At 64.6% G+C, this 56435-nt stretch carries 54 protein-coding genes; 31 read left to right on the forward strand and 23 right to left on the reverse strand.

Annotated elements, in window-relative coordinates:
- Positions 1–427 (forward strand): FCD domain-containing protein (locus VG320_RS25285; RefSeq protein WP_327202800.1); only part of this gene is annotated, 427 nt, incomplete at its 5' end.
- Positions 428–460: 33 nt separating this feature from the next.
- On the opposite strand, the gene VG320_RS25290 is transcribed toward VG320_RS25285, so the two are convergent.
- Positions 461–1972, reverse strand: coding sequence for a CoA-acylating methylmalonate-semialdehyde dehydrogenase (locus VG320_RS25290; RefSeq protein ID WP_327202801.1), 1512 nt, complete (start codon positions 1970–1972; stop codon positions 461–463).
- Between the two features lie 204 nt (positions 1973–2176).
- Here VG320_RS25290 and VG320_RS25295 point away from each other — a divergent pair, with 204 nt between their 5' ends.
- Complete coding sequence (locus VG320_RS25295) at positions 2177–3118, forward strand: LysR family transcriptional regulator (protein ID WP_327202802.1); 942 nt, start codon at positions 2177–2179, stop codon at positions 3116–3118.
- A 12-nt stretch (positions 3119–3130) separates the two neighbouring features.
- Here the strand turns inward: VG320_RS25295 and VG320_RS25300 are convergent, their stop codons facing one another.
- The 7 genes from VG320_RS25300 to VG320_RS25330 form a co-directional block, all read right to left on the reverse strand.
- On the reverse strand, positions 3131–4381 hold the full coding sequence (locus tag VG320_RS25300) for a cyclopropane-fatty-acyl-phospholipid synthase family protein (RefSeq protein WP_327202803.1): 1251 nt from the start codon (positions 4379–4381) through the stop codon (positions 3131–3133).
- Complete coding sequence (locus tag VG320_RS25305; RefSeq protein WP_327202804.1) at positions 4378–5169, reverse strand: DUF1365 domain-containing protein; 792 nt, start codon at positions 5167–5169, stop codon at positions 4378–4380. The genes VG320_RS25300 and VG320_RS25305 overlap by 4 nt, the downstream gene beginning before the upstream one ends.
- Complete coding sequence (locus tag VG320_RS25310; protein ID WP_327202805.1) at positions 5166–6506, reverse strand: NAD(P)/FAD-dependent oxidoreductase; 1341 nt, start codon at positions 6504–6506, stop codon at positions 5166–5168. Before VG320_RS25310 ends, VG320_RS25305 begins: the two co-directional genes overlap by 4 nt.
- A gap of 102 nt (positions 6507–6608) precedes the next feature.
- The gene (locus VG320_RS25315; protein WP_327202806.1) at positions 6609–7727 is read right to left on the reverse strand and encodes an SAM-dependent methyltransferase; all 1119 of its coding nucleotides are present in this window, start codon (positions 7725–7727) and stop codon (positions 6609–6611) included.
- Positions 7724–8566: a DUF1295 domain-containing protein gene (locus VG320_RS25320; protein WP_327202807.1), complete on the reverse strand. Its 843-nt coding sequence runs from the start codon at positions 8564–8566 to the stop codon at positions 7724–7726. Before VG320_RS25320 ends, VG320_RS25315 begins: the two co-directional genes overlap by 4 nt.
- Positions 8567–8727: 161 nt before the next feature.
- On the reverse strand, positions 8728–9459 hold the full coding sequence (locus tag VG320_RS25325) for an anti-sigma factor (RefSeq protein WP_327202808.1): 732 nt from the start codon (positions 9457–9459) through the stop codon (positions 8728–8730).
- Positions 9456–10061 carry a sigma-70 family RNA polymerase sigma factor gene (locus VG320_RS25330; RefSeq protein ID WP_327202809.1) on the reverse strand — a complete coding sequence of 202 codons (606 nt, stop codon included), beginning with the start codon at positions 10059–10061 and terminating at the stop codon, positions 9456–9458. Before VG320_RS25330 ends, VG320_RS25325 begins: the two co-directional genes overlap by 4 nt.
- A gap of 429 nt (positions 10062–10490) precedes the next feature.
- On the opposite strand from VG320_RS25330, the gene VG320_RS25335 reads away from it, so the two are divergent.
- The 3 genes from VG320_RS25335 to VG320_RS25345 all read left to right on the forward strand — a co-directional run bounded on the left by VG320_RS25335 (position 10491) and on the right by VG320_RS25345 (position 12194).
- A complete protein-coding gene (locus VG320_RS25335) occupies positions 10491–10862 on the forward strand; it encodes a DUF4148 domain-containing protein (protein WP_327202810.1) in 372 nt (123 codons plus the stop codon).
- 84 nt (positions 10863–10946) lie between these two features.
- Positions 10947–11735: an alpha/beta hydrolase gene (locus VG320_RS25340; RefSeq protein WP_327202811.1), complete on the forward strand. Its 789-nt coding sequence runs from the start codon at positions 10947–10949 to the stop codon at positions 11733–11735.
- A gap of 123 nt (positions 11736–11858) precedes the next feature.
- Complete coding sequence (locus VG320_RS25345) at positions 11859–12194, forward strand: hypothetical protein (protein ID WP_327202812.1); 336 nt, start codon at positions 11859–11861, stop codon at positions 12192–12194.
- A gap of 89 nt (positions 12195–12283) precedes the next feature.
- Here the strand turns inward: VG320_RS25345 and VG320_RS25350 are convergent, their stop codons facing one another.
- On the reverse strand, positions 12284–13003 hold the full coding sequence (locus VG320_RS25350) for a YceH family protein (protein ID WP_327202813.1): 720 nt from the start codon (positions 13001–13003) through the stop codon (positions 12284–12286).
- Between the two features lie 315 nt (positions 13004–13318).
- On the opposite strand from VG320_RS25350, the gene VG320_RS25355 reads away from it, so the two are divergent.
- Positions 13319–13546, forward strand: a complete 228-nt coding sequence (locus VG320_RS25355) for a hypothetical protein (RefSeq protein ID WP_327202814.1) — start codon at positions 13319–13321, stop codon at positions 13544–13546.
- A 54-nt stretch (positions 13547–13600) separates the two neighbouring features.
- Here the strand turns inward: VG320_RS25355 and VG320_RS25360 are convergent, their stop codons facing one another.
- The 3 genes from VG320_RS25360 to VG320_RS25370 form a co-directional block, all read right to left on the reverse strand.
- A complete protein-coding gene (locus VG320_RS25360; protein ID WP_327202815.1) occupies positions 13601–15484 on the reverse strand; it encodes a phospholipase D-like domain-containing protein in 1884 nt (627 codons plus the stop codon).
- Between the two features lie 234 nt (positions 15485–15718).
- A complete protein-coding gene (locus VG320_RS25365) occupies positions 15719–16489 on the reverse strand; it encodes a DUF2182 domain-containing protein (RefSeq protein WP_327202816.1) in 771 nt (256 codons plus the stop codon).
- 7 nt (positions 16490–16496) lie between these two features.
- Entirely contained in the window at positions 16497–17261 is a 765-nt protein-coding gene (locus VG320_RS25370; RefSeq protein WP_327202817.1) for a DUF899 domain-containing protein, read from the reverse strand.
- 123 nt (positions 17262–17384) lie between these two features.
- Here VG320_RS25370 and VG320_RS25375 point away from each other — a divergent pair, with 123 nt between their 5' ends.
- Together VG320_RS25375 and VG320_RS25380 are read left to right on the forward strand one after the other, a co-directional pair.
- The gene (locus VG320_RS25375) at positions 17385–18644 is read left to right on the forward strand and encodes a helix-turn-helix domain-containing protein (RefSeq protein ID WP_327202818.1); all 1260 of its coding nucleotides are present in this window, start codon (positions 17385–17387) and stop codon (positions 18642–18644) included.
- A complete protein-coding gene (locus VG320_RS25380) occupies positions 18641–19321 on the forward strand; it encodes a glutamine cyclotransferase (RefSeq protein ID WP_327202819.1) in 681 nt (226 codons plus the stop codon). Before VG320_RS25375 ends, VG320_RS25380 begins: the two co-directional genes overlap by 4 nt.
- A 13-nt stretch (positions 19322–19334) precedes the next feature.
- Here VG320_RS25380 and VG320_RS25385 read toward each other — a convergent pair whose 3' ends face one another.
- On the reverse strand, positions 19335–20048 hold the full coding sequence (locus VG320_RS25385; RefSeq protein WP_327202820.1) for a peptidase E: 714 nt from the start codon (positions 20046–20048) through the stop codon (positions 19335–19337).
- Positions 20049–20383: 335 nt separating this feature from the next.
- On the opposite strand from VG320_RS25385, the gene VG320_RS25390 reads away from it, so the two are divergent.
- Positions 20384–21094 carry a hypothetical protein gene (locus tag VG320_RS25390; protein ID WP_327202821.1) on the forward strand — a complete coding sequence of 237 codons (711 nt, stop codon included), beginning with the start codon at positions 20384–20386 and terminating at the stop codon, positions 21092–21094.
- A 10-nt stretch (positions 21095–21104) separates the two neighbouring features.
- On the opposite strand, the gene VG320_RS25395 is transcribed toward VG320_RS25390, so the two are convergent.
- Complete coding sequence (locus tag VG320_RS25395; protein WP_327202822.1) at positions 21105–22100, reverse strand: LysR family transcriptional regulator; 996 nt, start codon at positions 22098–22100, stop codon at positions 21105–21107.
- Positions 22101–22242: 142 nt separating this feature from the next.
- On the opposite strand from VG320_RS25395, the gene VG320_RS25400 reads away from it, so the two are divergent.
- The 10 genes from VG320_RS25400 to VG320_RS25445 all read left to right on the forward strand — a co-directional run bounded on the left by VG320_RS25400 (position 22243) and on the right by VG320_RS25445 (position 35436).
- Positions 22243–23409 carry a mandelate racemase/muconate lactonizing enzyme family protein gene (locus tag VG320_RS25400; RefSeq protein WP_327202823.1) on the forward strand — a complete coding sequence of 389 codons (1167 nt, stop codon included), beginning with the start codon at positions 22243–22245 and terminating at the stop codon, positions 23407–23409.
- 96 nt (positions 23410–23505) lie between these two features.
- The gene (locus VG320_RS25405; RefSeq protein WP_327202824.1) at positions 23506–24843 is read left to right on the forward strand and encodes a dicarboxylate/amino acid:cation symporter; all 1338 of its coding nucleotides are present in this window, start codon (positions 23506–23508) and stop codon (positions 24841–24843) included.
- A 235-nt stretch (positions 24844–25078) separates the two neighbouring features.
- Positions 25079–25831: an ABC transporter ATP-binding protein gene (locus tag VG320_RS25410; RefSeq protein WP_327202825.1), complete on the forward strand. Its 753-nt coding sequence runs from the start codon at positions 25079–25081 to the stop codon at positions 25829–25831.
- Positions 25832–26050: 219 nt separating this feature from the next.
- Positions 26051–26995: a TauD/TfdA family dioxygenase gene (locus VG320_RS25415; protein WP_327202826.1), complete on the forward strand. Its 945-nt coding sequence runs from the start codon at positions 26051–26053 to the stop codon at positions 26993–26995.
- A gap of 88 nt (positions 26996–27083) precedes the next feature.
- Complete coding sequence (locus VG320_RS25420; protein ID WP_327202827.1) at positions 27084–28172, forward strand: ABC transporter substrate-binding protein; 1089 nt, start codon at positions 27084–27086, stop codon at positions 28170–28172.
- Between the two features lie 17 nt (positions 28173–28189).
- Positions 28190–30532: a TonB-dependent receptor gene (locus VG320_RS25425; protein WP_327202828.1), complete on the forward strand. Its 2343-nt coding sequence runs from the start codon at positions 28190–28192 to the stop codon at positions 30530–30532.
- A 42-nt stretch (positions 30533–30574) separates the two neighbouring features.
- Complete coding sequence (locus VG320_RS25430) at positions 30575–32206, forward strand: ABC transporter permease (RefSeq protein ID WP_327202829.1); 1632 nt, start codon at positions 30575–30577, stop codon at positions 32204–32206.
- A 33-nt stretch (positions 32207–32239) separates the two neighbouring features.
- Positions 32240–33871 (forward strand): arylsulfatase, encoded by a 1632-nt coding sequence (locus tag VG320_RS25435; RefSeq protein WP_327202830.1) that lies wholly within the window; start codon positions 32240–32242, stop codon positions 33869–33871.
- Positions 33872–34007: 136 nt separating this feature from the next.
- Positions 34008–34847 carry a Crp/Fnr family transcriptional regulator gene (locus tag VG320_RS25440; protein ID WP_327202831.1) on the forward strand — a complete coding sequence of 280 codons (840 nt, stop codon included), beginning with the start codon at positions 34008–34010 and terminating at the stop codon, positions 34845–34847.
- Between the two features lie 43 nt (positions 34848–34890).
- On the forward strand, positions 34891–35436 hold the full coding sequence (locus tag VG320_RS25445; RefSeq protein WP_327202833.1) for a glutathione peroxidase: 546 nt from the start codon (positions 34891–34893) through the stop codon (positions 35434–35436).
- 23 nt (positions 35437–35459) lie between these two features.
- Here the strand turns inward: VG320_RS25445 and VG320_RS25450 are convergent, their stop codons facing one another.
- Positions 35460–36893, reverse strand: coding sequence for a DHA2 family efflux MFS transporter permease subunit (locus VG320_RS25450; RefSeq protein WP_327202834.1), 1434 nt, complete (start codon positions 36891–36893; stop codon positions 35460–35462).
- A 124-nt stretch (positions 36894–37017) separates the two neighbouring features.
- Positions 37018–37824: an alpha/beta hydrolase gene (locus VG320_RS25455; protein WP_327202835.1), complete on the reverse strand. Its 807-nt coding sequence runs from the start codon at positions 37822–37824 to the stop codon at positions 37018–37020.
- A 173-nt stretch (positions 37825–37997) separates the two neighbouring features.
- Here VG320_RS25455 and VG320_RS25460 point away from each other — a divergent pair, with 173 nt between their 5' ends.
- The 5 genes from VG320_RS25460 to VG320_RS25480 are packed head-to-tail and all read left to right on the forward strand — an operon-like array spanning position 37998 to position 42916.
- The gene (locus VG320_RS25460) at positions 37998–38747 is read left to right on the forward strand and encodes a hypothetical protein (RefSeq protein ID WP_327202836.1); all 750 of its coding nucleotides are present in this window, start codon (positions 37998–38000) and stop codon (positions 38745–38747) included.
- Position 38748: 1 nt separating this feature from the next.
- Entirely contained in the window at positions 38749–39759 is a 1011-nt protein-coding gene (locus VG320_RS25465) for a phosphotransferase enzyme family protein (RefSeq protein ID WP_327202837.1), read from the forward strand.
- A 47-nt stretch (positions 39760–39806) separates the two neighbouring features.
- Entirely contained in the window at positions 39807–40613 is an 807-nt protein-coding gene (locus tag VG320_RS25470) for a radical SAM protein (protein ID WP_327202853.1), read from the forward strand.
- Complete coding sequence (locus tag VG320_RS25475; protein WP_327202838.1) at positions 40610–41677, forward strand: asparagine synthase-related protein; 1068 nt, start codon at positions 40610–40612, stop codon at positions 41675–41677. The genes VG320_RS25470 and VG320_RS25475 overlap by 4 nt, the downstream gene beginning before the upstream one ends.
- Before the next feature lie 6 nt (positions 41678–41683).
- Positions 41684–42916 carry a glycosyltransferase gene (locus tag VG320_RS25480; protein WP_327202839.1) on the forward strand — a complete coding sequence of 411 codons (1233 nt, stop codon included), beginning with the start codon at positions 41684–41686 and terminating at the stop codon, positions 42914–42916.
- Here VG320_RS25480 and VG320_RS25485 read toward each other — a convergent pair.
- Entirely contained in the window at positions 42870–43562 is a 693-nt protein-coding gene (locus VG320_RS25485) for a cephalosporin hydroxylase family protein (RefSeq protein WP_327202840.1), read from the reverse strand. The two genes, VG320_RS25480 and VG320_RS25485, sit on opposite strands and share 47 nt — an antisense overlap.
- A gap of 16 nt (positions 43563–43578) precedes the next feature.
- Between VG320_RS25485 and VG320_RS25490 the strand changes: the two genes are divergently transcribed.
- A complete protein-coding gene (locus VG320_RS25490; RefSeq protein WP_327202841.1) occupies positions 43579–44577 on the forward strand; it encodes a phosphotransferase enzyme family protein in 999 nt (332 codons plus the stop codon).
- On the opposite strand, the gene VG320_RS25495 is transcribed toward VG320_RS25490, so the two are convergent.
- Positions 44524–45135 carry a polysaccharide deacetylase family protein gene (locus VG320_RS25495; RefSeq protein WP_327202842.1) on the reverse strand — a complete coding sequence of 204 codons (612 nt, stop codon included), beginning with the start codon at positions 45133–45135 and terminating at the stop codon, positions 44524–44526. The genes VG320_RS25490 and VG320_RS25495 overlap by 54 nt on opposite strands.
- Positions 45136–45246: 111 nt before the next feature.
- The gene (locus VG320_RS25500; protein WP_327202843.1) at positions 45247–45507 is read right to left on the reverse strand and encodes a DUF1488 domain-containing protein; all 261 of its coding nucleotides are present in this window, start codon (positions 45505–45507) and stop codon (positions 45247–45249) included.
- A gap of 267 nt (positions 45508–45774) precedes the next feature.
- Here VG320_RS25500 and VG320_RS31225 point away from each other — a divergent pair, with 267 nt between their 5' ends.
- Together VG320_RS31225 and VG320_RS25510 are read left to right on the forward strand one after the other, a co-directional pair.
- Positions 45775–46011: a hypothetical protein gene (locus VG320_RS31225; RefSeq protein ID WP_414696119.1), complete on the forward strand. Its 237-nt coding sequence runs from the start codon at positions 45775–45777 to the stop codon at positions 46009–46011.
- Between the two features lie 25 nt (positions 46012–46036).
- On the forward strand, positions 46037–46291 hold the full coding sequence (locus VG320_RS25510) for a DUF6723 family protein (protein WP_327202845.1): 255 nt from the start codon (positions 46037–46039) through the stop codon (positions 46289–46291).
- Between the two features lie 60 nt (positions 46292–46351).
- Here the strand turns inward: VG320_RS25510 and VG320_RS25515 are convergent, their stop codons facing one another.
- Entirely contained in the window at positions 46352–46825 is a 474-nt protein-coding gene (locus VG320_RS25515) for a PRC-barrel domain-containing protein (RefSeq protein ID WP_327202846.1), read from the reverse strand.
- 184 nt (positions 46826–47009) lie between these two features.
- Between VG320_RS25515 and VG320_RS25520 the strand changes: the two genes are divergently transcribed.
- On the forward strand, positions 47010–48341 hold the full coding sequence (locus VG320_RS25520) for a cation:proton antiporter (RefSeq protein WP_327202847.1): 1332 nt from the start codon (positions 47010–47012) through the stop codon (positions 48339–48341).
- Positions 48342–48348: 7 nt separating this feature from the next.
- On the opposite strand, the gene VG320_RS25525 is transcribed toward VG320_RS25520, so the two are convergent.
- Entirely contained in the window at positions 48349–49902 is a 1554-nt protein-coding gene (locus VG320_RS25525) for a methyl-accepting chemotaxis protein (RefSeq protein WP_327202848.1), read from the reverse strand.
- Between the two features lie 304 nt (positions 49903–50206).
- On the opposite strand from VG320_RS25525, the gene VG320_RS25530 reads away from it, so the two are divergent.
- A complete protein-coding gene (locus tag VG320_RS25530) occupies positions 50207–52261 on the forward strand; it encodes an alkyl/aryl-sulfatase (RefSeq protein ID WP_327202849.1) in 2055 nt (684 codons plus the stop codon).
- A gap of 8 nt (positions 52262–52269) precedes the next feature.
- The gene (locus tag VG320_RS25535; protein ID WP_327202850.1) at positions 52270–52800 is read left to right on the forward strand and encodes a hypothetical protein; all 531 of its coding nucleotides are present in this window, start codon (positions 52270–52272) and stop codon (positions 52798–52800) included.
- A 208-nt stretch (positions 52801–53008) separates the two neighbouring features.
- Here the strand turns inward: VG320_RS25535 and VG320_RS25540 are convergent, their stop codons facing one another.
- Positions 53009–54145, reverse strand: coding sequence for a porin (locus VG320_RS25540; protein WP_327202851.1), 1137 nt, complete (start codon positions 54143–54145; stop codon positions 53009–53011).
- Between the two features lie 267 nt (positions 54146–54412).
- On the reverse strand, positions 54413–55996 hold the full coding sequence (locus tag VG320_RS25545) for an MFS transporter (protein WP_414696118.1): 1584 nt from the start codon (positions 55994–55996) through the stop codon (positions 54413–54415).
- 151 nt (positions 55997–56147) lie between these two features.
- Between VG320_RS25545 and VG320_RS25550 the strand changes: the two genes are divergently transcribed.
- Positions 56148–56435 (forward strand): LysR family transcriptional regulator (locus VG320_RS25550; protein ID WP_327202852.1); only part of this gene is annotated, 288 nt, incomplete at its 3' end.

The raw sequence follows: 56435 nt of genomic DNA on the forward strand, positions 1-56435 counted from the left end.
CGCCAGCACGGCGGCGCAGATCTACGAGATTCGCGCGCTGGTGGAAGGCGACGCGGCGATGGCCTGCGCGCTGCGCGGCGATTGCGCGACGGTGGAGCGGCTGGCCACGTGCGTGACCCGTATCGAGCGCGCCTTCGCGGATCATGACCACGCAGCGGTGCGCGAACTCACCGGGCACTTTTACGAGCAGATGTTCGCAAGCGGGGCGAAGCTGGTGGCGTGGGAAATCGTGCAGAGTCTGAATGCGCGCATCACGCGTCTGCGCGCGCTGACGATTGCTTCGGACGATCGCGGCCGTCAGGCCGTGGCGGAGATGAACGAGATCGTCGCAGCGATCCGTGCGCGCGATGGCGAGCGCGCAAGAGAAGCGGCGACGGCGCATGTGCTGCGCGTCGCCGAGATTGCTGCTGCGCTGCTGCCCGCCTGAGGTTTTCTCGCAGCGGGCAGCGGTTTCGAAGTTTTACTTCGCCACCGGCATGGTGAATTCCGCACCCTTTTCGGTGCTTTCCGGCCAGCGTTGCATGATCGACTTCTGCTTGGTGTAGAAGCGCACGCCTTCTTCGCCGTAGGCGTGCATGTCGCCGAACAGGCTGCGCTTCCAGCCGCCAAAGCCGTGCCATGCCATCGGCACCGGGATCGGCACGTTGATGCCTACCATGCCCACTTCGATCTGGCGGCCGAACTCGCGCGCCACGTTGCCGTCACGCGTGAAGCAGGCCACGCCGTTGCCGAACTCGTGATCGTTGATCAGTTGCACGGCTTGCGCGAAGTCGTCCACGCGCACGCAGGCCAGCACCGGGCCGAAGATCTCTTCCTTGTAGATGCGCATTTCCGGCGTGACGTTGTCGAACAGCGTGCCTCCCGTGAAGAAGCCTTCCTCGTGACCCGGCACCTTGAGGCCGCGACCATCGACCACCAGCGTCGCGCCTTCCTCGACGCCGCTGGCGATATAGCCTTCAATGCGCTCCAGCGCCTGGCGCGTGACGATCGGGCCCATTTCGGCGTCGGCTTCCATGCCGTTCTTGACGATCAGCGTCTTCGCGCGCTCGGCCAGACGCGGCACGATCTTGTCGGCGACATCGCCTACCAGCACGGCCACCGAAATCGCCATGCAGCGCTCGCCCGCCGAACCATAGCCCGCGCCAATCAGCGCGTCGACGGTCTGGTCGATATCGGCGTCCGGCATCACGACCATGTGATTCTTCGCGCCGCCCAGCGCCTGCACGCGCTTGCCGTGCTTCGCGCCGGTTTCGTAGATGTAGTTGGCGATCGGCGTGGAGCCGACGAAGCTCACCGCCTTGACGTCGCGGTGCGCGAGCAGCGCGTCGACCACGATCTTGTCGCCTTGCACGACGTTGAACACGCCGTCGGGCAGGCCCGCTTCCTTTAGCAGTCGCGCCATGAAGAGCGACGCCGACGGATCGCGCTCGCTCGGCTTGAGGATGAAGGTGCAGCCCGCGGCCAGCGCCACCGGGAACATCCAGCACGGCACCATGCAGGGGAAGTTGAACGGCGTGATGCCGGCCACGACGCCCAGCGGCTGGCGCACGGTCCAGTTGTCCATGCCGGTCGAGACCTGTTCCGTGTAGTCGCCCTTGAGCAGTTGCGGAATGCCGCAGGCAAATTCGATTACGTCGATGCCGCGTGCGACTTCGCCTTGTGCATCGGCGAAGACTTTGCCGTGCTCGGCGGTGATGATCGCGGCCAGTTCGTCCTTGTGGCGGTTCATCAGTTCGAGGAAACGCAGCATGACGCGCGCGCGGCGGATCGGCGGCGTGTCGCGCCAGGCCGGGAACGCGGCTTTCGCGCTCGCTACGGCGGCATCCACGTCCGCGACTTCGCCCAGCACGAGGCGGCGTGCTGCTGCGCCAGTGGCGGGATTGAAGATCGCCTGGGTACGGTCGCCCGTGCCGCGCTCGGTCTTGCCGCCGATAAAGTGGACTACGTCTGCGGAATCGGTAAAGGCCTGCATGTCATCTCCTCGCCAAATGGGTTGAACCGGGTGGAATCAATCGATGACGGTCAGTGTACGAAGGCCGGGCGCCCCTGCAAAGACACGGCGGCTGAATTGATTGTTTTCTATAGTGAACAATCACCCGTGGAAACCCTGAAAGATAGCGGATTGGGGTGCTATCATCGGCGCGTCTGGTCAAGCTGGAAAGGAACGGGAAACGCGATGGATACGCAAAAAGCCGAATCGCTCTGGACCCATCTGCACTGGCTCAACGTGCTTGCCACGCAGGGCAGCTACACGGCGGCGGCCACGCGCCTGGGCGTGAGCAAGGCGGCGATGAGCCAGCGCATCGCGGAACTGGAGCGCGTGGCGGGTGTGGCGCTGGTGCAGCGCACGACGCGCAGCGTGCGCTTTACGGAGGCCGGGCAGCGTCTGGTCGAGCAGACGCGGGGCGAGTTCGAGCGCATCGCGGCGAGCTTCGCGGGCGTGCGCGAAATGGCCGATGTCGCGCGCGGCACGGTGCGCGTGACGGCGCCTGTGGCTTTCTCGCGCCAGCAATTGGTGCCGCATCTGGCGCAATTTGCGCGTGCGCATCCGGAAGTGCGCGTGCAACTGGAAATGTCGGATCGCCTCACCTCCATCGCCAGCGAGGGTTTCGACCTGGCGATCCGTCATAGCGCGCAGGTGCCGGAAACGCATGTGGCCTGGAAGCTGTGCGATACGCGCTCGGTGATCGTCGCCACGCGCGCGTATCTGAAGCAGCGCGGCACGCCGGAAATACCCGCCGATCTCGCCCAGCACGATTGTCTGTTCTATCCGCGCGCGATGGGCTCGGGCGCGTGGTCGTTCGAAAAGACCGCACGGCGCGCGGAGAACACGCGCGTGAACGTAACGGTGAACGGGCCATTCTCGGCCAATAACAGCGAGGCGCTGCGCGACGCCGCGCTCGAACATCTGGGCATCGCGCTACTGCCGGACTTCAGCGCGCAGGCGGCCTTGCAGGCGGGCAAGCTTGTGCAGGTGCTGCCCAACTGGCGGCCAGTGGGCGCGTTCGCCTCGCAACTGCACGTCGTGCGCCCGTATGGCGCGCATGTGCCGCGCGCTGTGTCGAGTTTCGCGGAGTTCCTGCGGCAGACTTTCAGGCAGGGGTTTCCGCTGGAATAACGGCGTATGCCGTCATTCGCGCGGGCGTTCGACCACGATATGCATCACGTCCGTGCGGCCTTCGTCGAACGCGGCTTCGCAATAGGCGAAATACAGCCGCCAGATGCGAATGAACGCTTCGTCGAAACCCAGCGCACGCACGGCGTCGATGCGCGCCTCGAAGGCCGCGCTCCAGAGGCGCAGCGTCTGCGCATAGTCGTGCCCAAACGCGAAGGTTGCGCGCGCGTCGAGTCCTGCACGTTGCGCCGCTGCTGCGAACTGTCCGGGACTCGGCAGCATGCCGCCGGGAAAAATCGTTTCGCGGATAAAGTCGCTCGACGCGCGATAGTGTTCGAACTGCGCATCGCCGATAGTGATCGACTGGATCAGTGCGCGCGCGCCGGGCTTCAGACAACGTTCGAGCGTGGCGAAGTAGCCCGGCCAGAACGCCTCGCCCACGGCTTCGAACATTTCGATCGAGACGATCGCGTCGTACTGGCCAATGGCGTCGCGGTAATCGAGTAGCTCGACTTTCACGCGCGCGCCAAGCGCAGCCGCCATCACCCGTTCGACGGCCAGCGCGTATTGCTCCAGCGAAATCGTCAGCGCGCGCACGCGAATGCCCTGGCGTGCCGCATGCAGCGCGAAGCCGCCCCAGCCGCAGCCAATTTCCAGTACTTCCATGCCGGCCCGCAGCCCGAGCGTGTCGATCACGCGCTGATACTTCGCGGCCTGCGCGTCGGCGAGCGGGCGCTGCGTGTCGCCGTCGAAGCAGGCGCTCGAATACGTCCAGGTGCGGTCGAGCCAGAGCGCGTAGAAGGCGTTGCCGAGGTCATAGTGCGCGTGAATGTTCTGGCGGCTGCCTTCGCGCGTGTTGGGGCGCAGCCGGTGGCGCAGTCCGAACCACAGGCGCGCGAGCGTGCCGCCGTGCAAGGTCGTGGCCACGGCGGCTTCGTTGCGGATCGCCAGACGCAGCAACGCGACCAGATCGGGCGAATCGAGCCATTGTTCGCGCAGCGCCTGCGCAAAGCCGATATCGCCCGCATGCAGGATCGCGCCGCAGGCGCGCCAGTCGTGCAGATGCAGCGTTGCGCCCGAACCGTCGCGCAGATCGCCAAAGACATGCTGGCGGCCATCGGGCGTCGTGAGCGAGAGATGGCCGTGGCGGATACGGCGCAGCAGCGCGAGAAACAGGCGCGCGGAGAGCCGCGACGTCAGCGGAATCGGCCGGCGCGAATATCGAATGGAAAGGCCGGGCAGGCGCAACAAACGCAACAGTGTCATGGGCGGGCCTCGTGTCCGGGATGCGGCGCGCTTGCGCCGGGCGTCTTGCCGAGGAAGGGCACGCGCTTGAGCCAGAGGCGCAGCGCCTGCCAGTGAATGCGCAACAGCACGTTGACGGCGTTGCCGGGCATGCGCGCAAGTGCCGCCCACGCGCGCGGCGCGGTGAGCGGCGCGGCCCGCATGGCGAGCGCAGTGCGCAGCAACAAACCTTCGTCATCCTGATAGTCGATGCGAACCGCTAGCGTGTCGGCGCGCTGGATCACACGGAACGCGTAGTCGCCTTCGACGCGGCAGAACGGCGAGACATGCAGCACCTTGCGGCAGACCAGCGCCGTATCCGCGCCGATGACGCCGTGCCCCGGCGCGCTCAGCAGATAGCCGTGATGGGCGCCGAAGGTATTGCGCACGTCGGCGTAAAGCGCGCGCAGATGACCCGCGCGGTCGTGGCAGTACCAGAAGCTGACCGGATTGAAGGCATGGCCGAACAGACGCGGCACGGTTTGCAGCCAGATCGGGCCATCGGCGGGAATGCCGGCTTCGGCCAGCCGCGCGCGCATCCACGGCGCGAGCGCGCTGCCGTCGCGCGGGCCGTAGTCGCGCGTGGCGAGCGCGAACACCCGCCAGCGATCGACGCCGAACCACCAGGAGGCCAGCGTATCCAGGCGCTCCAGATCGCAGCACAGCTGGAACAGCGGATACGCAAACGCATGGTGCACGGGCCGCAGCCGCTCGTGGACCACGCGGCCCGTGAGCAGCAGGCCCGCGTGAGCGGTATCGAGCGCGCTCATAACGTCGCCCACGCGGGCATGACGCCGAAGTCGCGCGCGACGCGCAGCGCGGATTTCAGGCCGTCCTCGTGAAAACCGTAGCCCGTCCACGCGCCCGCGAACCAGGTCTGGCGGCGGCCCTGCAGCGCGGGCAGGCGCTGCTGCGCGTCGATGGCGGCAAGATCGAGCAGCGGATGCTCGTACACATAGCGCCCGAGCACCGTGTCTGGCGCTGGCGCATCCACAGCGTTGAGCGTGACGACGACGGGCGTGCGAAACGGCAGCGGCTGCAACTGGTTGATCAGGTAGCTCACGCAGACGGGCTGGTCGCCGCCATGCGCCAGCGCGCCCCGGCTCAGATAGTTCCACGCCGACCAGACGCGGCGGCGGCGCGGCAGCAGGGCGGTATCGGTATGCAGCAGCGCGACGTTGCGCTGGTAGCGCAGCGCGCCGAGCACTTCGCGTTCGTGAGCATCGGCATCGGCGAGCAGGGCGAGGCTTGTGGGTGCGTGGCTCGCGAGCACGACGGCGTCGAAGCGTTCCGGGCCGGCCTCGTCGGTGACGATCGTGACGCCCGCGTCGTGCTTTACGTCGTGCTTTGCGTCGTCGTGACGCCGGATCGCCCGCACCGGCGTCGAAAGGCGCACATCATCGAGCCCGGCCACGAGGCGCGCCACATACTCACGCGAGCCGCCCACCACGGTGCGCCACGGCGGGCGCTGGTTCACCTGCAACAGCGCGTGATTGATACAAAAGCGCAGGAAGGTGGCGGCGGGAAAGCGCAGGACGTCGTCGGCGGCGCTCGACCAGATGGCGGCGGCCATCGGCAATAGATAGTGACGCTGGAATGGCGCGCCGTAGCCGCCCGCCAGCAACAGTTCGCCCACCGACAGGCGCTCGCGGCGCGCGGTCTCGTAGTTGTGCGCGGCGGCGGCGTTAAATCGCAGGATGTCGCGCAGCATGCCGATAAAGCTTGGCGAAATCAGGTTGCGGCGCTGGGCGAACACGGTGTTCAGACTCGTGCCCGCCCATTCGAGCGCGCCCCGATCCACCGACACCGAAAACGACATATCGCTGCGATGCGTGGCAACGCCCAGTTCGTCGAACAGCGCGATGAGGTTTGGGTAAGTGCGGTCGTTGAACACCAGGAAGCCGGTATCGACGGGATGGCGCTGGCCTTCCAGCTCGACGTCCACGGTGTGCGCGTGGCCGCCCGGATAGTCGGCGGCTTCGAACAGCGTGACGCGGTGGCGCCGTGCAAGCAGCCACGCGCTCGCCAGTCCGGCAATCCCCGCGCCGACCACCGCCACGCGCTGGCCGGGCGGCAAGGCGGCGGGTGCTTCTGGCGTGGTGTGCATGGTGGTGGGCTCCCTGATTTTTGCCTTGTCGTTTTGATTGTTTCCCCAATGCAGGCAAATACGCGGCGCGCGGCGAAACGGATGCAGGCGCCGTCGCGCCGCTTATGTCCGCCTGCGCATCAGCACATGCGCCACGCCCCACTCCTGGCCGCGCGCATAGCCGAACAATTCCGCCACGGCCATGTAGAACATGCGCCAGCGTTGCAACGCCAGGCGAGCGTTGCCGCTTTCGCCGCCGTTTTGTGCGAGCAGCGGCAATACGTCGTTACGCGTGCGGTCGAGTGCCTCGAGCCAGTGGTTCGCCGTGCGCTCGTAATGATGGCCGTCGAGGCACCATTGGCGTGTAACGCTGAGATCGTCCTGGAAGCGCAGCAGCAGATTCGCCGAGGGCATCGTGCCGCCCGTGAAGAAGTGGCGCGTCATCCAGTCGCTGCCGTCGCGCGAGACGAAGGCGTAGGCGAGCAGCCGGTGCGCAAAGTGATGCACGAACAACTGGCCGTCGTCGGCGAGCCAACTTGCGATCTTCGCGAGCAGCAGACCGTAGTGCTTCATGTGCTCGAACATTTCGATCGAGATCACGCGGTCGAAGCGCGCCATATCCGGCGCAAAGTCAAAGCTCGTGACATCGCCGGTGACGATGCTGAGATTGCCCAGCCCGCGCTCGGCGGCGCGTTGCAGGATAAAGGCGCGCTGGCCATGGGAGTTCGACAGGCCGACGATCTGTGCGCGCGGATAACGCTGCGCCAGCCACAACGAAAGCGCGCCCCAGCCGCAGCCCAGATCCAGGATGCGCTGGCCGTCTTCGACGCCTGCGCGCAACGCGTAGAGCGCGAGCATGGCGTCCTGGGCCTGATCGAGCGTTTCGTCGCCGCGCGGGTAGTAGCCGCACGAGTACTTCAGACGCGCGCCCAGATGCGCCTCGAAGAACGCGGCGGGCACTTCGTAGTGCTGTGCGTTGGCGTCCTGGGTGTGCAGGGCGATGGGGCTGCCGCGCAAGGCGGCGACGAGCGCTTCGAAGGCGGCGGCGCTGAGTTCGCCGTCGCCCGCGTGCTCGTCGCGCAAACGCTGGCGGATCAGTGTGCGCATCCCCGCGCGGATCAACCAGTCGGGCAGCCAGCCGCGCTCGCAGCAACGGATCGGCCAGCTTTCCCCGTCAGCTACCGTGGGCGTTCCAGGGGTTCCAGGCGTTCGGCTCTCTGGCCGGGTCGCGGTGGTGGTCATGGGTGAGGTCTCCTCTCGCTGTTGTGATGGTCGTGGCGAGGTTCGTGATGATCGACGGCGTGGCTTGCGCGCGGCGGCCACGGGATAAACGCGCTGGTCGTGCGCATGTACTCGCGGTAGCCCGCGCGGCTTTGTACGAGGCGCGCTTCGAGCATCGGCACGCCCGACACCTTGAGCAGCAGCCAGGCCATCGCGCAGGGCGGCACGAGCGTGGCCCAGCCCCACGGCAGGCCGATCGACCAGAGCGTATAGGCGCACCAGTGCAGCGATTCGAAGAAATAGTTCGGATGCCGCGAGTAGCGCCACCAGCCGCTTTGGCAGACGCGGCCGCGATTGGCGGGATCGGCGACATGGCGGCGTAGCTGACGGTCCGCCGCGGACTCGCCGAGCACGGCGGCAAAGCCCGTGGCCAGCGCCGCAACGATGAGCGGAATCGCGGGCGTGGCGGCGCTCCAGGCGGGCACGAAGAAGGCAATCGACAGGATCATGGAGGCGAGCGCCTGGACCAGATAGAAGCCCAGCATGCGTGGCGCGGCGGCGCTGCCCCATGCGGCGCGCAGGGCGGCGTAGCGCGGGTCTTCCGGCTGGCCGTGATTGCGCCGCCAGAGATGCAGCGCCAGGCGCGCGCCCCAGGCGCTGCCGCCAAGCGCCACCGCCGCGCGATTGAGGCCAGCGCCTGGGCCCACCGCCGCCGCGAACACGGCCACGCCGCCAAGCGTCGCTGCCCAGAGCGGATCGATCATGCCCGCATTGCGCGTGCGTAACTGCACGAGCCACGCGATGCAGAAAGCGAGCACGAGTGCGGCGAAGGCGAGGGCGAACGCGGCGGCGAAAGGCATGCGGGCTCCGTCAGGAGGTCGATGCCGGAGATACGGGCGAGGGGCGCGAACGGATGCAGCGGATGCGCAGAGCGCGCGCAAATGGGCGTGGAGCCGTTTGTGATCGTTGTCGAAGTGGGCGCTAACTTATGCTGTAAGCCCCGTGCAAAGCCCCGTGCCGATCAGACAGCGCCTTTCATCGGCCCGGTTGCGACCACCGGCCCGGTCGGCTGCCCAGTCGGTGAGCCGCCCGGCGGCTCGATCGACACGGCCAGCACGGCGCGCGCACTCACGCGTGCGGCGACCTCGGGCGCGAGCGCCAGCGTGGCGGGCGCATCGGCGGGGAATACGCCCAGCGGCACCGGCTTTTCGCCGGGCGGGATCAGCCAGAGTTCAGTGGCGCGGCCCGCCTCGATGGTGGGCTTCACGGCCGGCACGACCACGATGTCCTGACGGCGCTGATCGAAGGTTGCGGTCCAGTGCGCGACCCCATCCGGGCGGGCGATCGTGGCGACCATGTACGGGCTGGCGCTCGCCACCACGGTGGCTTCGGGCGCTGTGCGCATCCACACGAGGTTGACGGCGGCCAGCGCCAGCGCCGCCATGCTCGCGCCGATGCCGACGAAGCGCCATAGCCGCAGATCGTTCCACCAGCCCGACGGCGCGCCGGGCCGGCGTGCGCCCAGGAAGCCCAGATCGCGCTCGATGCGCGTCCATACGCGCGCAGGCGCGGCGATGGGTGCGAGGTCCTCGGCCAGCGGCGCAAAGCGCTGTTCCCAGCGCGCGAGCGTGGCGGCCAGATCGGCGTCGGTGCGGGTGGCCTGTTCCAGCGCGGCGCGCTCGGCGCGATCGAGCACGCCCAGCGCGTATTCGGCGCAGCGCAGTTCGGGGTCGTGGTCGGCGGGCGTGCTCATCGCTCTAGACAGGTTTTGAGTTGCATCAGGCTGCGCCGGATCCAGCTTTTGAGCGTGCCCAGCGGCACGCTCAACTGCGTGGCCAGCTCGCTATAGGTCGCGCCGCTGAAGAAGGCCTCGCGCACCGCGCGATGCTGCTGCGGCGCCAGCTGTTCGAGGCAGCGCTCGAGCCGGCGGCGCTCCTCGCTCGCCTCGGCGAGGGCGGCGGGCGTGGGGTGATCGTCGGCGAGTTCGAGTTCACTGTCCTCGTCCAGCGGCGTTTCGTGGTGCTGACGCAGGCGGTCGATCGTGCGGTTGCGCGCCAGCGTGACGAGCCAGGTCATCGCGCCGCCGCGCGCCGCATCGTACAGGTCGGCGCGACGCCAGGCGGTGGTGAAGACGTCCTGCAGCAGATCTTCTGCCTCGGCGCGGTCGTGGACCATGCGCACGATCGCGGCAAAGACGCGCGAGGAGGCAAGGCGGTAAAGCTCCGCGAAGGCGCTCTGGTCGCCCTGGCCCACGCGCGTGAGCAACTGGTTCAGGTGCGCACGCCGCGCGGCGTCGCGCGCCGGATCGGGCGCGCCTGGGTTGATGCTCTCGGAGTTGCCAGCCGTGTCGGTCATGCGCCTGAGGGGGCGTGCGAAGCCCGCGCTTAAGAGACGTGGGGGACGGAAGGATTCGACGAAATATAACATCGTCGCCGCTGGCCGACGCGCTGGCTGACACGGTCGCGAATGCAAAGGCTGGGGCAGGAGGTTCATGGTCGGTGGCGTGATGTCCCGGCGCGAGCGGCGCAAGAGGGGCGAAATTGACCGATATACGGCCGGATTGCGCGGCCGGACGCAGGGCGGCGGCGAGTTTTGTACCGCAATGTATCTACGGGGCGATCTGAAAAACTCGCTTGCAATAAGCCGGGGTGGCAGAAACAAGCGGGATACGTGCGGGGCGTCAAATACATCCAACGCAGCGATGCAGCCCAAACCCGAAACCGCAACGCAGCGCGCCGTACCCAAACCGACCTTATGGCTTGTTGCCAGATACTGGAGAAAATCATGAACCTCGTCCGCTCCCTCGTTGCCGCCGCCGTTGTTGTTGCTGCCGCCGTGCCCGCCGTCTCGTTCGCCCAGGACCACACGATCACCCGCGCCGAAGTACGCGCCGAACTCGTCCAGTTGCAACAAGCCGGCTACAACGCCGCCAGCGACAACAACCAGTACCCGACGAACCTGCAAGCCGCGCTCTCGCGCATCGCAGCGAACCAGCAGGGTGGCAATGCCGCTTACGGCGGCAGCGCCAACGCCTCGGAAGCGGGCGCGCCCGCCGCCGCATCGCCGATGCAGCACGTTTCCCGCGTTTCGCACAGCGGCCGTGCCGCCGATCCGCAGGATGTGGTCGGTCTCGAACCCATCTACGCGCATTCGTAATGCAGGGCGCCTGCCGTCGCGAGCGATGCCTCGCGACGGCCCGAACCACAACACCACAACCAACCCTTTGCCTGGAGTGATTCGATGATCCGTTTTCTTCGCCAGACCCTTGCGAGCGCGATGATGCTCGGTTCCCTGTTCGCGCTGCCCGCCGCGCACGCGGCGCAGAGCGCGCCTTCAGCGGATCTGCAGGGCAAGAACGTCGTGCTCGTACACGGCGCCTTTGCCGACGGCTCGAGCTGGGACAAGGTGATCCCGCTGTTGCAGGCGCGCGGCCTGCATGTGGTCGCGGTGCAGAATCCGCTCGATTCGCTGGCGGGCGACGTGGCCGCGACGAAGCGCGTGATCGACGCGCAGCAGGGCCCCGTGGTGCTGGTGGGCCATTCGTGGGCGGGCGTAGTGGTGAGCGAAGCGGGCAACGACGACAAGGTCAAGGCGCTGGTCTACGTGGCCGCTTTCGCGCCCGACAACGGCCAGTCGATCAGCGATATCACCAAGGGGCTGCCGCCGCCCGTGTGGGCCGACCAGTTGCAGAAGGATTCGGTGGGCTATCTCACGCTATCGACCCAAGGCGTGCTCGACGATTTCGCGCAGGATCTGCCGGTGGCGCAGCGCCGTTTGATTGCGGCGACCCAGGCACCGTGGTTCGCAGGTTGTATCGACGAGAAAGTGACCAGGGCCGCGTGGCACGACAAGGCATCGTACTTCGTGATTCCCCAGCACGACCGCATGATCGATCCGCAGTTGCAGGCGCAGATGGCCGCGCATATCGGCGCGCAGGTGACAAAGGTGAATGGCAGTCACGTTGCGCTCGTGAGCCAGCCGCAAGCCGTGGCCGATGCGATCATCGCGGCGGCGCGCAAGGTGCAGTGAAATACGTCTGCGGATACATCCGGTTGCAGAACTCACAATCCCAGGGTCAACAGCGTCTTTGACCGATGCGTTGAGCGGATAGACGGCATCGTGCCGTCGCCGCAGACCTCAGGGAGATCCATCATGCGCCGCTTGCCCGTTTATCTTGCTGCTCTCGCCACGCTCACGCTCGCCTTCGCGGGCACCGCCTCGGCCACGCCGCGTACGCACTGGGATGCCACGCACCCGCGCCGCGTCGAAGTCAATCACCGTCTTTCCAACCAGGATCGCCGCATTCATCAGGAAGTGCGCGAAGGCGAGATGTCCCACGGCGAAGCCGCGCGTCTGCATCGCGACGACCGCCAGATTCGCGGCGAAGAGCGCCTGATGGCCAGCCAGAATAACGGCCATATCACCCGTGCCGAAGACCGTGCGCTCAATCAGCAGGAGAACCACGTCAGCCGCCAGATTGGGCAGTGACGTTGCAGCGGAAAGAAAAAACGCGGTCGAACGGCATGCTCCGTTCGACCGCGTTTCTTTTATTAATTAGCTGGACGAAGCGATTCGTCTCACTCCTCGTCTTCGAGCTTTTCGATCGACATGCCCAGTTCGGCCGCCATGCGATGCACCAGCGCTTGCAGGCGCGCCACTTCGTCGGCCAGACGCTGCTGTTCGGCGCGCAGCGACTCGTAATCGGCGCCCGACACACCGGAGCCAGCCGATGCGCCCGCGTACTCGGCATCGAACGCCCCCGCCGGTATGCTCACTTCGCCGCACAGCAGATGCATCCAGCGGCTTTCGCGCTCGCCCGGCGCGCGCGGCAGTTTGACGACGAGCGGCGGCTCGCGCTCGGCCAGTTCGGCGAGGAACGCCTCGACCGACGAGACATCCGCGAAACCATGCAGGCGCGCCGAATTCAGGCGCAATTCGGCGGCCGTCTGCGCGCCGCGCAACAGCAGCACGGTGAGCAGGGCGACAGCCTGGCCGGGCACGCCCAGCACGCGGTTCAGGTTGTGCTCGAAACGCGGCACACGGCTGCTGCTGCCTTCGAACACAAGGCTCAGATGTTTGAGGTCTTCGATTGCGCTCAGCACTTCGGCTTCGCTCACGTTCATGACCGGCGAGCGCGCGGTTTTCTGGTTGCAGCCGGAGGCCAGCGAATTGAGCGACAGAGGATAGGTGTCCGGCACCGTGTGCTGTTTCTCGATCAGCACGCCGACGATGCGGGCCTCCAGCGGCGTGAGCGCGCGCAGCGCGCGGGGCGAGGGAGCATCGGCAGGGGTATTCATAAGCGGATCGGGCGGAGGTTTTTACGGGATTCGATCATACCCGCTCGCCGCGCCGCTGCGCAGGGGCCGGCCTGTCGATCGCCGTCTTTGTTTCTCCAGAAGTTTATTAGTAGTTTTTACCCAGATATCCTGAAAGCGACTAACAGCGTCCCCTTGATTACCTGTAAATGCCCAAAATACGGGATTTTCCCGAGTTAGAAAACTTCTGCATAGAGATTAACGCTTATTGCACTGCAACAAACGAATGTCTACACTGCTTCAGTCGCCAGGCGTTTCGAAATCGCTTCGAAACATTTTCGAAAAGGAGGGCGTGTCGTGAGCGCATCCCAATCGCCAATATCGCATTTGGCCCTAAAGCTGCACGTCTTCGAACAGGAAGGCGGCTGGCATTGGGGCATCACCATTCCGCGCGCTGCGGGCGGTGGCTTCAAGGTCATCGCCTATAGCGATACGACGTTTTCCGGCGAAAGCGAAGCTCGCCGTGACGGCGATCGCGTGCTCCATACCATGCCGGCCGGCGCGGCCACTGCGCTCGCCTGCTGAGTCTGCGTTGAAGGCGCGCGGCGCACGCGCCGCGCTGTCCTGGTCCTTGCTTTCTCAGTCCACCTTTTCCTTGACTTCCAGGCCCCAGAAGCGCGCTTCGCCGGCGCTCGCATCGTTTGCATAGAACTTGTTCTGCCAGCTGTCGTTCGGGCGTAGTCCCGTCCATTCGTGCGGCGAACTCAGATGCGAGGGACCGCCGATGGTCGCCTCGCTGGCCTTGGCGTTCTTGCGCTTCGCGGGCGGCGCCATATTGTGTCGCCACCAGAAGTGATTGAACACCGAGATCGCATTCACCGCGTAAGCGATGGCCAGATCGCGGTCGTTCTCGATGATGATGAGATTGTCGTCGTTGACCGTGGCCGCTTTTACGCCCGCGTTATGTGAACCTGTCATGACAACGGGATGATCGCCGAGCGGATCGATCACGATGATCTTGCTATGCACGACGACAATGCCCACGCGCCCGAGATAATCGAGAATCGGCGCGCCTTTCTGGTGCTGCGTGGCGGGCAGCACGATGTCGTAATTGGACGGCACCGCTTCGGCGCCATGCAGAAAGCCCACGGCGGTTGTGTCGCCCGCGTGCGCGTGGATGGTCGGATCGGTGTTGACCACGCCGCGGATATAGAGGCCCGCGTCGGCTTCGGCCTGTTCGCGGATGTCCTGCAGCAGACTGCCCTGCCAGCCGGGATCGAGCATCAGCGTGAGAATGCCCGACTTCGCGTTCTGGATCAGCGAGCGCGCGTAGGCCAGATCGGGCGAATTCGCGCCGATCGACTTCGGCAGATGCGGGCTGAAGAACACCGACGTTGTCTGCTTGCCGTGCTTGAAGGTGTTGACCTGGCCATTGGAGGCGGGCGGCGGCGTGCGGAAATCGGCCTCGCGCAGACGTTGCCATTCGGCGAGATAAGCGGCGGCGATTTTCGCGTCATCGACCAATAGCCCGTTGTTCACCTGCGTGTAAAGTCCGTGTGGCGTCCAGTTCGTGCTGCCGGTCCAGACCTTCTGCGGCTTGCCTTTCTGATCGATCGCGCCACCCGTGACGAACACGGCGAACTTGTTGTGCGCGTACACACCCGAAGGTTTGAGGATGCGGCGCGAGAGATCGACCTTGCCGGTCAGCGCGGCGGCGGCGCTGGCATTCTCGTCGCTGCCTTTTTCGTGCGTGCCGTTGGCGAGCACCAGATGGCAGCGTTGGCCCAGATTCGCGAGCCGCGCGATCAGGTCGCTATCCGACAGTTCGAATAGCACGAGATAGAGATGCATGTCCGCGCTGTGCTGGACTTCGTCGAGCAGCGCATGCATCTGCCTCGCGAGTTCGCCGCCCAGTTCGCTGCCGATGGTTGGCTTCGGTCGGGTGTGCGCGGCAGAGGGAATCGCATCGGCAGGCAGGGGCAGTTGCAGCACGGTTTCCAGCGCTTGCGTGGCGATATCGGGATCGTTGGTATCGTCGCTGTTCGTCTTCGAATGTTTGGGCACAAGCGCGGCGCGCAGCGCTTCGAATTGCTCGGGATAGACCTCGGCGCATTTCGCGAACCAGCGCGCGCCCACGATGCCCACGTTGAAGAACGGCCGGTACTTTTCCGGCTGCGGTGTGGCGGGTTCGAACCATTCGGATTCGATGCTGCTTTCGGTGGGATTCGCCGTGTTGCCCGTCATCGCCACCACGCGATATTCGATTTTGCCCTGGACAGGCGCTTCGAAATCGGTCCATGTGAAGCGCTGGAACGGCCAGGCCGTAGAGGGCTTTGCATCGGCGTTGGACTGCACCGCATGTTGAGTCGAAAACCCGACGTAAGCGTTCAGCGGCGTGGCGTTGCGGCCGTTCACGCGGCGCAGAACGGCATAGCCGAGGCAATCCGGAATCGCGGTATCGTGCCACCACGCCAGAAACACACTGTCGGTGCCGCGATAAGCCTGCAATTCGATGTCGCTCATGGTCACGCTCTCCGGTGGAGGATGGGGGCAAGGGAGGCGAAGCAAATCCCTGGCGCGCCGCGCGGAGCGGCGGCTGCAAGGAACTCACGGGAAGTAGCGGGAGGAGGCGGCCCGCGCGTGAAGGCTGGCGGGCGTCACTTGAATGCGTAAATTCTAGGCGAGGCGTCCTGCTTTAATATGATTTTTCGATGACAGGTACGCGTGCGGAATGCGCTGGAACAAGATTCGCGGTTTTTATAGGGCGCGCGCAATCAGCATGACGCCCGCAGCGACGCTCGACACGCCAACCAGACGCACAAGCCGCCCGCGCGAAGCTGCGATCCGTTCGACGGCGATTGCCACGCTCACGATGAGCGTCGCTTCGCGATCCATCACGCCGGTCGCGAGCAGCACGGCTAGCCAGTTGCCGCAGCAGCTTGCGCATCGCACGGCGAAGCGTACGCCCGAGCGCCATGCGGCGAGCGCGTCCACGGGCGACGTCATCTGACAATGACGAATCGAATGGCAGGCGTGCAGCTGGTTCGCCTTCCACGCTGAGCATTGAAGCACGCCCGCGACAACGACTATCAACCCCGTCGCGAGGGGCGCCGCGCGCGCTATCAGCGGCACGCGCACGGCAAGCGACGCCACTGCGGCGCCGATCGGAAAGAGCAACACGCCCGCCAACAGCCACGCCGAAAAATAACCCGCAGCACTCAAAATAATTAGCCATCCAGAATGAAGCGTCAGCGAGCGACGTTCGCGCCAGAGCATCGGCGCGAGCGCGGGCAGCATCATCGCGGGCGTCATGGTGGCCCACATCGACACGAACGACGCGGCGGTGTGCAGCCACGTCTGCCCGCATAGCGGCAACCATGCGGCCGACAATGTCCAGCCGCCTGGCATCGGCGTGCCGCCCATCGCGGCCATCGACGTGAAACGCAGCGCTGTCGCCGTCGCGCTGGCCGCGAACAGCAACGCGGCCATCACAGCGAAAATCACGCGCGTTCTTGCGACGGAATCCATGGCGCCCTCACTGGTGCGCGTATTCGTCGTGGCGTTTCCACCAGACGCCGGCCTCGTTGCGGCCTCGCGGCGCGCGGTCGAGCCATTGATACATACCCCAGAGCGCGTCGAGACCGCGCGCGTAGGTCGAATACGTGTGCCAGATCGCACCGTCCTCGCGCACGAAGGCGCTCATTCCTGGCCGGTCGCGGGTGTAGGTCGCGGCATCGGTGCCGCAGCTTGCCGCGAATTCGGCGACGGGCGCGGGCGGCGGATCGGCATCCATCGCGTGCGCACCGCGCGCGTAGTTGTATTCGACATCGCCTTCGCGCTGCTGCCCGGCGGTGAACGAGACGTTGAAGTCGAAGTTGAAATCGGTACCGTGCGACGAGGCCCAGGGGAAGCGCCAGCCCATGCGTTCGCGATAGGCCAGCAGCTTCGCGAGCGGCGCGCGCGACACCGCCATCAGCGTGACGTCGTGGTGGGCCAGATGGGCGACATTGCCGTTAAAGCCATCGGCCAGCGCGGAGCAGGACGGGCAGCCTGCCGCGTAGTCGGGGCCGAACATGAAGTGATAAACGAGCAGTTGCGAGCGCCCCGCGAACAGATCGGCGAGCGAGGCGCGGCCCTGTTCGGTATCGAAGGCGTAGTCCTTGTCGACGCGCACCCAGGGCAGCGCCTGGCGCTGCTGGACGAGTGCGTCGCTGCGGCGCGTGAGGTCTTTCTCGGCGGCGAGCAGGTCGAGACGTGCGGCGAGCCATTGCTCGCGGGTGCCGGTTGCATGGGTGGTCATGGTGTGCTCCTGAAAGGGATGGATAGCGGGAAACCGTGGAGATGTGGCCTGTGACTGCCGTGTTAGATTAGGTCCGGACTGCCAGGCGAGGGGAGTGACAAGTGTGTCGGGATTGGGCTGCGCATGGACTCGTTGATCACCGCTGCGGCGCGCGCACTGGCCGCCGGTGACGCGCTGGGCGCGCTGAACCGCGTCGCCCTGCGCGACGACGCGCCCGCGCTCGCCTTGCGCGGCATCGCCATGGCGCAGCTTGGCGATCTCGAACGTGCGAAGGCGCTGTTGCGCCGCGCCGCGCACGCGTTCGGCGCGCGCGAGGCCGTGGCCCGCGCCCGCTGCATCGTCGCCGAGGCAGAAATCGCGCTGGCTTCGCGCGATCTCAGCTGGCCGGCGGCTTCGCTCGATGCGGCGCGACAAACGCTCGACGCGCACGGCGACGCCCTCAACGCCGCGCACGCGCGTCATCTGGTGATCCGCCGCCTGTTGCTGATCGGGCGTCTGAACGAAGCCGGGCAGTTGCTCGCCGATATCGACCCCGCGCCGTTGCCGCCCGCGCTCAGGGCATCGCATGAACTGATTGCGGCGGGCATCGCCATGCGGCGCATCCGGCCACAGGCGGCCCGCCTCGCGCTGGCCGAGGCCGCGCGCGCGGCGCGCATCGCGGGCATTGCCCCGCTGGCCGCGGAAGTTGCGCGGGCCGCGCAGTCGCTCGACGCGCCCGCCGCGCGGCTTATCGCAAACGGCGCGTCACGCCCGCTGCTGCTCGATGAAGTGGAAGCCGTGCTGGCCTCGAACACGCTGGTGATCGACGCCTGCCGCTACGCCGTGCGCAAGGGCGATATCGAGGTGCCGCTCGCCCGCAGGCCGATTTTGTTCGTGCTGGCGCGCTCGCTCGCCGAAGCGTGGCCCGCCGACGCGCCGCGCGACGTGCTGATCGCACGTGCCTTCCGCACCAGACATATGGACGAGACGCACCGTGCGCGGCTGCGCGTGGAAATCGGCCGTCTGCGCGCTTTGCTGGGCGAACTGGCCGGCATCCACGCGACGCCGCTGGGCTTCGCGTTCGCGCCGCGCGCCGCGGGTGAGGTGGCCGTGCTGGCGCACGTCGTGGAAGAGCCGCACGCGGCCGTGCTGGCGCTGCTTGCGGATGGCGAGGCGTGGTCGAGTTCGGCGCTCGCGCTTGCCTTGGGCACAAGCCAGCGCACCGTGCAGCGCGCGCTCGACGCGCTGGCGGCGGCGCGCAAGGTGCAGCCGGTGGGCGTGGGCCGCGCGCGCCGCTGGACCATGCCGCCGCTGCCCGGATTCGCGACGAGCTTGTTACTCCCCGCGCCCCTGCCAGGCGAGCAGGATGAGCGCATGAACCGACCGGCAAGGAGCCCACAATGAAGCATTCCACGGCCAGCATCCTGCGCGAATACGGACCCTTCGAAGGCGTCGAGCAGGTGGGCGGCGTCACCTGGGACGGCAGCCGCGTGTGGTTTGCGGCGGGCGACCGGCTCGCCTCGCTCGACCCGCAAAGCGGCGAGACGCAGCGCGCCATCGACATGCCGGCGCACGCGGGCACGGCCTTCGACGGCCAGCACCTGTTCCAGATCGCCGAGGCGCAGATCCACAAGATCGACCCGCAAAGCGGCCGCGTGCTCGCCACGATTCCGGCGCCGGGCAACGGCGGCGATTCAGGCCTCGCGTGGGCCGAGGGCACGCTCTGGGTGGGCGAATACCGCGCGCGCAAGATTCATCAGATTGACCCGCAGACCGGCGCGATCTTGCGCACCATCGAGTCGAGCCGTTTCGTGACCGGCGTGACATGGGTGGACGGCGAGTTGTGGCACGGCACTTGGGAAGGCGATGAAAGCGACCTGCGCCGCATCGATCCGCAAACGGGCAAGGTGCTGGAGCGGCTGGAGATGCCTGAGGGCACTGCCGTATCCGGGCTGGAGTCGGATGGCGGCGAACGCTTTTTCTGCGGCGGCGGCAATAGCGGGAAGATTCGTGCGGTACGCAGGCCGCGGCATGAAGACGGCAAGACCGACGCGCCGCCAGCGCCAAAGCCGCTGGAGTAATGGGCCCACGAGTTCAGAGCCGCTGCGTCGCCAATGCGCTTTCCACCACCGCGTCCTCTTCCATGCCGACGCGAAACGCCGTAGCACCGTCGCGCCACGCGTAGACGCGCTCGATCGACGTTTGCGCATACAACACCGCAGCGTGGTCGTCGATGGCGAGGGAAGGCGGAACGGCCCGGGCGCGCAGCGCGGCATGCAGCGTCGCGCGCCGCTTCGGCTCGCTGCCGTAGTGGACCGCGCTGCCGCCCGGCAGCCAACCCAGACAGTCGAGCGGCCGGTGACCTTCGCTCCAGTACGAGTCGGTCAGACCCGCCTCGAACCAGCACATCGCGCCCGCGCTCATGCCCGCGAGCAGCACGCCGGCTTCCCATGCCTCGCGCAGTACCCTATCCAGGCCCCAGTCGCGCCAGACCGCGAGCGCCGACTTCGTATTGCCGCCGCCCACGTAAATCGCGTCCTGGCGCAGCAAATGGGCGCGTGCGTCGGCAACCGGAATCGAGCGCGCGTCGGGCTGGCGGAAGAAGGCGAGATGGGCGGTTTCGCAGCCGAGCGCACCGAATGCCTGATGAAATTTCCCGATATGGGCCGGCAGATCGCCGCTGGGTGTCGCGAGCAGGCACACCTTCGGATGCGCCTTGCCGGTGAGATCGCGCACGAGCGCATCGACGGGCGACGCGCCGTCTTCCATCATGAAACCGCCGCCACCTATGGCGAGAATGCGCTGCATGATTGACTCCGTAGCTTCAGCCGGGGCGTTCGCGCCGCCCCATCGTGAAAGACATCTTCGATCTTGCCCACGCCAATCGCCCGCGCCAACAATGGCGCGGCATGCCGCCATGCATAAGCGTTAGCTAAATCACACAACCCTGGCAAAGTCAGCGTACACGCAACGTTTCGCGTGGCAATATTCCGCAGCGGTCGACAAACACATATAACGGTTTGCGCCACGCAGGCCACGACGTGGTGCGGCAAACGGGGGCGTCAGCCATGACAGCGATAACGTTCGAGGAGTGCCTTGCGGGCGCATGGCGCGATGCATGGAAACTGGCCAGGCAGCGGCCAATGTTCGTGACCGCCGCCACCATGGCGATTTTCCTGCTGCAGTTCGTGCTCGAAGAATTGCATCGCGCGCCCGGGCGGCGTTCCCTGGCGATCCTGCTTTTGCTGATTGTTGTCCCGTTGCTCAAGTTCTGGGTCATGAATCTGATCGTGGTGCAGGCGATGCGCTTTGTGCTGCTGGGCGATGGCGACACCGCCACAATCATAGGGCGCGATCTGTGGCGCTACTGTGGCATCACGCTCGGCATTCTGCTTGTGTCTGCCACGGGTGTCGTCGCCGCCTCGATGATCGTTGCGAAACTTCTGCCCAACATCGGCATACACGCACACGCGCGCGCCTTAACCATGACCAGCGCCTGTGCATTCGTCATGCTGGCGGTCTGGCTCAACCTGCGGCTCAGTCTGTTGCCCTGCCACATCGCAGTGGGACGGCCGCTCAATCTGCCTGCCGCCTGGCGCGACTCGCGACACAATACCTTGCGTATCGCGAGCTTTCATTTTGTACTTTGGCTGACACTGTGCGCGTTTGCAGTGCCTGTCGCGCTGGTCGGCGGTGTCGTGGCGATCACCCTCGGCGAGGGGCGCCACGGCCCCGTGTTCGGCTTGCTCCAGATGCTCGCATACGGGCCGATGCTCGTGGTGCTCGGCGCGGGTAGCGCCTGGATGTACAAGCGCTTCGCCAATACATTGCCAGGTGTTGCCAGCGCGGCTTGAAGCTGGCCCTCTACGCGCGCGCCTGAGCACGTTTGCTGCGTGCGCGTGAGCTCGTAGTCGTCCCGGACTTCTTCTTTGCTGGCCCGGCCTGACTCACGTCGACGGGTACGAACGGCGCCTCGAAGTGCTTGACGAGAAAGTCGATAAACGCCCGCGCGCGCGTGGATTCGTTGCGTTGCCCTGGGTAATACACGAACAGATCCGCCGACGGCAGAGCCACCTCCGGCAACACGAGTTTGAGCCTGCCGCTCTGGATATATTTCGCCAGATCCCATTCCGAGCGGATCAGAATGCCGTGACCGTCCAGCGCCCAGCGCAACACGATATCGCCGTCATTGCTGGAGAGCGAGCCGCTCACCTTGAGCGCCTCCAGATGATCCTCCTGCATGAAGCGCCATACGCCGAACGCGTCGTCGTTCTGCGTGTGGATGATGCAGCGGTGATTGACCAGATCCTCCTTTCGCTGCGGTACGCCGTGCCGTTCCAGATACTTTGGCGACGCACATAAAAAGCGCCGGTTGCTCATCAGGCGGCGCGCCCTGAGTCGCTGATCCGGCAGCTCGCCGAAGCGTATCGCCATATCGAACGCGCCTTCGACCAGGTCGATGGGTTTATCGGTGACGACGAACTGGATATCGACATGCGGATAACGTCGGGCGAATTCCGACACCAGCGGCGCGATGGTGGTCCGTCCAAAACCCAAGGTCGCATTGATGCGCAAACGCCCATGCGGATCGGCCGGCGAGCCTGCGATGGCATCTTCCATTTCGCGCACTTGTTCGAGGATCTGCGAAGCGTAACGCGCGAACGTTTCGCCTTCGGGCGTGAGGCTCACGCTGCGCGTGGTGCGGTTCACCAGCCGCGTGCCGAAGCGCTCTTCAAGGACCCCCAGGCGCTTGGTCGCGGCGGGCGGCGTGATGCCCATCGCACGCGCGGCGCCCGACAGGCTCTTGAGTTTCGCCAGTTGCACGAAGAACTCGAAGTCGGATGTGGAGTCGGTTCTCACCGGTCAGCGCTCACTTTTGGTTAAAAATGAAATGAATCGAGGTGAAGTATAGGCCGTTCTGCCGCGGCTATGCTACGTCCCATTGCAGCGTATCCATGCAATCGAGACACCCAGCAAACGCGCCAGTCCAGGAGAGAGCACCATGAGAATCGTCGAGATTCGCGAAAAAACCGTTCCGATCAGTTCGCCGATCCGCAACGCCTATATCGACTTCAGCAAGATGACGCTGAGCCTTGTCGCCGTGATTACGGACGTGATCCGCGATGGCAAACCTGTCGTTGGTTACGGCTTCAATTCGAATGGGCGTTACGGGCAGGGCAAGCTCATGCGTGAGCGTTTCATCCCGCGCATTCTCGAAGCCGACCCGGCCTCGCTCGTCAACGACGCGGGCGACAATCTCGACCCGCACAAGATCTGGGCGACGATGTTCACCAACGAAAAGCCGGGCGGCCACGGCGAGCGCTCGGTTGCGATCGGCACGATCGACATGGCCGTGTGGGACGCGGTGGCGAAGATCGAAGGCAAGCCGCTTTTCCAGTTGCTGGCTGACCGTTATGGCGATGGCCAGCCGAACCGCAGGATCTTCGTCTACGCGGCGGGCGGCTATTACTATCCGGGCCAGGATCACGGCAAGCTCAAGGACGAAATGCGCAGCTATATCGATCGCGGCTATACGGTCGTGAAGAAGAAAATTGGCGGCGCGTCGCTCGATGAAGACCTGCGCCGGATCGATTCGATTCTCAGCGTGCTGGGCGACGGCCAGAAACTGGCGGTCGACGCGAATGGCCGCTTCGATCTGGACACCGCGATCCAGTATGCGAAGGCGCTGTCGCAATACGATCTGTTCTGGTACGAGGAGCCGGGCGACCCGCTCGATTTCGAATTGCAGGCCACGCTGCGCAATTACTACGACAAGCCGATGGCTACCGGCGAGGATCTGTTTTCGATGCAGGACGCGCGCAATCTGATTCGCTACGGTGGCATGCGCGCAGACCGCGACTGGCTGCAATTCGACTGCGCCCTGAGCTATGGTCTGGTCGAATATCTGCGCACGCTCGACATGCTGCGTCAGCACGGCTGGTCGCCAAGCCGCTGCATCCCGCACGGCGGCCATCAGATGTCGCTCAACATCGCTGCGGGCCTGGGGCTGGGCGGCAACGAATCGTATCCCGATCTGTTCCAGCCATATGGCGGCTTCCCCGATGGCGTGAAGGTGGATAACGGCTTTATCACGATGCCGGATCTGCCGGGCATCGGCTTCGAAGGCAAGGCCGATCTCTACGCTGAAATGCAGAAGCTTTCTGCCTGAATTCGAAGCGCAATCGCGACCGGAAACACAGCCGCCGCATGTACGGCGGTTGGCGGTCGCCCGCAATTCAATGGACGCCATGCTCAGGAGACAGACATGCGGCCCTCAACGCTCAAACGCTATCTTTCGAAGCTCTACGTTCAGGTTCTGATCGGCATCGTGGCCGGCATTCTTGTCGGCCACTTCTACCCGGATATTGGCGTCGATCTCAAACCGCTGGGCGATCTGTTCATCAAGCTGATCCGCATGCTGCTTGCGCCGATCATCTTCGCTTCGGTCGTCGTGGGCATTGCGCGCATGAACGATCTGCACGAAGCGGGGCGCGTAGGCGTCAAGGCGGTGCTGTATTTTGAAGTGGCGTCGACTCTTGCGCTTGTCATTGGCCTCGTGGTCGTCAACGTGGTCCGGCCCGGCAGCGGCATGAACATCGATCCGTCGCATATCGATAGTTCCTCGATCGCGAACTATGCCCACGCCGCGCAGGAACACACCATGCTCGGCTTTCTGATGAGCATCGTGCCGAACAGCATAGTCGGCGCCTTCGCAAACGGCGAAATCCTGCCGATCATCTTTTTCTCCGTGCTATTCGCCATCGCACTGGCGAAGCTTGGACCCCGCACCGCGCCGCTAGTCGATATGCTCGACATGTTCCTGCAAGGCATGTTTGGCGTCGTGCGCATCGTCATGTATGTGGCGCCGGTGGGCGCATTCGGCGGCATGGCGTTCACCATCGCAAAGTACGGCCTGGGCACGCTCGCATCGTTCGGACAACTGATGCTTTGTCTTTACCTCACCTCGATTCTGTTTGTCGCGCTCGTTCTTGGCCTCGTCATGCGCTTGTGTGGTCTATCGCTGTGGAAGTACCTGCGCTATATCCGCGACGAAATCCTCATTACGCTGGGCACGGCATCTACCGAAGCAGTGTTGCCACAAATGCTCATCAAGATGGAGAAACTGGGCTGCTCGCGTCCCGTGGTCGGCATGGTGCTGCCCACCGGCTACACCTTCAACGCCGATGGCACCGCGATCTATCTCACGATGGCCGCCATGTTCGTTGCGCAGGCCATGAATATCCATCTGACGCTGATGGATCAAATTGTCGTGCTTGGCGTGCTGCTGCTGACTTCGAAAGGATCGGCCGGTGTGGCGGGCGCGGGATTTGTTGCGCTGGCTGCGACGCTTGCCTCGATGCACAAGATTCCGGTGGCGGGTCTGGTGCTGCTGCTGGGCGTCGACCGCTTTCTGAACGAAGCGCGCGCCGTCACCAACCTGATTGGCAACGGGGTGGCGACGATTGTCGTGGCGCGATGGGAAGGGGCGCTCGATATGGATCGGGCGCGCGCGGTGCTCAATCGCGAGTGCGAATTCGATGTTATCGATACCCCCGAAGAGGAGCCGCATTCTGTGGCCAATCATCCGGCGGCCTTGCGATAGCCTTTCATTTTTCGGGCTCGTAAAGCCCGCCCAGGAATATCGATAGCGTCAAATCGCCGGGTAATCTGACCACTCTTTGACAGACAGCCCGGCGTAGCCTTTTTGATAATGGATGCCTTGATCCGTCGCTGCGCGTCAAGCGCGCGACGCCCACGGCTCCACTATCAGGCTTCCTATGCACCCTCCCGCATTGGCGTCGCAATCGCCGTATGGCCGCGGCGCGCCCGATTCCTTCGTGCATCTCCATGGCGTGAGCAAGCGCTTCCAGGTTGCCGGCCACACGCGCGCCATTCTTGCCGATCTCGACCTGAATATTCACCGCAAGGAATTCGTCGCCATTCTTGGCGAGAGCGGTTGCGGCAAATCCACTTTGCTGCGCCTGCTGTGCGGATTCGACAGCGCCTATGAGGGGCCGATTCTTGTCGATGGTGTCGCGCCGAGGATCGGCAACGACGAAGCCGGCATCGTGTTTCAGGACCCGCGCCTGTTCCCATGGCTCACCCTCGAACAGAACATCGCGCTAGGACTGGCGCGCTTCGGACTGGATCCCAGCGAAGTGCGCCAGCGCGTGAGCGAACACGTCGCGCTGGTCGGTCTCGCGGGCTTCGAGCGCGCGCTGCCGCATCAACTTTCAGGCGGCATGGCGCAACGCGTGGCGCTAGCGCGCGCGATCGTCGCGCGGCCCGCTTTTCTGCTGCTGGACGAACCGTTCAGCGCGCTCGACGCCCTCACGCGCTCGCAGATGCACGATCAACTGCTGCGTATTCGCGCCGCCGCCGATCTGACGATGCTGCTGGTCACCCACGACGTGGAAGAGGCCGTCTATCTGGCCGACCGCGTGGTGGTGATGGCGCCGCGTCCGGGTCCGCTGCGCGCCACCGTCGACATCGATCTTGCCTACCCGCGCAATCGCGCCGACACCGCATTCCAGCACGAGCGCGAGCGTCTGCACGCTTTGCTGGGTCATGGCGTTAATTCACACAGCTAATTCACGCAGCGAATTCACATAGCTGAATGCGTGCTTTGGACTGTCAAGGCATCGACAGATATTCGCGCAGTGCCCCGGTAGCATGGCTGTAACGGTCGTCGTCGCGCTTTTGTCGACCCTGGCAGGCAAGCGATCACGACCAGCATGACGAAGAAGGCGACGATTCTCAACCGCCTTTGCGTTTTTATTCATAAGGATTCCTTTTCATATCGAGAAGATATGTCAAAACTCAACGTAGTGGAAACCGGCGAGCTATCGATTCACCCGATCACGGGCCGTATTGGCGCGGAAATTCGCGGCGTGCGCCTGTCCGGCGATCTGCAACCGGCGGCGCTGGAAGCGATCAATGCGGCGCTGCTGCGCCACAAGGTTATTTTCTTTCGCGACCAGACGCATTTGACGGACCAGGAGCAGGAGTCGTTCGCCAAACTGCTGGGCGATCCGGTGGCGCATCCCACCGTGCCCGTGCGCGAAGGCACCGAGTATCTGCTCGAACTCGATTCGCTGCACGGCGGCCGTGCCAATTCGTGGCACACGGACGTGACGTTCGTCGACGCCTATCCCAAGGCTTCGATCCTGCGCGGCGTGACGAATCCCGAGATTGGCGGCGACACGGTCTGGGCCAACACGGCCACCGCCTACGACGATCTGCCGCCCGCGCTCAAGACGCTGGCCGAACAACTCTGGGCCGTGCACAGCAACGATTACGACTACGCGGCCGCCGCGAGCTACGCGCGCAACACGCTCACCGAGCAGGCGAAGGCCGCCTACGAGCGCTATCGCGAAGTGTTCGTTTCCACGCGCTATGAAACCGAGCATCCGCTCGTGCGCGTGCACCCGGAAAGCGGCGAGAAAACCCTCGTGCTGGGTCATTTCTTCAAGCGCTTTGTCGATCTGCCGGGTTCCGCCTCGAACCATCTGTTCGAGGTATTCCAGGGCTATATCACGCGCCTGGAAAACATCGTGCGCTGGCGCTGGCAGAGCGGCGATGTGGCGATCTGGGACAACCGCGCGACCCAGCACTATGCCGTGAACGATTACGGCGACGCACGCCGTGTCGTGCGCCGCGTGACGTTGGCGGGCGACGTGCCGGTGAGCGTGGATGGGCGCAGGAGCGTCACGCGCAGCGTGGAAAAGAATCCGAAGCTGGCTGCTGCGGCCTGAAACACAACGCGCGCGCCACGCTGCCGCGTGTTTCGCGCGGCAGCGTCAGGCAATACGTATTGAAAGTGCTTTATTTGTGGGGGTTCTCGTGGGACGTCGATTTTTTGCACATTTTTATGGCGCTTGCCTTATCGCGTTTGCGCTGCTGGCGCTGGTTTCGCCGCATGCCCGCGCGCAGAACGTGATCCGCATCGCGGTGCCCGATATTGGCGCGGCGTCGAAGCCCGCGGGCGGCGGCGTGGTCGACGTGCTTTACGCGAACCAGACGCTGGAAAAGGCCTTCCAGAAAGACGGCGAGAAGATCGAGTGGACCTTCTTCAAAGGCGCTGGTCCGGCCGTCAACGAGGCGTTCGCGAACCATCAGGTCGATCTGGCTTTCCTCGGCGATCTTGCCGGCATCATCGGCCGCGCGAACGGGCTCGACACGCGCCTGATCGCCGCATTGGCGCGTGATGTCAACGGCTATCTAGCGGTGCAGCCGGGGCAGGGCATCAAGGATCTGAAGGACCTCAAGGGCAAACAGATCGCGCTCTTTCGCGGTACGGCGCTGCAATTGTCTTTTGATAGCGTACTGCGCAGCGAAGGCCTGAGCGAGCGCGATTTCCGCGTGGTCAATCTCGACCTCAATAGTGCCGCTGCCGCGATTGCCGCGCATCGCATCGATGCCGTATGGGGGCCGTCGTCGCTCTTCATTCTCAAGGACAAGGGTCTGGTCGATATCCCGGTGAGCACGCGTGACCGCGATGGCGTGGGCACGTTCAAGGCCGGACCGGTGGCGTCGGGCGACTTCCTGCGTGCGCATCCCGAATGGGCGCAGCGCGTCGTGGCGAGCGTGCTGGAAGCGTCCAGTTGGGTATCGGATCGTAAAAATCTGGACGCTTATCTGCAACTGGAGCAGACCCGCGCGGGCACGCCCACTTCGGTATGGCGCAATGAAATCGGCGACAGCGATCCAGCCACGTTTTTCTCTCCGCTGCTCGATCCGTACTTCGTCAACGCGTTCAAGCGCGATGTGGAGACAGCGAAGCAGCAGGGCATGATCCGCCAGACCTTCGACGTCGATCGCTGGGTCGATGCGACGTATCTGAATCAGGCGCTTGCGCAGACGAAGCTTGCCGGGCGCTGGCAACCCTCGCACACGTTCGGTGAAGTCGAAAAGACGGCAAAGACGAATTAAAAGGTTTCTATAACAATATGAAGGACCACCACACCTTTTATCGGCTGACGGCGATTGCCGCAGCGGTTCTGGCGACGACTTCCGCATGGGCTCAGGACGATACGAAAGCTGGAACGACGACCGAAACCACCCAGGCAAAAGCCGAAAACCCCGTACAACTGAAGGAGTTCACGGTCACGGCGCGCCGCCGTTCGGAAAGCGCGCAGAAAGTGCCCGCGCCGATCTCCACCGTTAGCGGACAGGATCTGGAGCGCCAGCGCCTCTATCGCATCCAGGACCTGCAGCAGTGTTTGCCGAGCCTGAATGTCGCGTTCATCAATCCGCGCCAGTCGAGCATTTCGATTCGCGGCATCGGCAACAATCCGGCCAGCGACAATCTGGAGCCGAGCGTCGGCGTCTATCTCGACAATGTTTATCTGGGCCGCCCCGGCATGGCGGTGTTCGATCTGCTCGATATCCAGCAGGTGGACCTGCTGCGCGGCCCGCAGGGCACGCTGTTCGGCAAGAACAGCACGGCGGGCGTGCTCAATATCTCGACGCGGCCGCCCCAGTTTCATACCGAAGGCTATCTGGAGCAATCGGTCGGCAACGACGGCTATGCGCAGACCAAGGCGCATTTGAGCGGGCCGCTTTCCGAAACGCTGGCGGGCACGCTCGATCTGGAACACACGCACAGCGATGGCAGCGTGACGAATCTGTATAACGGCAGCCAGTTGAACGGTGTTTCGAATTACGGCGTACGCGGCCAGTTGCTATGGAAGCCGAACAACGATCTAAGCGTGCGTTTTATCGCCGATTACAACACGCAGAATTCGAACACGGGCGCGATGCTGCTCTACGGCGTGCCCACTGGAAGCACGTATGCGTCGCGCGCGGCGCTGCTGGGCGTGACGCCAGTGCTCAATCCTTCGCAGTCCCAGGTCAACACCGACACCACGCCGCACATGAACGTCCATCAGGGCGGCGTATCGACCGAGGTGAACTACAAACTGCCCTCCGGTTATTCGCTTACGTCGATCACGGCGGCGCGCTTCTGGGACTTCTCGCCAACCAACGACGGCGACGGCCTGGCCGTGCCCGCGATCACCGACACGGGCGTGCGCGTTGACGATCACCAGATCTCGCAGGAAGTGCGCCTCGCCTCGCCCACAGGCGGCCCGATCGACTGGGTGGTGGGCGCGTACTACTTCTACGAGCAGACCAACACCAACACCTTCACCGCGTTCGGCCCCGATGCGGATCTGTTCCAGTACGGCGTCAATCGCGGCATTCTGAATGGCGTGACGGCGGTGTCGCCAGCTTCGGTGGAAACCAACAGCGCCGCGCTGTTCGGCCAGGCGACGTGGCATATCAACACGCGCGCCGATCTTACCGCTGGCGTGCGCGGCACCTACGAGGACAAGACCGGCTACGTGAACCGTCTCGCGCCTTCGGGCGGCGAGGAACTTACCGGCTCGCTGCTCGCGCTGCGCAATGCGGCGGTGGGCGCCTACCAGTCGGGGCAACTCGGCCAGCACAGCATCAGCCCGTCGATGATGCTCAACTTCAGCTACAAGCTCACTTCCGACGTGCTTGCCTACGCGACGCTCTCGCACGGCGAAAAGTCCGGCGGCATCAATATGGCGGTGGGTTCCGCACCCACGCTTGGCGCGAATTCGCTGCTGTTCGGGCCCGAGCGCGCCAACGACGCCGAACTCGGCATCAAGAGCGAATGGCTCGACCATCGGCTGGTGCTCAACGCCAATCTGTTCTGGACGCAGATCAACGGCTATCAGGCCACCACCTACGTGACGGTGCCGTCGAGCGGACTTGTCAGCCAGGTGCTCGCCAACGGCGCCAATGTGCGTTCGCGCGGCGCCGAACTCGATCTGCGCGCGCGTCCCTTGCGCGGCCTGACGCTCGGCCTGAATGCGTCGTATGTGAACGCAACCTACAGCTCGTACACGAACGGCCCGTGCGCCGCCGAAGTCACGCTCGCCACCGGCGCGACCACCTGCAACCTCACGGGCAAGCCGGTCTCGGGCGCACCGCGCTGGATCGCCAACCTCAGCGCGCAATACGAGTTCTCACTCGGCCACGACATCGACCAGTACGTCACCGGCGTGTGGTCGCTACGCTCGAACCAGTACGGCACGCTCGACGATTCGCGTTACGGCCGCCTGCCGGGCTATGGAATCTTCAATCTTGCGACGGGCTGGCGCCTGAACAGTGGCGCGCACAAGTGGGACCTGTCGATCTGGGCGCACAACCTGTTCAATCGCCACTATTACCTGGCGTCTTTCGCGAGCGTGCAGAACACCTATACGGCGATGGCGGGCGACCCGCGCATGGTCGGCGCAACGCTTCGTTTTACTTATTGATTCAACCGCTTGTTACAGGCTCCAACAGGCTGCGAGGCCGACATGCTCAATACCGCTAATTCGACGATTCTCGACGACAAGGATGACGATGCGGCGCGCCCGCCGCGTGCGGTCCGCTTCAAGCGTGCGGGCGGCGAGGCCCTCTCCTGGTCCGCACTGCTGCCGTGGACGCTGCCCGTGCTCGTCTATCTGCTCTGGTGGAAAGCGGCGCACGCGGGCTGGATGTCGGCGCAGATCCTGCCCGCGCCCGAACTCGTCTGGCAGACCGCACGCGATCTGCTGCGCGACGGCCTCGTGTCGAATCTGCTCATCAGCCTGGAGCGGCTCGCGATTGGCTTCGTGCTGGGCACGCTGGGCGGCGCGTTGCTCGGCGCGCTCATGGGCGCGAGCGTGGTCGCGGAAGAACTGATCTCGCCGCTCTTCTATGCCATCGCGCAGGTGCCGCCGCTCGCGCTGTTGCCGCTTTTGATGGTGGTGCTTGGCATTGGCGAGGCGCTCAAGCTGGTGCTGATCTTCAAGGCCGTGGCGATCCCCGTGGCGATCCACACCCAGGCGGGCGTGCGTGCCATGCCGTGGCGGCTGCGTGAAGTGGCGGGCGTGCTGCGTCTGTCTGCCTGGCAGCGTGTGCGCCTGCTGGTGCTGCCCGCCGCGCTCCCCGCGTTCCTGACCGGCGTGCGCCAGGCGCTCGCGCAGGGCTGGCTCACGCTGATCGCCGTGGAGTTGCTGGCCTCGTCGGAGGGCATCGGCTACCTGATGGTGTATGGGCGGCAGATGTTCCAGCTCGACGTGGTGTTCGTCTGCATCGTCACGATCGGGCTGACGGGTTACGCGATCGATCAGGGCGTGCAGCGGCTGGATCGCCGGCTCGTGCGCTGGCCGCATGAAGCGCCGGGCGCGCGTGTCGCTGCCTCGCGACGCGGCTGGCCGCGCTACGTGCGTGGAGCGAGCCTGCCTGCGCTGATTCTCGCGCTCTGGGTGCTGGCTGCGCATGCGCATCTCGTCGATACGAACCTGCTGCCCGCTCCGGGCGCCGTGCTGCGAAGCGCGCTCGACGATCTGCGCAGCGGCGCGCTGCCGGTGCCGTTAGCACACACGCTCGCCCGAGCGGGCGAGGGCCTGGCGTTGGGCGCGTTCGCGGGCCTGGCGCTCGGCATTGCGCTGGGTGCGGTGACGTGGGTACGGCGCGCGTTCGGCCCGACGCTCACGGCCTTGCGTCAGGTCGCAATCTTCGCGTGGATTCCGCTGCTGACCGCGTGGGCCGGGCTGGGCGATCTCTCCAAGGTGATCTTCGTCGCGCTGGCGGCGTTCTTTCCCGTCGTGCTGGCAACGAGCCGGGCCGTCGAAGCGTTGCCCCCCGCGCTCGTCGAAGTCGCGCTCACGCTGCGCCTGAACGCCTGGCAACGGCTGCGCTGGCTGATCGTCCCGGCGATCCTGCCTGGCGTGTTCGCGGGGCTGCGGCTCGCGCTCGTCTATGCGTGGCTCGGCGCGATTGGCGCGGAGTATCTGATGCCCTCGGGCGTGGGCCTGGGCACGTTCATGATCGACGCCCAGCAACTGTTTCGTACCGACCGCCTGCTGGCCGCCGCGGTCACGATCGGCGCGCTGGGGGCCTTGTTCGGCTGGCTTGGCAGCCGCCTGGAAGCGTCGGTTACGCGCTGGCGCACGCGGCATTGACTGGACGCCTCAAATCTCACTGGAAACCTCGATATGACAAAGCAGTCTGGCAAACGTCCCAATGTTCTCGTGATCGTCGCGGACGATCTGGGCTTCTCCGACCTCGGCGCGTTCGGCGGCGAGATTGCCACGCCTAACCTCGACGCGCTGGCGCACGCGGGCGTGCGCTTCACCGACTTCCACACAGCCTCCGCCTGTTCGCCGACGCGCGCGATGCTGCTGAGCGGGACCGATCATCACGTCGCCGGCATCGGCACGATGGCCGAGGCGCTGCCGCCGCATCTGGCGGACAAGCCAGGCTACGAGGGCTATCTGAACGAGCGCGTGGCGGCGCTGCCCGAACTGCTGCACGACGCCGGCTATTTCACGGCGATGGCGGGCAAGTGGCACCTGGGGCTGACGCTGGAGCGTGCGCCTTCGGCGCGCGGCTTCGAGCGCTCCTTCGCGCTGCTGCCGGGCGCGGCCAATCACTATGGCTTCGAACCGGTCGGCGAGGACGACGAACAGCCGCGCCTGATGCGCTCGACGCGCGGCCTGTATGTCGAAGACGGCCTGTACGCCGAAAACCTGCCCGAAGACTTCTATTCGTCCGACGCCTTCGCGGACAAGCTGATCCAGTTCCTGGGCGAGCGCGGCGCTGACGATGAGCGCCCCTTCTTCGCTTACCTGCCGTTTTCGGCGCCGCATTGGCCGCTGCAAGCACCCGCCGATATTGTCGAGCACTACCGTGGCCGCTACGACGCGGGCCCCGACGCGCTGCGCGCCGAACGCCTCGCCAGGCAGAAGGCGCTGGGCCTGCTCGACGCCGAAGTGAGTGCTCACCCGGTTGTCGCGCCCACGCCCGAATGGGATGCGCTGTCGCCGCAGGAGCAGGCTTTTTCGGCGCGCACGATGGAGGTCTATGCGGCGATGGTCGAGCGGCTGGACTGGAACGTGGGCCGTGTGATCGAACATCTGAAGCAGACCGGCGAATTCGACAACACCTTCGTGCTGTTTCTCTCCGACAACGGTGCTGAAGGCGCGCTGCTCGAAGCGCTGCCGATCTTCGGGCCGGATCTGCAACGCTTTATCCGCGATTACTACGACAACAGCCTGGATAACGTCGGGCGCGGCAATTCCTACGTCTGGTACGGCCCGCGCTGGGCCCAGGCGGGCACGGCGCCGTCGCGGCTCTACAAGGCGTTCACGACCGAAGGCGGCATCCGCGTGGTGGCGTTCGCGCATCACGCGGCGCTCGGTGCGACGGCGCGGCGCGGTGTGGGCCATGCGTTCGCGACGGTCATGGACGTGGTGCCGACCGTGCTCGAACTCGCAGGCGTCGAGCATCCCGGCACGCACTGGCGGGGGCGCGAGATCGCCGCCGTGAAGGGCCGCTCGCTGCTGCCCTATCTGCGCAACGAAGCCGACGCCGTGCACGACGACACCCACGTGACCGGCTGGGAACTGTTCGGGCGGCGCGCGGTGCGCCAGGGCGACTGGAAAGCCGTGTTCATTCCCGCGCCGGCTGGGCCGGGCGTGTGGCAGCTCTACGATCTCGCGCGCGACCCCGGCGAAACCCGCGATCTGGCCGCAGCCGAACCGGCCCGGCTGCAAACGCTGCTGGCGCACTGGGAAACCTATGTGGAGGAAAACGGCGTGCAGGCGTTTGAGTTTGCGCCTGTTTGAAGCACCGACGACCATTCCTGCGATCCACATCGCATTAGCGCCGCAGTGCAGATATGGATAGCAGCAAATCATGGTTTGGGCGGGCGGGGATCAGATGCTCAAATGGCTTGAACATATCGTCCCCGGAGAACGAATCATGGCCGCCATAGCCAGGCTAGCGGAGCGGTTCGCTACGCCCGAGCGGCGCGCAGCGCTTGCGCCGCCCGTACCGCCCACCTCGTCCACCTCTTTCGGCTGGTCCAGCCACGACGCGATGTCGCGGCGCACGCTCGACCCGCTCACGCGCCAGCGCGTCATTAGCGCCTTCCTCACGAATCCGAGCCTGCAGCACTGGTCTGCGGGCGCGGCGGCCACGCTCGTCGATGCTGGCTATGAAAAGACCTGGCTGCATGGCGAACTGGTGGTGCCGTATCAGGCCGACTGCAAGGAGATCCTGATCGTGCTGGCCGGCGCGCTGGAAGCGAGCTGGGTGAGCGCGTCGGGCGCGCGCGTGATCGGCGAGTACATCCAGCCCGATTCGGTCATCAACATCATTCCGGCGCTCGACCGCAAAGGCTCGCTGTGTGACATGTATGCGCGCGGCACGGTGCGGCTGTACCATATCCCGCGCGAGGTGATGCTCGACCTGTTCGAGCGGCAGCCCGCCTTGATGCGCGGCTTTTTCGAGCTGATCTGCTCGCGCAACCGCGAACTGAACGACCGCTTTCGCTTCTCGCGGCTGGCGGATTTCAGCGCGCGCGTGGCCGAGCGGCTGCTCAGTCTCGCCGAGCGCTACGGCAATGCCGTCGATGCGGGCGTGGAGATCGGCCTGAAACTTTCACAGGACGATCTCGCGGCGCTGCTCGGCGTGTCGCGGCAGAGCATCAATAAGGAATTGCGGGCGTTTGCCGATCGCGGCTGGATCGAGATCCGCTATGGGCAGATCACGATCGTCGACAGCGCGGCCTTGCTGATGGTGCGCGAGGCCTGCGAGTAAGAGCGAACGCTTCAACTAACCCGATCAAACCAAGGATGCAGACATGAGCACGATTTACGACATTCCCGTGAACGCCATCGACGGCGCGCAAACCACGCTGCGCCCCTACGCGGGCAAAGTGCTGCTGGTGGTCAACGTGGCGTCCAAATGCGGGCTGACGCCGCAGTACGAAGGACTCGAAGCGCTCTACGAAGGCAAGCGCGCCGAAGGCCTGGAAGTGCTGGCGTTCCCCGCCAACAACTTCAAGGGCCAGGAGCCGGGCACGGATGCGGAGATCCAGGCCTTCTGCACCGGCACCTTCGGCGTGAAGTTCCCGCTGTTTTCGAAGATTTCGGTGGTCGGCGACGACCAGCATCCGCTTTATCGGTCGCTTACGCAGGCGCAGCCGCAAGCAGCTGGCGACGGCCCGTTCCGCACGCGCCTGGAAGGCTACGGCATCCAGCCGAACGCGGCGCCCGACGTGCTGTGGAACTTCGAGAAGTTTCTCGTGAGCCGCACGGGTGAAGTGGTTGGACGCTTCGCGCCCGATACGGCGGCGGACGATCCGAAGCTCGTCGCCGCGATCGAGGCGGAACTGGCGAAGGGGTAAGCGCCTTTTAAGAGCGCAGTTGTTCAGGACGCCTGTTCCGACTTCCGCTTCTGCGCCACCAGCACCCGGCTGCCCGCATTTGCGGGCAGCAACACGCTGTCGACCGTGGCCAGCAGCGCCACGCAGGCGATCATCCAGAACGCCAGCTGAAAATCGCCTGGCGTAGCGTGCCCCGCGGCCGTGCCATGCCACTGCTCGGCGAGCGACAGCAACAGCGCGCCGACGGCAATCCCCATCCCCGCATTCATCTGCTGCAGCACTGAAAAGAGCGTGGTGGCGTCGCGCATCTGCGGTTGCGGCACATCGGCGAAACCGATTGTGTTGAGCGCCGTGAACTGCATCGAACGCGTCATGCCGGTGAAGAACAGCAACGCGCACACGAGCCAGTACGGCGTGGCCGCGCTCAATTGCGCACAGGCCGCGAAGCCGGCCGCCACCAGCAAGCCGTTGACCAGCAGCACCGTGCGAAAGCCGAAGCGATGCATGATGCGCGTCGTGCCCGGTTTCATCGCCAGATTGCCCGCGAACAGCCAGAGCAGCAGCGAGCCTGCCTGCACCGCGCTATAGCCAAAGCCAATCTGGAACATCAGCGGCAGCAGGAACGGCGCGGTGCCGATGGCGGTGCGAAAGAGCGAGCCGCCCAGCGCGGTGACGCGAAACGTGCGGATCGCAAACGGCGCCAGGCCAAACAGAGGCTGCGCTGCGCGCCGCAGATGCCACACGCTCAGCGCGAGCAGGGCGATGCCACCAATCAGGATGCCGAACGAAACGGCGCGGGGCACGTCGGCGCGGCTGATCGCCTCGATGCCCGCCATGAAAAGGCCGAAGCCCAGACCGCTCAGCACGAAGCCTACGGTGTCGAAGCGCTGCGTGATCAGCGTGCCGTTGCGCACGAGCAGGCGCGCGGCCACGAACGCGATGACGCCCAATGGCAGATTGAGCAGGAAGATCCAGTGCCAGCTCCAGTGCGTGCTGATCCAGCCGCCCACGGGCGGCCCGAGAATCGGCGCGACCAGTGCGGGCCAGGTGAGCAGGGCGATGGCGCGCACGATGCCTTCCTTGGGCGTCTCGCGCATCACGACGAGCCGGCCGACCGGCACCATCATCGCTCCGCCAATGCCCTGTACGACGCGCGCGGCGGTGAAGCTCAACAAGCCCTGGCTCAGCGCGCAAAGCAGCGACGCGAAGGTGAATACGGCGATGGCGAGGCTGAACACGCGGCGCGCGCCGAAGCGGTCGGCGGCCCAGCCGCTCACGGGAATAAAGACCGTGAGCGCGACCAGATAGGCCGACACGCCCACCGAGAGATACGCGGGCGCGGTGCCGAAATCGCGCGCCATCGCGGGCAGCGATGTACCGATCACGGTGGCGTCGAGGTTCTCCATGAAGAACACGCCTGCGACGAGCAGAGCGATAGCGAGCCGCCGACGGGCGGCGAGTGGGGACGTGGCGTCCATGCGAGGTGGTCCGATGCGGTTGAGGCTATTCGCCTGGCGAAACTCGCATCTTAGACGAGCGCTTCGCCGCGCGTGCGGCGCGCCCACTCGCCAGCGTTAGTTCGTCCGGGTTAGCTCGCCCGGGTCAGCTCGCCTTCAGCCAATGCATCACCTGCTGCCAGTCCGCCATCGTCATCGCGCCAAACCAGTCGTCGTGATCGGCGCTGCCCAGCATCATCAGATGCGCATTGCCATGCGCGCTGGCGAAGTGCTGCGCATGCACCACGGGAATCAGCGTATCCTGCTGCGCGCCGACGATCACGAGCGGCCCCGTGTAATGGGCCACGGCGGCAATCGAATCGAAACCGTCGTGCAGCAGCCAGCGCACCGGAAAGATCGGATACTTTTCCGCGGCGACATCGGCGAGCGAATCCCACGGCGTGATGAGCGCAACGCCCGCAATCGAAGCCTCGTTGCCATTCACAACCTGCGAAGCCATCCCCGCGCCCAGCGATTCGCCCACCAGCCAGACCGGGCCGCCCCATTGCGCGAGCGCAGCCTCGAAGGCGTCGCGCGATGCGGCGAGCGCCGCCTTCATCGTGCGCGCACCCGGGCGGTTGCCATGCCCCGGATATTCGACGATGACGGCGCGATAGCCCGCACGCACGAAGATATCGGCGAGCGGCAGCTTGGTTTCGGCGGATTCCTCATTGCCGTGATAGACGATGAAGGTGCCGCGCGGCGCCTGGCCCGCCGGCGTCACGACGTAGCCCGCGTATTGATCGTGTACGTGCCACACGCCGATGGTGTCGCCCGCGTGCGTGAGCGAGCGCAGATCGGGCGCGTCGGGCGTGGAGGGCAGCAGCAGGCGGTCCTGCATCAGAAACAGCACCAGCGCCGCAACCAGCCAGGCGGCGACCGCAAAGCGTAAGCCATAAGAAAGCAGCCGCATGCTCGATCTCGCGCATTCGATTTGGTGAAGGGATCGCGCCAGTATAAGGAGAATCGCCTGCCGCACCGTGACAGCCTGCCCTGCGCGGTCGTCCGGCGTTTTACGGTACATTACGCTTCCATCACGCCGCCGCACTTCCTGTCCGCTATCAACGATTAGTCGCGCATAACTTCATGCAAGGCACGCCTGTCCCGCTCGATCTTTCCGCTCTCGCACCCAGCCTTTACGCACAGGGTTGTGAAGAGGCGATCCTGTCCCGCCTGATGGAGCGCATTGCGCCCACGCACCGCTTTTGCGTCGATATTGGCGCGAGCGACGGCCTGCGCAACAGCAATACCGCGCTGCTGCTGCGCGAAGGCGGCTGGCAGGGCGTGCTGGTCGAAGGCAGTGCGTATCGCTACGACAAACTCGTGGCGAACTACGGCGGCGAGCGGCGCGTGGCGCTGCGTCATGAGCGCGTGCAGCCCGATACGGTCGCGCAACTGCTCGCCGAAGAGGGTGTACCGCGGGACTTCGATCTGCTCTCGATCGATATCGACGGCAACGATTACTGGACCTGGCAAGCGCTTGAGGCTTACCGCCCGCGCATTGTGGTGATCGAATACAACCCGTACTACGCGCCGCCCGAGCGCTGGGTCATGTGCTACAACCCGGCGCACGAATGGGACGGCTCGACCTATTACGGTGCGAGCCTCGAATCGCTTTATCACCTTGGCCAGCGCCTGGGCTATGAACTGGTGTGCTGTGACGACATGGGCAATAACGCGTTCTTCGTGCGGCGCGATCTGTATGCGCGGCTCGGCATCGACAATAACGCGCCATCGGTGCTGTTTCGCCCGGCGATGTACAAGCTTCGTTATGTCGGCCACAACACCTTTGTGAGCGGCCATCCGTATCGCTATGGCCCTGCCGAGGCCATCTGAGATGGCGCACGGCGGCGCGACTTTCGCAGCGATCCGTGCGGCCTATGGTTTCGCGCGCAACGAGTTTGCGTCTGCGCCGCGCCAGGTCAGCGAGCGTGTCTGGCATCTGCCCGATGCGCGCGGCGGCGTGGCCGTAAAGCTCTACGCCGATGACCATGCGGCGCGCGCGCAAAAAGAAGCCGCCATACTCACGCATGTGCAGACGCATGCCGATGCGCGTTTTCGCGTGCAGACGCTGCAACGCACCTTGACGGGCGATACCGTATTCAGCGGTGCGGGCTTTCACGCGATGGTCACGCATTGGTCCGCGGGGCAGATGCGCACTTACGACACCTTCACGTGCGCCGAATGGGAGGCTCTGGGCGCGAGCCTCGCGGCGTTGCATTCGAGCCTCGACAGTTTCGACCGTTCCGCTCTGCCCGCACTCGACACGATCCGCGAGCGACTCGCCGCCATTGACGCCGACGCCGTGCGCCGTAGCCTGATCGACGCGCTCGGCCAAGATCGCGAGAACCTGGGCACTTACGTGGACACCTGCCTGCGTTTGCTCGACGCGCACTATCCGGGCAGCATCGCGGCTTTTCCCGCCGACGACCCACAGCATCCGGTTCACAACGATTACAACCAGTTCAACTATCTGTTCGACGGCACGCTGCCACCGCGGATCCTCGACTGGGAAGCGGCCATCGGCGCGCCGCGCGAATATGAACTGGTGCGTTGCCTCAATCATTTGCCGCTCGAAGCGCCGCAGCACGCCGCCGCCTTTCTACGCGCCTATGCGAGCGTGCGAGCACCGCGCCCGGATCATCTTGCCTGGGCCGTCGATGCCGCATGTCTGCAGCACGCGCTCAAGCTCTGGATCGCACAGGGCTGGCTGAACAATCGGGCGCGCTTCGCGGCGCATCTGCGCGGCGCCATGACGATGGTCGCGGCATTCGACGGCGCGCGCGAGCGCTTGATTGACTTCTATTCCCGTTGCCTCGATCACGGCGACGGCGGGACGCCAACGTGACCACGACCAACGAAACCCCCGCGCGCAAACACGTCTTTCCGCCGCCGATGGAGCGGCACTATCGCGTGCAGAACGGCCGCGTGCAGACGCGTTCGCTCGAAGCGCATATAGTCGATCACTGCAATCTGACGTGTTCCGAATGTTGCTCGCTTTCGCCGCTGCTGCCCGAATGGTACGCACGCCCTGACGCCCTGGCGAACGACCTGCGCATGGCCGCGAAAGTGCTGCAACCGGGCGTGTTCAAGCTGGTGGGCGGCGAGCCGCTGCTACACCCCGGCATCGTCGATATCGTCGCCTGCGTGCGCGAGACCGGCATCGCGCCGATGGTCTCAGTGACAACCAATGGCCTGAAGCTGGGCGAGATGGCCGACGCGTTCTGGCAGGCCGTGGATGCGCTGACGATTTCGCGTTATCCCAAGCCGCGCCTTGCGGACGATCTTGTCGCGCATATCGAGGCGCAGGCGGCGCGCTTCAACGTGCGCCTGAACTGGAAGGTGCAGGACACCTTCACGGTGATGAACCGCGCGCAACCCTCGACCGATCGCGACGAAGCGCAGCGCATCTACCACGACTGCTGGATTCGCGAGCGTTGCCACATGATCCGCGACGGCATGTTTTATACCTGCACGCGGCCCGCGCATTTTCATACCTTGTATCAAGGCACGCGGGACTTCCACGCCGATGGCCTGGCCTTGCACGACAACGACGGCATGCTTGAGGCGATGCTGGCCTACCTGCAACGCGAAACGCCGCTGGAAGCCTGCCTGCATTGCCACGGCGGCAGCGCGCCGCAAGCGCCGCATCGCATTCTCAAGCGCATTGAAGTCGACACCCTGAAGGCCTGTTATCCATGACCGTTTCCCATATCGTTGGCGCGCGCGATTTTTTTGGCTTTGAGCGCCTGCATTACCACCCGCGTTGCGGCGTGTGGGCAGGCAATATCGATTCGACCTTGCGTGCTGCGGGACAAAGCACTGGCGGCGAGCCCGATGCGGCTGCCATTGCCGGTTATCTGAGCGGCGCGCGGCTGGTGGGCCGCACCGTGCTACGCGACGTGCGCGCGGTGCCGCCCGGTTTTGCGCTGGTGAAATCGGCGCAAGGGCTGGACGTGCACGCCGCGCCCAGCGAAGCGTTGCGCGGCGATCTGGAAACCCTGTTGCGCGCCTCGCTGCAAGGCGCGCTTCACAGCGGCAAACGCGTGGCGCTGGCACTAAGCGGCGGACTCGACTCCGCGCTGTTGCTGGCGTTGCTGCGCGAACTGGACGCGCTCGACCAGGTGACGGCCTATATTCTCGCGACCGGCATGCCCGACTATTGCGAGCAGGACGCCGCGCTCGAACTGGCCACGCAGATGCAGGCGCGCGTCAAAATCGTGCATTTTGACGAAGCCGATTTTGTGAACGCGCTGCCGGGCACTACGTATGCAGTCGAAGAGCCGATGTTCAATCTGCATCCCGTCGCCAAGCATCTGCTGGCCGAAGCCATGGCCGCCGACGGCATCGAACTGGCCATCACTGGCGACGGCGCGGACCAGGTGCTGCGCCGCGACCAGTCGGCCAACTATCTGCCCTTGTGCCACGCGATCTTCGACGCGCAAGGCGTGACGCTGCACCCGCCCTTTGTCGATAGCGCCGTGGTCGCCCATCTGCTGGCGATCGATCCCGATCCCAACAAACAGTGTCTGCGCGACCTGGGCGCGCGTCTGGCACTGCCTGATCGGCTCGTGCATGGCCCGAAGCGCGGACGTCTTGCGCCCGCCATGAATCTGGATGCGCTGCTCGATCGCACGCGTATTGGCAAGCTGGCGGCGTCGCTCGGTCTGCCCGCGCCCACCCTCGAAGCCGACACCGAACGCGTGTTGTGGACGACCTTGTCGCTGATTCTCGATCACCTGGGCGCGAGCCCTATCCCCGCTTAAAGACCCATGAAACGTATCCTTTTCTGCGTGGTGCCCGAGAAAGGTCACCTCAACCCCTGCATTGGCCCGGCGCAGCGGCTTCAGGCGGCGGGCTTCGAAGTGGGCTTCTACGCGCCCGCCGATATCGCCGCGCAACTCGAAGGCGCTGGCGCATTCGCCTTTCTCGGTCCGCGCGCGCAAGCCGAGGAACATCCACCAGCGGCGGAAGGTGAGCGCCACGAGCTTTCGCGCGGCGCGGTCTTTGCCGACAAGATCCGCGACGCCGCGTGGCTGCGCAACTGGATCCGCACGCTGCTGATCGACGAAACGCCGGGGCAGGTGGAGGGCATCCGCGCGATCATCCGCGACTGGCAGCCCGGCGTGGTGGTGATCGATCCGCTGCACTATGCGTCGGCGATTGCTGCGCATCTGGAGGGCAAGCCGTGGGTTGCGCTGTCCAATTCGCTCAATCCGGTACTGCCTGATGATCTGGATTCCGAACTATTGAACACGGTGCGCTGGATCGCACCCGAGCGCGAGCGCCTGTTTGCTTCGTATGGCATGCAGGCGGGTTTTCGCGGCTGCGATGTGCTTTCGCCCTATCTGACGCTGGCGTTGACGACCGAAGCGCTGGTGGGCGCGCCGCCGCCAGGCGTGGAACTGGTCGGGCCGGCCATGCCTGCGGGAGCGCGCGGCGACGAGGCCGATTTCCCCTGGCATCGTCTGGATGGCACGCTGCCGATGATCTATATGTCGCTCGGCAGCCAGCTTTACTGGCATCCTGAAGTGTTCAATAAAGTGATTGCGGCGGCGCGCGGATTGCCCGTGCAACTGGTGCTTTCCGTGGGCGACCTCGTCGATACGGATCTGCTGCCGCACGACGATGCGCGTGTGATTGCCGTGCGCTATGCGCCCCAACTCGCGGTGCTGGAGCGCGCTCAGGTATTCGTCAATCACGGCGGCGCGAATTCGGTGATGGAATCGCTAGCGTGCGGCGTGCCGATGCTGCTTTCGCCGTTCTGCAACGACCAGTTTCATTCGGCGCATTTCGTCGAGCGCGCGGGCGCGGGCATTCGCCTCGATCTGCAGACGGCGACGGTTGCGGAGATTGCCGCTGCGCTGGCCATATTGCTGCGGCCTGGCCCGCTGCGCGAGCATGCCGCGCAGATTCGCGCGAGCTACGCGCGCGACGGCTCGGCGCAGGCCGCGCGTCTCATTGGCGTACTCGCTTCAGAAAGCCACCCGGTGACAGCGTCATGAGCACGCGGTCCTCAATATCGCCATCGACGTTGAAACGATGGTCGCGTTCGAGAAAGGCCTGGGTTGCCGTGGCGGGATTGTTGCCACGTCCATAAGGTTTGCCATCGAACATCGACTCGGGCAGATACTCCATGATGGTGTCCATCACGATCACATAGCTGCCGGGCGTGACGAGTTCCGCGTAGCATTCCAGCTCGCGCAAAACGTGGTCGTGCGTGTGCGTGAGATCGAGTATCACGAGAACCGGTGCATCGGCGCCGATATGCTCGCGCACAGCGGCGAGCGTGGCCGGTGCGCAGGATTCGCCTTCGATCAGGGTCATGCGATGCGCGAGGCGGTGAGCCTGCAGGCGATCCTTGACCTCGGCGCGCAGGCGCGGATCGATGGCGATGACGCGACCTTCGCCGCCCACGAGTTCCTGCATCGACGCGGAAAAGACCGCACCGCCACCCGCCGCGATGCCGGTCTGCACGATGTATCGCGGCCGCACCTGCCAGACCAGTTCCTGGATGGCGAGCATGTCGCCGGGCAGGTGGAAAAAGCGCTCGCCCAACCAGCGCGTCTGGAACAGGTGATCGAATTCGGCGGCGCGCGTGAGCCATTCGATATTGACGTCCCGCATGCGGGTCGAGATGCGATCAGACATGGTCAATGCAGGGAGAATGAGAGTCGTGGAAACACCGGAAATGCTCGAATCGATGCTGCTGGAGCACTGGAACGTGCGCGCCGTGCATCTGCAGGCGTTGTCGTCGGGCCATACTAACAAAACGTATCGCGTGCATCACGTTGCGCGCGCAGCGATCCTGCGCGTGTCATGGCCGGGCAAAACCCTCGCGCAGATCGAGCGCGAGGCCATGATGCTGACGCATCTATCCAGCCGCCCTCATTTACCGGCATTGCCTCGCCTGTTGCCGACGTTATCCGGTCAGCCCGGCGCGCAGGCGGCGTATGGCGGCTGGCTGCATCTGTTCGAATCGATCGACGGCGAACCAGGCATGCCCGACGATGCGCGGCGAGCAGCGATTGTCGCCATGCGTACGCTTGCGCAACTGCATGCCGCGATGGCGACGCTTCGCGCGCACGACGCCAGCCCGGTGGCGTGGTTGCAGGCGCGCCACGCCCGCGTGGCCGCGCGCCAGACGCCCGATTTAAACGCCGCTTTACTGCCGCAGTATTCGCCGCTGATGGCGTGTATGGAAGCGTTGCTTGCGCAAGCCGCTGAGTGGGTCGATGACCCCGCACAATGGCTGCACGGCGATTATCACGCGGGCAATCTGCTATTCGAAGGCCAGATGCTGGCGGGCGTAATCGACTTCGACGATGTCGGGCAGGGTTCGCGCTGGCTCGAAGCGGCGTTTGCGTTGTTCGCGCTGTCGCGCGACGCGAGTGTGGAAGATCGCTTTGTTTTCGACGAATCGATCTGGCGTGCGGGCCTTGAGGCTTATGCAGGGACGAGCGCCGAAGAACCTCCGGGTTGGTTGCGCGCCCGATCCGTCGCGCTGATGCGTCTGTTTTGCACCGACCAGGTATTGATCCATCTGGAGGCCGCGCAGCGTGGCCTCTGGTCGGCCGGGCCCGGAATGGGCTTTCTGGCATGCTGGCGCGAGCTACTGGGCACCGCCACGCGCAGCGATGCGCCAGTGGGCGTCGCCCAGAAGTAAGCGCACGGCTTCCACCGTGGCGGGGCGCGCGTCGCCATGCCGTGAGCCATCGTGCAGGCAGATGACGGCTTCGTGCCCTTGAGCGGTTTGAGTGGCGATGTGCCCGCGCATGATGTCGGCGAGCGCTTGAGGCGCGGGCGCGGGGCGTTGCCAGTCGTCGGGAATCAGCGTCCAGCCTGAATGCGCGCGCGAGAGATGTTCGAGCACAGGCGCGCGCGGGTCCTGCGCTTGAAGGCCATAGGGCAGCCGTAGCGCGATGGCCGGCGCAACGCTCAGATCCGCCTGCTTATGGGCCGCCCGAATTAGCGCGTCGGTCGCTTCAATTTCCTCGATCAGTTCTTTTTCGCGCAGATCGCCGGGACGTGCATGCGTCCATGTGTGATTGCCGAGCGCATGTCCTTCGCGCAGTATTCGCGCGCCAACCTCAGGGTGTTGCGCGAGGTGTTTGCCGAGCACAAAAAACGTGACCTCGCATGAAGCGCGCTTGAGCACGTCCAGCAAATGCGGCGTAGAAGGGCCAGGACCGTCGTCGAAGGTAAGCCGAACGCAAGGGGACATGAAGATTGCGGCAGTCGAAAAGAAAATCCGACCGCTCAAAACAGGGGCCAGGACGCACTGTATCAGCATATCCACAAGCTGAACCGCGCGAACGCCTGGCCCCGTTGAACACTACTTGATGTCGTTCGTTTCGAGTTCGACCGATTGGCCGCCGTTCTTCGACAGCGCGTTGCGCGCGGCCTTTTCGATGCGCAGGCGGTTCGCATCGAATGCGCTTAGCAGCGCATGCGACGACGTGGCTTCATGGTCGAAGCGATCGTTGAGCGCGTCCATCGACACGCTGCACCATACGGGCCGATCGTCCACCTGGGCTTCGAAAGCGATGCGCGAAGCCGCTACGGCGTGACGGCGGTTCGTAAATTCGATCCTCATTGGATTCCTCCTTGCGTGACTATGCGTGACTTTGCGTGATTGGCAGGAAAGCCGGGCGTGGTTCACCCTGGCCTCAGCGTTTTCGCAAGGCGCAGTCCTACCCGGCAAACGTTCCGATCAATCCGCGCCCCCATGGTTCAGGCCCGCCGATTGCGCAGGCCATTTTGCATCGACCCCAGCAAACGTATCCCCACCTCATCTATCTGGAGAACCGCAATGGCCACCCGTCCTTCCCTGATGATCGTTACCGTGACCGCCGTTTCGTTCATGCTGATGGCGGCGCAGGCCGAGGCGCAAACCGCGTCGAGCGACACGTCCATGAGCGCGAACCCGACCAAGGCGCAGCGTAAAGAGGCGCGCAAGCAGGCGCGCGCGCACAAGAACGCGGAATTGAAGAAGCTTGAACAGAACGGCTATAACCCATCGAGAAACAACGTCAATTATCCAGACGATATCCAGAAGGCCGAGAAAAAGGCCGGCGCGGCGAACGGTGCGAGCCAATAGCACGCCGCGCGTGAATCGAGTGGACATGGATAAATCGACGATTTCCGGCGGCGGCCTTGGCCCCGAGGATTACGACGTGGTGTGCGGGCAGAAGGTCAACGCCCTTGGCCGCTATATCGGCTATCTGCGCATTCGCAGAAAGCCCGATGGCAAGATCATCTATCCGTTCGACGGCTGCCAGGTGCCCGGTCCGTTCGCGACCGGCGAGGAAGCCCGGCGCGCGGCGTGCGAAATGGCGGAGGAACTGGTACGGCTCGATATCGCCAGTCCGGAGGCATGAGCCGCGGGTTGAGCGGGGTTGAGCCGTCACCCCGCCACAGTAGACCGCGCGCTGCGTGCTTTACAGTTTGACGCCGCCGGCCTCGGGCGGCTCGGCGGGATCGTTCTGCCACTGCGTACGCACGCCGTAGTATTCATGCAGGGTAGTGGCCCAGCCGATGTCGGCCATCGCCGGCCAGTGGTCCTTGTCGAAACCGGGCGCATTCTTGACGCGCTCGCCGGTGACGTTGAGCACGAAGCACTTGCGCTGCGCATCGAGTGCGAGCGCCACCCATGGCAAGGCCAGCAACTTGTCGCCGATGCCGAGAAAGCCGCCGCTCGACATCACCGCGTAGACAATGCGGCCCTGTTGGACGTCGAGCATGATTTCCTTGATCTTGCCGATTTCTTCGTTATCCGAACTGTATACGCGGTCGCCTTCCAGGGTGCTGGCGGCCATGACATACGGACCGGGGCCGCCGGAACTCTCGCCGCTCGCGCCGACGATGCGCGCGCCGCCTGCTGAAGGTCGAGTCGATTGAGTGGGAATGGACATGATGGCTCCTTGAATCGCTGACGCTGCGGGCATCACAGGTCGTCATAGGTCAGTGGGCACTGCATGCCTGTTTGCGCAACGCGCGGACCCGACGCGGCCCCGCTCGTGTCCGGCACGGCCGTTGCGCATCATTGCGATTGCGCCCCACGATGATTCGTGGGGCGCGCGAACCACACGAGGCGCGATGCCGCACGAAGCACTCTGGTTTTTGATCGTCGGCGTGTTGCTGATGTTCGTGGCGCTTGCGCGCGGTCCCATCGCGCGCCTGCCGCTCACGGGCGCGATGATTTATCTGGTGGCGGGCGTGATTGTCGGCCCCGGCGTGCTTGGCCTCGTGAATGCGGACCTTGCGCAATCGGTGCGTACGCTCACCGTGATCGCCGAGGCCGGGCTGGTGGTGTCGCTGTTTTCGGTCGGCATGCATCTGCGCGTGCGTTTGCGCGATCCGTTGTGGCGCTTGCCCTTAAGGCTTGGCGTGCTCGCGATGATATTGAGCGTCGCGCTCACGTTCGCTCTGGCATGGGCGATGGGCATGCCCGCCGGTGTGGCGCTCTTTCTTGCCGCCGCGCTCGCGCCCACCGATCCGGTGCTTGCCAACGAGCTGCGCGTGCACGAAGCGGGCGACGCCGAGCCGGTGCGTTTCGCGCTTTCGGGCGAGGGCGGACTCAACGACGGCGCGGCGCTGCCGTTTGCACTGCTCGGCCTTGCGCTCTGCGGCGTGCCGGCTGCCGCCACGCAAAGCGCGCTTATGTTCGCGGCGTCGCTGCTTTGGGGCGTGGCGGGCGCATTGCTGATCGGCGCGGGGCTGGCGACGTTATGCGCGCGGCTCGTGTTTCACTTGCGTACGCGTTACGGCGAGGCGGTCGGGGTTGATGGTTTCATTGCGATCGGGCTGATGTCGGTGACATATGGCGCGGCCCTCCTCGTGCACGCGTATGCCTTCGTGGCGGTGTTCGCGGCCGGCGTCGCGCTGCGTCATGCCGAATTGCGCGCCACGGGCGAGCAGCACAGCCCGGCCGAGACACTGGAAACGGTGCAACTGGGCGAGCGTACCGAAGTCGCCACCGATCCGCGCCGCGCGCATGTCTGGCTCGCGGAAGGCATGACGGGCTTCACGCTGGAAATCGAGCACTTCGCGGAGCTGTCGCTGCTGCTCATCATCGGCTGCGTGGTTTCCGCACACTGGCGCGACATGCTGGAGCCGCAGGCGCTTGCGATCGCACTGGCGCTGGTGTTCGTGGTGCGGCCGCTCGCGGTGATGGGCTCGATGATTGGCGCGCGCGCCGACGGCCAGCAGCGCCGCCTGATGGCGTGGATGGGCATACGCGGCGTGGGCGCGTTCTATTACGCCATATGGGGACTCGACCAGGCAGGCGACACCTTGCAGCCGGTGCTCGCCGCGGCGCTCGACGCCATTGTGATTTCGGTGGCGCTGCACGGATCGACGGCGGGCTATGTGTTGCGGCGTTATTACCGGCGCGCGCAGGATCGGCGCGAGCGTTCGAGCAGCGTTTAGCGCGGCCTCACGCCAGCGCCCCTTCGACCTTGAACGCCGCCACCAGCGCATTGAGCGAATGCGCGTGATCGGCAAGCGACGACGCGGCCGCCGCGCTTTGCTCGACGAGCGCCGCGTTCTGCTGCGTGACCTCGTCCATCTGCGTGACCGCGAGACCCACCTGCTCGATGCCGTCGCTCTGCTCGCGCGATGCGGACGCGATCTCATGGATCAGCGTGGCCACGCGCGTGGTGGAAGACTGGATCGCCTCCATCGCGCCGCTGGCCTCGGTGACGAGCGTCGCGCCAGTGGCGACGCGTCCGGTCGAGCCCGCGATCAGCGTGCCGATCTCCTTGGCCGCCGCCGAAGCGCGCTGCGCGAGGCTGCGCACTTCGCCCGCGACCACGGCGAAGCCGCGTCCTTCTTCGCCGGCGCGCGCGGCTTCGACCGCTGCATTGAGCGCGAGAATATTAGTCTGGAATGCGATGCTTTCGATCGTGCCGATAATGTCGGTCATCTTCGACGAGCTGGCATGAATCTCATGCATGGTGTGCTCCATGCGCGTGACGGCGTCGCGCCCGCGACCGGCCACGTCGGCGGCGCCCAGCGCCAGCTCGCGCGCCTGCTGCGCATTGAGCGCGTTGGCCTGCACGGTGCCGATCAACTCTTGCATGGCCGACGCCGTCTGTGCGAGCGACGAGGCTTGTTCCTCGGTGCGCTGTGACAGATCGAGGTTGCCGCTCGCGATCTGCTGCGTGGCCGTCGCCATCGCATTCGCGCCCACGCGCACCTGATCCATCGTCTCGCGCAAACGCGTCTGCATCGCCGCAAGTCCAACGAGCAGCGCGCCCATTTCATCGTTGCGATGCGCGCTCACGCGCGTTGTCAGGTCGCCCGCCGCAATCGCATCGAAATGCGCCATGGCCGCACGCAGCGGAACCATCACGGCGCGGCGCAAACCACGCCAGCTCAGAAACGCAATCAGTAGCGCCAGCACAATGCTCGCGCCGCAGATCACGCCGAGCGTGTGAAAGCGCGCGCTGGAATCAGCATCGGCCTGGCGCGCGGCATCGTCGAGATAGTGCTCAAGCGCCCCCTGGCTTGCGTTCATCGCCGTATAGAGCCCGATCAGTTCGGCGGCGCGGCGCTCGTCCATCCAGGTGGAGTCGCCGCTGCGGATCGCAGCGATCAGGCGATCGATGGCATCGCGGCGCACGGCGGTGCGCTTCGCGTCGAGATCGTCGGTGAGCGTTTGCAGTTCGGGCGTTTTGGGCAGCGCGCGAAACTGCTGCCACCAGCGGTCCGATTCGGCGAGCAGCGCCTGCGCGCGGTCGAGCTGCGCGCCGAGTTGAGGCGAATGCGGATTGGCCATCGCCCAGTCGAGACCGAAGCGGGCGCGCGACATCGCTGTCCCCGATTTGCCGAGCGCAACCGCCGAAGCGAAATGCACCGCGTAAGCGTCGTGCTGCGCGCGATTGGTCATGTCCATGCCGAACAGACTTACGACACCCATCGCGATGACCAGCGCCCCGAGCGTCATCACCGTCAGCGCGAGGCGCAGATTGATCGTCAAGCTTTTCATTATTGTTCCATATGCGAAACGATACACCGTATATGGAAAGTATAACGGCAGGTCTGGGTGAAAAATTAATTGTTGGGCGGGCGGTGTTTACCCGCAGAACATCGTGGCGAAGGTGAATGGGGCATACGCCATCGCCGCTTCGATTGATTTTTAAAGTTGCCCTTTGGGGCAATGACGCTGCCCGAAGTCCCTATATCCTCCGTCGGCAAAAACTACAGACAATTGTCCGGGTTAATACGGCTGTATCAAAGTCACGCGGTCACTCATACGGACACCGAAAGTTCGCAAATCATTGGAGGTGGTCATGTCTGAATTTGACGAGGAAGCCAGATCAGAAGGAAGAAGAGCATTCCTGCGCAACGTCGCGGTGGCGAGCGTCGCGAGTGGATTCTCCGGCGTCGTTGGCGAATCGCTGGCCCAGGCCGCGAGTGCCGCCACGCCCACCACCCCGGCATCGAAACCCGCTACGTCTGCAACGATGGGGTTGAACAAGCAATACGCCGATTTTCTTTCTTTTGCCGATGCGCAGGATTTCGAGGACGCCAAACGCGGCCTGATCGCAACGCTGCCCGAACCGGTCGTCATTCCAGGCCCGGGCGGCGTCAACGCATGGGACTTGCAGCAATTCGCCTTTGTCAGTGGCGGCCCGGAAAACAACGCGCCGCCCACGGTCAATCCGAGCCTCTGGCGCAACGCCAAGCTCAATATGAATCATGGTCTGTTTCAGGTCGTCGATGGCATCTGGCAGGTGCGTGGCTACGATCTGTCGGTCATGAGCATCATTCGTGGCGATCGCGGCTATATCGTGGTCGATCCGTTTATCACGACGGAGGTGGCCTCGACGGTATGGAAACAACTCGTCATTCCGCATCTGGGCGACAAGCCGATTACGCACATCATCTACACGCACAGCCACGTCGACCACTACGGCGGCGTGCGAGGTCTCGCCAGCGACGACGATCTGAAGTCAGGCAAAGTGCAGGTCGTGGCGCCAGCGGGCTTCACGGAGGCCGCAGTTGGCGAGAACATCATTGCGGGTAACGCAATGGGGCGGCGCGCGAGTTTCATGTACCGCTCGCTATTGCCGCGTAGCGCCACCGGCATCGTGGATGGCGGCCTTGGCAAGACAACTTCGGTGGGCACAATCACGCTGGCGGTGCCGACCCAGTTCGCCGAAAAGACCGGTCAGAAGTTGACGCTGGATGGCGTGGAGATTGTGATCCTGATGGCGCCGGAATCCGAGGCGCCGTCCGAGTTCATGTTCTATATCCCGAAGTACAAGGCGTTTTGCGCCGCCGAAGACGCCACCCATACGCTTCATAATCTGTACACGCTGCGTGGCGCCAAAATGCGCGACGGTCTGCTCTGGTCGAAATATTTGCAGACGTCGCTCGATATGTTCGGCGCCGACGTTCAGGTGCTATTTGCTTCGCACTACTGGCCAACATGGGGCAATGAACGGATCGTCCCGTTCCTGCGTGCGCAAAGGGATATGTTCCGCTATCTGCACGACCAGACCTTGCGCATGGCCAATCAGGGCCTCACGCCACTGGAAATCGGCGAAGCAATGCGTCTGCCGGACAGCCTCGCGAAGCACTGGTATTGCCGCAGCTACTACGGAACGGTCTATCACGACGCGGTCGCTCAATACAACCTGCGCCTCGGTTTCTTCGACGGCGTGCCGGCCAATCTGCACCGGCTGCCACCCACCGAAGCCGGCAAGCGTTACGTCGAGTTCATGGGCGGGTCTGCCGCGGTACTGAGTAAGGCGCGCGGCTATTTCAGCAAGGGTGACTATCGCTGGGTCGCCGAGGTCGTCAATCATGTGGTGTTCGCGGAACCGCAGAATGCGGCGGCCAAACAGCTATTGGCCGATACCTACGAGCAACTGGGCTATCAGTCCGAATCGGCGTCCTGGCGCAACTTCTATCTGACGGGCGCGATGGAGTTGCGCAACGGCGTGAGGCAGCTTCCCGCGCCGCAACCGCAAAGCCCCGACACCATTCAGGCCATGCCGCTCGACATGTTCCTCGACTATCTGGGCATCCGGCTCAATGGCGATCGGGCAGCCGGCAAAACCGCCTCCTTTAATCTCGTGCTGACCGACACGAAAGAGAACTATGTGCTTGGCGTGGAAAACAGCGCGCTGCATTACTCGCGCAACACGCGCTCCGACTCGGCGGATGCCACCGTCACGATGACGCGCGCCGATCTCAACGCCATCATGATGGGCAAGACCAATATGCAGAAGCTCGTGATGGCGGGCAATGCGAAGATCGACGGCAACAGCCAGAGACTCGGCGAATTCGTCTCGTGGCTCGATACCTTCGACTTCTGGTTCAACATCGTCACGCCCTGAGGTGGCCCATGTGTGCAATCTGCGAGTTCAAGATCGAGTTCAGCATTGGCCACCCGCTTGCGCTGAGCGTGGCGGTCGCCACGCGAAAAGCGATCGACGCCGGAATGGTGGACGAAATGACGATCGACGAGGGCGCGCTGTCGGCGGCGCGCAAGCGCATGGCCGCTGTCGATACCTTGAACCTGTTGCAGGCGCGCGTGGAGGAAGGCCACGGCACAGAGGATTTGCTGGCGCTGCCTGACTTCTACGTGCTGCTGATCGAGAACGACACCTGGGGCTTTTTTCACGCGACGACAGAAGGCTTCGATCCCGATATCGTGCCGCCCATGCCGGACGTCAACGCAACGGAGGACGCGGGGCGCAGCAATATCGTCGTCACGTCCGAAGCGGCCTTGCGTGGCTGGCTGGCAGGCCGCTTCGACATGGCGCACGCGCTGGACGCATCGCTCTTTCTCGTCGATGCGCCCGAAGCCGCTGCGTTGTCGCTCACACGTATGCTCAATCGCGCCGACGCGGTTGTCGCACTCGCATCGTTGTGAGTCGCCTGGCGCCATAAAAAAGCCCGTCCTGAAAGGACGGGCGCAAAGGACGTAGTGTGCGATATGACTTCGCATCGCCATTACATAGCGATCCTGAATATATCCCGCACTCCATCCGGAGAAGAAAGACTCACATCGAAAGGGAAACGGCAGCGGCTTCGCAATGAAGCCTGCGCCGCCGTTTCCCTCTTGCAGCGTTACAGCAAAATCAGAAGCGCGTGAGCATGCCCACGGCGCCCATCACCTGATTACCCGTCGACGAAGCGCCGCCCGAGTTGTACATATTCGCGACGTTCTTGTTGCCGGTCGCGTGCTCGTACATCGCTTCTGCGTAGACTTCGGTGCGCTTGGACAGCGAGTAACGCGCGATCGCGTTCACCTGGTTCCACTTCGGATCTGCGCCGTACGATGTCGCGCCGTTCAGATGGCCGTCGGTGTACGTGTACGACAGGCCGGCCTTGAAGGCGGGCGTGAAGTTGTACATGCCGTTGACTTCGTAGTTGTCGAAGCGCACCGAGCCGTTGCTCAGACCGAAGGCGCTCGTGCCCTGGTACTGGCTGTGCGAATAGACGAAGCCCACGACAGCCGGGCCGAACGCGTAGTTCAGGCCGGCGGCGGCGGTACGTTGCACGTCGGACGTGAGGCTGCCCTTGACTTCGGCCTGGTCGACTGCGCCCGTGGTGTTGGTGAACGCGGTGCCCGTCTTCGAGCCCGAGCCGTTGGTCTGCAGGTAGCCGGCTGCTGCCGTCAACGGACCGTAGGTGTAGCTTGCGGCAGCGCTGTAGGCGCGGCTCACGGCGAATTCGGTGCTGTTGCTGAACGCGTACATGCCGCCGAACTTGAAGCCGCCGTAGTTCAGGCTCGTGTACTTGACCGAGTTGTTGAAGCGCACGCTGTGCTGGAGGTTGTCGTTGTCGTACGGGTGCGCGAAGCCCGAGTCGCCGAAGGTGCCGGCCGTGGCCGACAGCGGCGAGACGAAGTCCACCACGTCGTCGTACTGGCGGCCCATCGTGAGCGTACCGAAGGCGTTGCTGCTCAGGCCCACATAAGCCTGGCGGCCGAACATGCGGCTGTTCTGGCCCAGCGTACCGTTGGCGACGCTAAAGCCGTTTTCGAGCACGAAGATGGCTTTCAGGCCGCCGCCGAGGTCTTCGGCGCCCTTGAGGCCGAAGCGGCTGCCACTGATGTTGCCGCTCGCGAGCGCAACGCGGCCGCTACCGCCCACGTTGTTCGTATAGGCGATGCCGGCATCGACGAGACCGTACAGGGTGACCGAGCTTTGAGCGTGGGCGGATGCAGCGGCAAATGCGCTCAGGCATGCCACGGCGATCGAGATTTTTTTCACTGTGTGACTCCAGTTCTATAGGTACGCTGGGTTGAGACGACGGCGAGTATAGAAAAGGGCTGTGACGGAAATGCTCTGCGGCTGGCGCACGGTCTCTTCCAGAATATGGAAGAATCGATTCAAAAAACTGAAATAAATCTCGTAAAGGTAGATGTAATAACGCTCGCGAGGCCTTGCGGCGTCGCGAGCGCGTGTTTTGGCGCTTCTTTGGCGTTTCCGTGAGTCGCATATGTGCAACATCGCGGCCTGCAATAATCGGCCGGTCGATCAGCCTGACGCCCGCTTCGAGCGGAAAATGCAGAAGCTCAATGCGGCCAGCAGGATCACGGCCGTCGCGCCGTAGAGCATGAGTACGCCGAAGCCGTGAATGAGCGCATCGCGGCTGATCGCTTCGAAACGTTGCGCGTTCGTCGCGGTTGCGCCTGTGAATGGCGCCGCAATTGCCGGCACCAGGTCGCCCGCGGCGACGCGGCTCGCCAACGCGTTCCACGATACGTCAGCGGAATTGGCGCCCAGCGCCGCTTGCAGCCGCTGCGAAACGCTTTCCACCAGCAAAAAGCCCATCAACGCGATATTGATCGCGAGCGTAATCATGCGCGCGCTCATGTCAATTCCGGATGCCATGCCGGCGCGCGCAGCGCTGACCGAACCCGTGGTCGTGTTCGTCACCGGCGTATTGGTCAGACCTAGGCCCGCTCCCGCGAGCAGGCACCCGGGCAGTACCCCCAGTGCGCCTGCGGGGCCGCTGCGGCTGCCCACCCACATCAGAAAGAAGCCCAGGCCGATGGTGAGCAGGCCGCCAGGAATCACGAGTGAAGGCTTATAACGCAGCGCGAGCCGTTCGCCGATTGGCGGAAACACAAGCGTCGGCAGCGTATAGGCGAGCAACGAAAGCCCCGCTGCGACCGGCCCTTCGCCGAGCGCACGCTGGAAATAAATCGGCAGATAAATGATGAAGGCCCAGAAGCTGAAGTTCATCCCGACCGACCCCAGCAACGCGCCCGAGAAGTTGCGCACCTTGAACACCGAGAAGTCGAACATCGGGTGCGCGATGCGCGTTTCCACGCCATAAAACACCGCGAGGCTCGCCGCACTGGCGGCGAGTATCGCGAGGCCCGATGCGCTCGTGAACCCGCCATCGGCGCCTTGCGTGATGAACCAGACAAAGCCGAGGATCGCCGCCGAGAGCGTAACCATGCCCCACACGTCGAGCCTGCGCGCCTGTGGGTCGCGCGATTCCTGCACGCCGGCGACGGCAAGCACGAGCGTCGCCACGGCAAGTCCTACGTGAATCCAGAACACCCATTGCCAACTAGAGAGCGCGACAATCGCACCGCCCACGATCGGCCCAAAGCCCAGTCCAATGCCAAGCACAATGCCCCACGCGCTGAATGCCCGTGCCCGTTGCGCGCCTTCCTGGAACTGATGCGAGAGCACCGCCACGAGGCAGATGAGCATGGCGCCGCCGCTTGCGCCCTGCAACACGCGGCTCGCGATCAGCATGGCCGAATTCCACGCCAGCCCGCACAGCAACGACGCAATGCCGAACAGCACGATCGAGCCGATAAAGATGCGCTTGCGCCCGAAGCGGTCCGCGAGTGTGCCGGTCGCCATGAGCACCGTCGTGCAGGCGATGGTGTAGGCATTCATGATCCATTGAATCTGCTTGAAGTCGCCGTGCAGCACGACTTCGAGTGTCGGCAGGATCACCGGCACGCTGGAGATTTCCAGCGCGAACATCATCGCCGCGAGACAGACGGCGATCAATGCGAGGGTATTCCGTTGCGTGCGCAACGGTATGGGTGGCGTAGCGACGGTGGGGGTGTCGCGCTCGATTTCACTGACCTGCATGACGGACTCCAGAAAGAGTGCGTGACGCCGCTGAACAGCGTGCAGGGCGTCACCGGATGTTCCAGAGCAGTCTAGAGGAATATAATTCTCCGATTGACGCGTTTCGTTCCCACTATGGTTTCCTGTGTGGAACCAATAACCGGGGCAGCAGATGAAGGACAATCTCGACGGCGTGGCCACTTTTGTTCAGGTGGTGGAGGCGGGCAGCTTCGCGCTGGCGGCCGAACGCATGAACCTCACGCGCTCGGCGGTCGGCAAGGCCATCAGCCGGCTGGAGGCGCGCCTGGGCGCGCGGCTCCTTCATCGCAGCACGCGCAGCCAGTCGCTCACGGCCGAAGGGCAGTCGTACTACGAAGGCTGCGTGCGCGCACTAGCCGAACTCGACAACGCCGAGGCGGCGCTCGACCACAGTGGCATCGAGCCAAGCGGCCGCCTGCGC

It is taken from the genome of Paraburkholderia sp. (genome assembly GCF_035948235.1).
Lineage (GTDB): Bacteria > Pseudomonadota > Gammaproteobacteria > Burkholderiales > Burkholderiaceae > Paraburkholderia.

Excerpts from the sequence above, each read along its gene's own strand:
- VG320_RS25290 (WP_327202801.1), bottom strand. The coding sequence starts at position 1,972 with ATGCAGGCCTTTACCGATTCCGCAGACGTAGTCCACTTTATCGGCGGC.
- VG320_RS25295 (WP_327202802.1), top strand. The coding sequence starts at position 2,177 with ATGGATACGCAAAAAGCCGAATCGCTCTGGACCCATCTGCACTGGCTC.
- VG320_RS25300 (WP_327202803.1), bottom strand. The coding sequence starts at position 4,381 with ATGACACTGTTGCGTTTGTTGCGCCTGCCCGGCCTTTCCATTCGATAT.
- VG320_RS25305 (WP_327202804.1), bottom strand. The coding sequence starts at position 5,169 with ATGAGCGCGCTCGATACCGCTCACGCGGGCCTGCTGCTCACGGGCCGC.
- VG320_RS25310 (WP_327202805.1), bottom strand. The coding sequence starts at position 6,506 with ATGCACACCACGCCAGAAGCACCCGCCGCCTTGCCGCCCGGCCAGCGC.
- VG320_RS25315 (WP_327202806.1), bottom strand. The coding sequence starts at position 7,727 with ATGACCACCACCGCGACCCGGCCAGAGAGCCGAACGCCTGGAACCCCT.
- VG320_RS25320 (WP_327202807.1), bottom strand. The coding sequence starts at position 8,566 with ATGCCTTTCGCCGCCGCGTTCGCCCTCGCCTTCGCCGCACTCGTGCTC.
- VG320_RS25325 (WP_327202808.1), bottom strand. The coding sequence starts at position 9,459 with ATGAGCACGCCCGCCGACCACGACCCCGAACTGCGCTGCGCCGAATAC.
- VG320_RS25330 (WP_327202809.1), bottom strand. The coding sequence starts at position 10,061 with ATGACCGACACGGCTGGCAACTCCGAGAGCATCAACCCAGGCGCGCCC.
- VG320_RS25335 (WP_327202810.1), top strand. The coding sequence starts at position 10,491 with ATGAACCTCGTCCGCTCCCTCGTTGCCGCCGCCGTTGTTGTTGCTGCC.
- VG320_RS25340 (WP_327202811.1), top strand. The coding sequence starts at position 10,947 with ATGATCCGTTTTCTTCGCCAGACCCTTGCGAGCGCGATGATGCTCGGT.
- VG320_RS25345 (WP_327202812.1), top strand. The coding sequence starts at position 11,859 with ATGCGCCGCTTGCCCGTTTATCTTGCTGCTCTCGCCACGCTCACGCTC.
- VG320_RS25350 (WP_327202813.1), bottom strand. The coding sequence starts at position 13,003 with ATGAATACCCCTGCCGATGCTCCCTCGCCCCGCGCGCTGCGCGCGCTC.
- VG320_RS25360 (WP_327202815.1), bottom strand. The coding sequence starts at position 15,484 with ATGAGCGACATCGAATTGCAGGCTTATCGCGGCACCGACAGTGTGTTT.
- VG320_RS25365 (WP_327202816.1), bottom strand. The coding sequence starts at position 16,489 with ATGGATTCCGTCGCAAGAACGCGCGTGATTTTCGCTGTGATGGCCGCG.
- VG320_RS25370 (WP_327202817.1), bottom strand. The coding sequence starts at position 17,261 with ATGACCACCCATGCAACCGGCACCCGCGAGCAATGGCTCGCCGCACGT.
- VG320_RS25375 (WP_327202818.1), top strand. The coding sequence starts at position 17,385 with ATGGACTCGTTGATCACCGCTGCGGCGCGCGCACTGGCCGCCGGTGAC.
- VG320_RS25380 (WP_327202819.1), top strand. The coding sequence starts at position 18,641 with ATGAAGCATTCCACGGCCAGCATCCTGCGCGAATACGGACCCTTCGAA.
- VG320_RS25385 (WP_327202820.1), bottom strand. The coding sequence starts at position 20,048 with ATGCAGCGCATTCTCGCCATAGGTGGCGGCGGTTTCATGATGGAAGAC.
- VG320_RS25390 (WP_327202821.1), top strand. The coding sequence starts at position 20,384 with ATGTTCGTGACCGCCGCCACCATGGCGATTTTCCTGCTGCAGTTCGTG.
- VG320_RS25400 (WP_327202823.1), top strand. The coding sequence starts at position 22,243 with ATGAGAATCGTCGAGATTCGCGAAAAAACCGTTCCGATCAGTTCGCCG.
- VG320_RS25405 (WP_327202824.1), top strand. The coding sequence starts at position 23,506 with ATGCGGCCCTCAACGCTCAAACGCTATCTTTCGAAGCTCTACGTTCAG.
- VG320_RS25415 (WP_327202826.1), top strand. The coding sequence starts at position 26,051 with ATGTCAAAACTCAACGTAGTGGAAACCGGCGAGCTATCGATTCACCCG.
- VG320_RS25425 (WP_327202828.1), top strand. The coding sequence starts at position 28,190 with ATGAAGGACCACCACACCTTTTATCGGCTGACGGCGATTGCCGCAGCG.
- VG320_RS25430 (WP_327202829.1), top strand. The coding sequence starts at position 30,575 with ATGCTCAATACCGCTAATTCGACGATTCTCGACGACAAGGATGACGAT.
- VG320_RS25435 (WP_327202830.1), top strand. The coding sequence starts at position 32,240 with ATGACAAAGCAGTCTGGCAAACGTCCCAATGTTCTCGTGATCGTCGCG.
- VG320_RS25440 (WP_327202831.1), top strand. The coding sequence starts at position 34,008 with ATGGCCGCCATAGCCAGGCTAGCGGAGCGGTTCGCTACGCCCGAGCGG.
- VG320_RS25445 (WP_327202833.1), top strand. The coding sequence starts at position 34,891 with ATGAGCACGATTTACGACATTCCCGTGAACGCCATCGACGGCGCGCAA.
- VG320_RS25450 (WP_327202834.1), bottom strand. The coding sequence starts at position 36,893 with ATGGACGCCACGTCCCCACTCGCCGCCCGTCGGCGGCTCGCTATCGCT.
- VG320_RS25455 (WP_327202835.1), bottom strand. The coding sequence starts at position 37,824 with ATGCGGCTGCTTTCTTATGGCTTACGCTTTGCGGTCGCCGCCTGGCTG.
- VG320_RS25460 (WP_327202836.1), top strand. The coding sequence starts at position 37,998 with ATGCAAGGCACGCCTGTCCCGCTCGATCTTTCCGCTCTCGCACCCAGC.
- VG320_RS25465 (WP_327202837.1), top strand. The coding sequence starts at position 38,749 with ATGGCGCACGGCGGCGCGACTTTCGCAGCGATCCGTGCGGCCTATGGT.
- VG320_RS25470 (WP_327202853.1), top strand. The coding sequence starts at position 39,807 with ATGGAGCGGCACTATCGCGTGCAGAACGGCCGCGTGCAGACGCGTTCG.
- VG320_RS25475 (WP_327202838.1), top strand. The coding sequence starts at position 40,610 with ATGACCGTTTCCCATATCGTTGGCGCGCGCGATTTTTTTGGCTTTGAG.
- VG320_RS25480 (WP_327202839.1), top strand. The coding sequence starts at position 41,684 with ATGAAACGTATCCTTTTCTGCGTGGTGCCCGAGAAAGGTCACCTCAAC.
- VG320_RS25485 (WP_327202840.1), bottom strand. The coding sequence starts at position 43,562 with ATGTCTGATCGCATCTCGACCCGCATGCGGGACGTCAATATCGAATGG.
- VG320_RS25490 (WP_327202841.1), top strand. The coding sequence starts at position 43,579 with ATGAGAGTCGTGGAAACACCGGAAATGCTCGAATCGATGCTGCTGGAG.
- VG320_RS25495 (WP_327202842.1), bottom strand. The coding sequence starts at position 45,135 with ATGTCCCCTTGCGTTCGGCTTACCTTCGACGACGGTCCTGGCCCTTCT.
- VG320_RS25500 (WP_327202843.1), bottom strand. The coding sequence starts at position 45,507 with ATGAGGATCGAATTTACGAACCGCCGTCACGCCGTAGCGGCTTCGCGC.
- VG320_RS31225 (WP_414696119.1), top strand. The coding sequence starts at position 45,775 with ATGCTGATGGCGGCGCAGGCCGAGGCGCAAACCGCGTCGAGCGACACG.
- VG320_RS25510 (WP_327202845.1), top strand. The coding sequence starts at position 46,037 with ATGGATAAATCGACGATTTCCGGCGGCGGCCTTGGCCCCGAGGATTAC.
- VG320_RS25515 (WP_327202846.1), bottom strand. The coding sequence starts at position 46,825 with ATGTCCATTCCCACTCAATCGACTCGACCTTCAGCAGGCGGCGCGCGC.
- VG320_RS25520 (WP_327202847.1), top strand. The coding sequence starts at position 47,010 with ATGCCGCACGAAGCACTCTGGTTTTTGATCGTCGGCGTGTTGCTGATG.
- VG320_RS25525 (WP_327202848.1), bottom strand. The coding sequence starts at position 49,902 with ATGAAAAGCTTGACGATCAATCTGCGCCTCGCGCTGACGGTGATGACG.
- VG320_RS25530 (WP_327202849.1), top strand. The coding sequence starts at position 50,207 with ATGTCTGAATTTGACGAGGAAGCCAGATCAGAAGGAAGAAGAGCATTC.
- VG320_RS25535 (WP_327202850.1), top strand. The coding sequence starts at position 52,270 with ATGTGTGCAATCTGCGAGTTCAAGATCGAGTTCAGCATTGGCCACCCG.
- VG320_RS25545 (WP_414696118.1), bottom strand. The coding sequence starts at position 55,996 with ATGCAGGTCAGTGAAATCGAGCGCGACACCCCCACCGTCGCTACGCCA.